Here is a 55,958-nt window from a genome sequence, read left to right as displayed (position 1 = left end):
CGCCGGGTCAGGAGTTCGGCAACTCCGAAGACGCGGCCCACGGAAGGTAACCTGTGAAGGGCCCATCAACTCGTCTCAGCGTCAACGTACCGGCCCTTTCCGGCACGTTGGACCGAGCAATTCGAAGGACAAACACATGGCAGTCGCCGAATCGCAGCCCCCCTCACCCGAGGCTGGGCTCATTCGGGGTTCGGACGGATTATTACGACCTGCTTGGGCGACCGAGGGCATGCTGCGCGAGTACTACGACACCGAATGGGGGCTGCCGATCCGCGACGAGCAGGGCCTGTACGAACGGCTCAGTCTGGAGGCCTTCCAGTCTGGCTTGTCCTGGGCCACGATCCTGCGCAAACGGGAGAATTTCCGTGCCGCCTTCGCCGGATTCGACCCCGATCGGGTGGCCGGTTTCGGTGAGGACGACGTCGAACGTCTTCTGGGGGATGCCGGCATCGTCCGCAATCGGGCCAAGATCAGGGCCACCATCGGCAATGCTTCCGCGACCCTCAAACTGCGAGAAGAGGAGGGTCTGGCCGCGTTCATCTGGTCCTTCCAACCGGAGGCCACCCCTCGACCGGCCACGATGGATGAGGTTCCCACCACCTCGGCCGAATCCGTTGCCTTATCGAAGGCCTTGCGCAAGAAGGGCTTCTCCTTCGTCGGTCCGACCACCATGTTCGCGCTCATGGAGGCCGTGGGCATCGTGGACACCCACCTGCTGGGCAGCCACCGCCGCGGCAGTTCGGGCGTCTGGCCATGAGCCGTGCTTCGCATCTGAACTGGCGACATCTGGGGTTGGTCGTGGTCGGCGGGGTGTTCGGCACCGCGGCACGTGAAGGCCTCACCCTCGCCTTCCCGGGAATCAACGGCCTGCCCACCACCACCTTGATGATCAACATCTTCGGCGCCTTCCTGCTGGGCCTGCTGCTGGAATCGCTCCTGCGGGCCGGCAGTGACCAGGGTGTCCGGCGGACCCTGCGCCTGATGCTGGGCACCGGGTTCTGCGGAGGGTTCACGACCTACAGTGCCTTCGCCGTCGATGCACGCCTGCTCTTCGACGGCCACTGGCCCCTGGGTGGTCCGGCGGCCGGGGTGGCTCTGATCGCTGCCACCGTGTTAATTGGCGCGGCAGCCACCTGGGCCGGCCTTGCGACCGCCAGCTGGCGACGGCCCCTTCGCCAGGCCGGATCATGACACCACTGCTCTTCATTGCCCTGTCGCTGGCCGGCGGTTTGGGGGCTGGCACCCGGCTCTTCGTCGACGGTTTCGTCAAGTCCCATACCCGGGCCACCTTCCCGCTGGGAACCCTGCTGATCAACGTCTCGGGTTCGTTGGTCTTGGGCTTATTGCTCGGGTTGTCGATGGGCTTCATCGTTCCCGAGCCGGTATATCTGGTCGCCGGCACGGGGTTCCTGGGCGGATACACGACCTTCAGTACTGCCAGCTTCGAATCCGTTCGCCTGCTGCAGGAACGTCGCTATCTGGCGTCACTGGCCAATGGCCTGGGAATGGCCGTGCTGTCCGTCGCGGCGGCCAGCGGCGGGTTCTGGCTCGGTTCCCTCGCTTAGAACCTGCCGGTAGGCTCGGGCCACCAGATGCCCAGGAGTAGTGCCGAAACAAAAGGGGAAGCCACCATGTCAGCTACTTTTTCCACCGGCGATCATGTTTCGTGGAATTCGGAAGCCGGACACGTCAGCGGTGTCATCATCAAAAAACATACGCAGGACGTCGAGTACAAGGGCCATATGCGCCGGTGTTCCCCCGATGATCCGCAATATGAGATCCGCAGTGATCAGACCGAACACCTTGCCATGCACAAAGGGCCGGCGCTGACCAAGATCGCGACGTAGTTCCGATCCCGGCCAACCCCGGCCCCGCTAGTCTGGTCAGGCTCAGCTGTTGGCGATGGCGTCCTTGAGCGAAGCGAGGATCAGCGCCACGGAATCCATGTTCGCGTTCGGCCCCATCAGGCCAATCCGCCAAACGGTCGCTGCATACTGCCCGACGCCTCCACCGATCTCAACGCCGTAGTTTTTCAGCAGGTAGGACCGCACGGCGGCCGAGTCGACGCCCTCGGGTACCTTGACGGTGGTCAGCTGAGGCAACCGGTGGCCTTCGGCGGCGAAGAGCTCCAAACCCATCTCCTGCAGGCCCTTCTGCAGGGCGGCACCAGCATTCTGGTGACGTGCGGTCACCGCTTCGATACCTTCGGCCAGGACACGCTCGATCCCTGCTTCCAGGGAGGCGACCATCGCGACCGGAGCCGTGTGGTGGTAGGTGCGCTGACCACCCGAGGAACCGGTGGTGGCGTAGCCACCGAGCAGGCCCAGATCGAGGTACCAGGACTGCGGCTTCTGCACGCGGCGTTCAAAGGCCCGGTCGGAAATGGTGAACGGTGCCATACCCGGGGCGACGCCCAGGCACTTCTGGGTGCCGGCGTAGCCGACGTCGATGCCCCATGCGTCGGCTTCGATCGGCATGCCGCCGATGGAGGTGACGGCGTCGACGATCAACAGGGCGTCGCCCTTGATGGCGCCCAGTGCCGCGATATCGGAGACGACGCCGGTGCTCGTTTCGGCATGGACTGCCGCAATGACCTTCGGGTTCGGGTGCGCGGCGGCGACTCGTTCGGCATCGACGGGGGTGCCGTATTCGTGGTCGACCCTGACCACTTCGGCTCCCACCCGGGAGGCGACTTCGCACATCCGCTCACCGAAGAGTCCGTTGACGGCAATCACCGCAACGTCACCGGGGTTGATGGTATTCACAAAGGCGGCTTCCATGCCGGCCGAGCCGGTGGCACTGAGCGGAAGAGTCCGCGTGTTCTTCGTCCCCCACAGGGTTCGAAGGCCTTCGCAGGTCCGGTCCATCCGGGCAATGAAGTCCGGGTCCAGGTGTCCCAGCAGTGGCAAACCCAGCGCGGCCGTGGCTTCGGCATACGGGTTGCAGGGGCCAGGGCCGAAAAGGTGGCGGGTGGGGATGATCTGCTGCATGGGGACTCCCTGGGGTTCGATGGCGCGGCGGCAGCCGCAGGACAAGGCCTTCGCCTTCCACCATAGGCACGAAATGTCGCTCAGCGGAATTCGAGTTCCACATAGGCGGTTCCAAAATGTCGGAGGCAGCTGGTGACGTGAAGGTACTGGAAGTGACGGCTTCCGGTCATCATCACCGCACCGCACTCGCGGCGCACCATTTTGGGGAGGAAACATGAACACGAAAACCACATGGGTGGCCCTGGCGCTCGCCACCGGCCTGGCACTGGCCGGCTGCACCACCACGGGCGGCCCGGAGGCCGGCACCGCTGTCGACACGGCCTCCGAGCCGGCTGCGGAAGCCGTGGCGGAGACCACCGAAGACCAGTCCACTGAGGGAGTGGCCGACTTCGGCAGCGCCTGGACCTGGGATGACGGCCTGAAGCTGACCGTCAAACCGGCAGGTCTTTCCGCAGCTGGTCAATACGCCTCAGGTGCCGAGGCTTCCGACGGAAAGATGTACGTCTTCGACGTCACCCTCCAGAACGGAACCCAGGAGATCTTCGATCCAGCGATTCTGACGGCTTCGGTGGTCTACGGGGCGGCAGGGACCCAAGCTGAGGGGGTCTTCACCGAGAAGATCGACGGCTTCTTCCAGGGCAAGGTCCTCCCGGGAAAGAAGCAGAGCACCCGGGTGGCTTTCGGCATCCCCGCAGGAGAGCTCGACGACGTCACGCTGACGTATCTGGTTGATTTCGACCATGAGGACGCGCTCTTCTCCGGCGTACTGGCCCCGTAGTACCGGCGCAGTGACGGTGGGTGGAACCGATGCCTCCGGGTAGCGCATCCGCCCACCACCCGCAATCCCTTTACCGCGCAGGTCAGCCCGGATACGCTCGGCCCATGACAGTGACCCTCAGGACCATCCAAACGGCTCTACCCGAAACGGTCCTGCATCAGGACCAGGTGCGCGATGTCTTCGCAGCCCAGCCCGGCCTGACCCGCTTGGGAGAACGACTGATCACCACCTCCTTCAATTCTTCGGCGATCTCCACCCGACGCACCGCATTGACCGAGCTCAGCCTCGAGCAGACCGAAACCACTCCGGTGTTCTTCGATGCGGCCAACACCCAGCTGCTCAGTCCCAGCACCAAGGTCCGCAACGACGTCTTCACCCGCGAAGCCAAGGCACTGTTCACCGATTCTGCTCGCGCGGCGTTGGCCGCCTGCCCGGATCTGGACCCCGCAGACGTTACCCACGTCATCACCGTCTCCTGCACCGGCTTCTACAACCCGGGCCCCGACTATCAGATCGTCAGGGCCTTGGGCCTGCCCGCTTCAACCCAGCGCTACCATCTGGGTTTCATGGGCTGCTATGCAGCTTTCCCGGCCCTCCGTGCTGCCAAAAGCTTCTGCAAGGCCGAGCCGGATGCGGTTGTGCTGGTCGTCAGCACCGAATTGTGCACCTTGCATGTGCGCAGCTCCAACGACCCGGACACCATCATGGGATCGGCGCTCTTCGCCGACGGCGCCGCAGCAGCCGTGGTCACCTCCCGGCCCGCACCGGCGGGAACCACCTGCCTGGAACTCGATGCCTTCGAAACGGTGTTGACCCCCGTCGGTGAAGAATCAATGGCCTGGAATATTGGTGATGAGGGTTTTGAAATGGTCCTGGGAACCTACGTCCCGCACATTATTGACGACCACATCATCGGGGCGCTGGCCCCATTGCTGGCCCACGATGCATCGCTCGGTGAAGACTATGCGCAGATCACCCACTGGGGTATCCATCCCGGCGGGCGGGCCATCCTCGACAAGGTCCAGAACCGGTTGGGATTGGATGAACGGCAGCTGGAGCCGGCTCGCCGCGTGCTCAACGACTACGGGAACATGTCCAGCGCCACCGTTCTCTTCGTGCTCAAGGACATCTTGGAGACCGTCGCGGAGGCCTCCGACCCCGTCGGCGAGCGCATCTGCTCCATGGCTTTCGGCCCGGGACTCACCGTGGAAACTGCTTTGATGACCGTGGCCCGGCCCGAGGCATAGCCCCCGATGCGCCGCGCCGAGACAGCAACCGAGGAAATGGACCGGCAGGACTGCGACCCGGTGCTGTTATGGCGGACCTACCAGCAGTTCCCGCTGGTCAACGCGGTGGTTTCCGGCTGGCGTGGGGTCTACCGGGAGCTGATCCGGCCGGTCTTGGCCACCGCAGGAGCCTCCACCATTTTGGATATCGGTTGTGGTGGCGGGGATATCACTCGGGCCCTGGCCCGCAGGGCCGGCGCCGATGGTTTCGATGTCAAGGTCACCGGCATCGACCCGGATCCGCGAGCCTACCGTTTTGCTGCTCGACACTCTGCGGGCCGAGACGACGCCAGGGTGTCCTTCGAAGCGGCGAACAGCTCAGATCTGGTGGCCGCCGGACGCCGGTTCGACGTGGTGGTGTCCAACCATGTTTTGCATCACCTCTCCCCCCATGAACTCGAACTTTTGCTCGCCGACACCGAGCAGCTCACCCGTGGTGTCGCCATCCACGCAGATTTGCGGCGTTCACGCGCTGCGTCGCTGCTCTTCGGCGCTGCCACCTTGCCGTTGGCCGGGACCTCGTTCATTCGGCGCGACGGACTGACCTCCATCCGCCGCAGTTACCTGCCCGAGGAACTGCAGTCAGTGGTCCCGGGGCGCTGGCAGGTGCAGCCGCGCCGTCCGTTCAGGAACCTACTCATCCACCGTCCGGAACCCCTGCCGTGATCGATGTGCTCATCATCGGTGCCGGTCCCTCGGGGCTGACCCTGGCCATCCTGCTCAACCAATCGGGTCTCACCGTCCGCGTCGTCGAGGCCCGCGACACCCCGCGGGAGCATTCACGGGCCATCGGCATTCATCCGCCCGCAGTCGACGTCCTGCAGGCAGCAGGCGTCGCCGCAGCAGCCATCGCCTCCGGGGTCCGGATCCGCACGGGGCTGGGACTGAGTTCCGGCAGCCGAATCGCCGCCCTGGACTTCGCTGTTCTGCAGGGCCCGCACCCTTTCATCCTCTCCCTCCCCCAGGCCAAGACAACCGAACTCCTGCGGGCACGGCTGCAGCAGCTCGACCCACAAGCCCTGATCGAAGGCCACGAATTGATCACCTTCCGGCAGGAAGACCGCGGCATCCAGGCCACGGTCAGCGGACTGGCCGCCCCGGTATCTGCCAGCTATCTGGTGGGAGCGGACGGGGTGGATTCCACGGTCCGTACGCTCGCTGGCCTACCTTTTGCCGGGAGCCGTTACCGCGACCACTATGTGATGGGGGACTTCCCAGACACCACTGACTTTGGTGCCACCGCAGCCCTGTTGCTGCACGCCGAAGGAATCGTTGAGTCCTTTCCCCTACCCGAGGGCCTACGCCGGTGGGTCGCCTGGCATCTGCCGGCGGATACGACCCCGCTGAGCAGGCTCGTTGAACGCCGCACCGGTTACCGGGTCGATGATGGGGCCGCCACGATGTCCAGCAGATTTCGTTGCTCACGTCGGTCGGTGGCGAACATGGTGTGCGGACGGGTCATCCTGATCGGTGACGCAGCCCATGAGGTGAGCCCCATCGGTGGGCAAGGCATGGCGTTGGGGCTGCTCGACGCCGCAGCACTGGCTCCGTTACTGACCCACTCCTGCTCGGCAGGTTCGGCCCAGCTGGCCGCGCTGGCAGATTTCTCAGGGGACCGATTGCGTGCCGCGGCCAGGGCTGGCCGGCAAGCCCACCTGAATATGGCCTTGGGGCGTCCGCTGCCCCCGGTCCTCCACGGGCTGCGGGGCAAGGCGATCAGGGTGGTGGCCCGCAGCAGAGCATTGACCGATGTCGTGGCTCGCCGGTTCACCATGAGCCGAGGCTTCCGCTGATGACCACCTTTCAGGCCGACGGGGTGGACTTCTCCGGCGGATAGGTGATCGTGGTTCCTTCCACCTGGGCGAAGGACGTCAACGTGTGGGCCGTGGCCTTGGTGGGGCTGAAAATATCCAGTACCTCGAAGCCCCGAACCAGCATCGCGTCCCCGATCATCGAACGGTGGCAACGCCAGGGGACGGCTTCGGCACACATGATCGCCACCGGGCGCTCTGCGGTGCTGGCCACCAGCTGCTGGATTCCGGCGTCGAACTCCGGGGTCTGCATGTAGTCCGCGTAGCCGCGAAAGGATGCGTTGCGCCAGCCGGTATTCGGTGAGGCCTTCGTGGTGTGCCGAAGACCACCCAGGCTCTCAATCCGCTGGTAGTCCAGACCGTACCCGGCCAGGCTAGCCGGCAGCTGATCGATACCGAACTGGGGATTATACCGAGACTTGGGCACGGTGCGCACATCGACGATCCGTTGCACACCATGGGCCCGGAGCAGCTCGACGAACTCCTCGACCGGATGCGTGGAATGTCCGACCGTGTGGAGGGTGGGAGGCGGGGCTGCAGCCGCTGGGGTGTTCATGGCTCCATCATGTCAGCGTTGATTCTCCACGACCAGCAAGGGATTTCATCTGCTTGACGCTCGTCACGTTACTGATATTCTGACCTGCATGAGCTGCCCTTACTCGCAAGACACCCCCGAAACCCCCGGCACCGATACCGGCGAGCGCGATATCGAAGAGACCGTACGCACCGACTTCCGCAACGAGATGTCCTACGGCGGGTATCTGGATCTGGATAAGGTCCTGCACGCCCAGCACCCCCATAGCAATCCCGAACACCATGATGAGCTGCTGTTCATCATCCAGCACCAGACCAGCGAACTCTGGCTCAAACTCGTGCTCCACGAGCTCGTCGAGGCCCGACGCCTCATGGACGCCGACGATCTGGGCAAGGCCCTGAAGTGCCTGGCCCGCGTCAAGCACATCCAGAAGGTGCTGACCGATCAGTGGTCGGTGCTGGCGACCCTCACCCCGCGCGAATACGCCCAGTTCCGCGACACCTTGGGCTCGGCCTCCGGCTTCCAGTCCTGGCAGTACCGTGCCGTGGAATTCATTCTGGGAAATAAGCACCGCGGCATGCTCAAGGTCTTCGAATCCCATCCCGAAGCCCACGCCATGCTCAGCCAGCTCCTCGAGGAACCCACCGTCTACGACGCGTTCCTCGCCGCACTCTCCCGCGCCGGATACCCCATCTCCGAAGACATCCTGCACCGCGACTTCTCGAAGGCCTGGGTGCTGCACGAGGAACTCATCCCCGTGTTCAAGGAGATCTACGAAACCGAGGAGACCCGCTGGGGCTTCTACCAGGCCTGCGAGGACCTGGTGGACCTCGAGGACAACTTCCAGGCCTGGCGCTTCCGGCACCTGCGCACCGTCCAACGCACCATCGGCTTCAAACGCGGCACCGGCGGCTCCTCCGGCGTCGACTTCCTGCGCCGCGCCCTCGACCTGACCTTCTTCCCCGAGCTCTACGCCGTCCGTACCGAAATCGGCAACTAGCCCGAAAGGCCCCCTCCGCATGAGCACCTCCCCCGCGTCCCCGACCAGCGACGAGCTGGACACCGCCGATCCACTCGCCGTCTACCGCGACCGCTTCCTGGTCCCCGCAGCCGATCCCGCCCGGCCGCTGACCGCCTACCTCGACGGCAACTCGTTGGGGCGCCCGTTGGCCGCCACGGCCGAACACCTGGCCACCTTCGTCCGCACCGAATGGGGTGCCGGGTTGATCCGCAGCTGGGATGAGCAGTGGATGGACGAGCCCACCGTCCTGGGAGACCGCCTCGGAGAGGTCGTGCTCGGTGCCGCTGCCGGCCAGACGCTGGTCGGCGACTCGACCTCGGTCCTGCTCTATAAGACGCTGCGGGCGGCGTTGGACCACCAGCAGGGAACCGACCCCCGGCGTTGCGAGATCGTCATCGATGCGGGGAATTTCCCCACGGACCGCTTCATCGTCGAGGGAATTGCCGCCGAACGTGGGGCGACCCTACGGTGGATCACTCCCGATCCAGCGACGGGGGTGACCAGCACTGACCTTCAGCAGGTCCTCTGCGAGCGCACCGCCGTCGTGCTCCTGAGCCATGTGGCCTACCGTTCGGGCTACCTTGCCGATGCCGAAGCCCTCACCGCCCAGGTCAAGGGCGTCGGCGCCCTCATGGTGTGGGATCTGTGCCATTCGGTCGGAGCCGTTCCGCTGCACCTCGACGCCTGGGGCGTCGATCTGGCCGTGGGGTGCACCTATAAGTACCTCAACGGAGGTCCCGGCTCCCCCGCGTTCGCCTACGTCGCTTCGTCGCTTCATTCCACGCTCCGCCAGCCGATCTGGGGCTGGATGGGTGCCGCTGACCCCTTCGGGATGACGGAGACCTATGAACCGGCCGGCACGATCCGTCGTTTCATCACCGGGACTCCGGCCATTCTGGCCATGCAGCCGCTCAAGGACATGGTGGAGCTCATTGCCGAGGTCGGCATCGAGGCCATCCGCACCAAATCGGTGGAACTGACCGAGCATGCCATCCGGCTGTGCGAGGAGCGGCTGTCCCCCCACGGCGCCCGGCTGGCCAGCCCCCGTGATCCCGCGCAGCGTGGTTCCCACGTCACGGTGGACCACCCTGACTTCGCCGCGGTCACCACCCAGCTCTGGGAACAGGGAGTGATCCCCGACTTCCGCCCACCGAACGGCTTGCGCATCGGCCTCTCGCCCTTGAGCACCAGTTTCTCCGAACTCGAGGTGGGTGTCGAGGCGATCGCCGCCGCGCTGGCCGACATGAAATGAGTGCCGTCCTCGACGATATGGACTCCCGGCCCGGGAGTACCACCTCGTTGCTGCGCACCATCATCGGCCTGTACCTGCGTGGCGCCGGGGGGTGGATGTCCTCGGCCCAGCTGCTCACCCTGATGGAGGCCGTCGGCGTGTCCCCGGCACTGACGCGCACCGCGTTGACCCGGTTGCGACGCAAGGGGGTCCTGGACGCCGCCACGCGGGACGGTGTTTCCGGCTATGCCGTCGGGGAACGGGCCCGGCAGATGCTCGAACGCGGTGACCGCAGAATTCACGAACCACGGGCCATGAACGTCGATGACCCCTGGTGCCTGATCTCCTTCACGGTGCCAGAAACCGATCGTGGGCTGCGCCATCAATTGCGCCGCCGGCTGTATTGGATCGGTTGCGGCACCGTCGGGCCGGGGCTCTGGATCTGCCCGCAGTACCTGCAGGCCGAAACCGAGGAGATCCTCGAGGACCTGGGCCTGCGCGAACGTGCCGTGCTCTTCGAGACCAAACGCCCTCAAACGGCAGGCCCGCTCGGCGAGGCAGTAGCCGATTGGTGGGACCTCGACGAGTTGGCGGGTTTGCACCGCGAGTTCCTCGGCCAGCAGCGCGATGTTCCGGAACTGCCGCCCTCCGAGGGGTCGAGCGCCTTCGCCACCTATCTGCACTGCATCGATAGCTGGCGGATCATTCCCTACCGCGACCCGGGCCTGCCGCAGGACTGTTTGCCGGAGGATTGGCCGGGGACCGCCAGTAGCGCCCGCTTCCTCCAACTCCGGAACGCCTACCGGCCCGTGGCGCTGGCCTACGTCCAGTCCATCACGACGATCCCTGCCCACGCCTAGGCCCTGCCCCGTCCCCAGGAATACCCGGGGTGCTCCTCCGCGCGAGGAGTAGCGTGTGGCCATGACGCCCACAGGACTTGCCGCCCGGTTCCTCGCCTTGCATCACGGCCCGACGCCGCTACTGCTCGCCAATGCCTGGGATGCGGGGTCGGCACGGCTCTTTGCCTCGATGGGTTTCCTCGCACTGGCCACCACCAGTAGCGGATATGCCGCCTCGCTGGGCCGTCTCGACGGTCAGCTCACGCGCGACGAAACGCTCGTGCATGCTGCGGAACTGGTGCAGGCGACGGAGCTGCCGGTGAGCGCCGACCTTGAAAACGGGTTCGCCGACGAGGCCTCGGCCGTTGGACGGACTTTTGAGCTGGCAGCACATATCGGGCTGGCCGGCGCCTCGATCGAGGACTTCACGGGGGACACCGAATCCCCCATCTACGGGATCGAGGCCGCTACGGAGCGGGTGCGTGCCGCGGCCGAAGCATGCCACCGCGGGCCGGCCCCGCTGGTGCTGACCGGCAGGGCAGAGAATTTCCTGCATGGTCGCCCCGATCTGGCCGATACCATCCGTCGGCTCCAGGCCTATCAGGAGGCGGGTGCCGATGTGCTCTACGCCCCGGGCCTGACCCGGCTTGCTGACATCCGCTCGGTCGTGACATCGGTGGATCGGCCGGTCAACGTGCTCGCGACGGCCCAGACGCCCGAGGTCTCGGCGTTGGCCGCCATCGGTGTTGGCCGCGTTTCGGTCGGCGGGTCCTTCGCCTTTGCCGCCGTCGATGCCGCGGCAGCGGCGGCCCGTGAATTCTTCGAGCAGGGAACCTACCAGTACACGGCACATTCGAAAACCGGTCAAGGCATCGCTTCACGAGTCTTCGGCCCCTGAGCCCAGACGCACGAAGTGCCCGCACGGTGAACCGTGCGGGCACTTCGGGGTCTTGACGAACCAGCGGCGGCTCACCATTGGGGGGAAAGGCGAACCGCCGCTGCCGTCTGGCGGGAGCAGGGCCCCCGCAGTTCAAGTTCCGAGGCTAGGCCCCGGGACCGACCTACTTACTTGGTCGGCAGGTTCAGGCTCTGGCCCACCATGATGACGTTGGGGTTCGAGACCGAGGCGGTGTTGACCGAGTACAGGCTCTCCCAGTTGTTCAGGCCCTGGGCGTTGGCGATCTTGGACAGCGTATCGCCGGCCTTGACCGTGTAGTTCTTGCCCGAATCGGCGGCCTTGACGGTGGCAACGTGCTTAGCGGTCGACTTGACCTGCTGCTGCGGCGCGGCCTTCTGGACCGGAGCCTGAGCTGCGTGCTTCGGGGCAGCCTTCTGGACCGGGGCCTGCTTCTGGACCGGAGCCTTCTGCGTGGTCTGGGTTGAAGCAGGCTTCGGGGCGGGCTTGGTGTCCGCCTTCGGGCCGGCCGGCGCCTTGCCGGAGATACCCAGCTTGGCCGAGCATGCGGGCCATGCGCCCCAGCCCTGGGCGGCCTGGACCTTCTTGGCTACGCGGATCTGCTCGCCCTTGCTGGCGTTGTTGGCCGCACCGGAACCGCCGAAGGCCTTCCAGGTGCTGTTGGTGAACTGCAGTCCACCCTTGAAGCCGTTGCCCGTGTTGATGGACCAATCGCCACCGGACTCGCACTGGGCCAGTTTATCCCAGGTGCCTGCAGGGGCTGCGGAAGCGGGAGCTGCTCCGATGCCTGCTGCTGCGCCGGCCAAAGCCAGGGCTGCTACGCCGCTGGTTGCGCCGATGCGGGAAATCTTCGAAAACTTTTTGCTGTTCTGCTGGATCACAGTTTCTCCAGGGGCCACCTGTGCGCTCCAACCGTCCCCGGCCCTCATTGCGCGATCGTCCGGCGTCGATGTCGACTCCAAATTTAGTGGGCAGTCAGGTGGACGATCGAAAGGTACCTGCTCTGCACTCCGTCTTGCACCACCCCGAACGGCGAGGTGTTATCAAAACGTGACTTGATTACGATAACTGCACGAAGGGGGTCCGCGTCAACTACAGACGACCTTCAGCGGGGTGATACACAAAAAATTGACAACCGAAACCCCGTGTTCTCGGGGCAAAATCGACGTACCTGTGATTCCTGTGAGTCTCGGAGCGGGCCCGCCGCAGGACGCCGAACTGGATGTTCAGGCCCTTTTCTGCCCCACCACATCCGTCATCCGACCGTTATCGACGTCTTAGGTCACGGCGCCGTGACCTTCAGCAGCGTCCCAGCACATGCCGCAACGCCGCCTCAAGGTCCGGCTCGCGGAACGCGTAGCCGAGTTCCTCGATACGCCCAGAGGATCCCCGCTGGTCGGATTGAACGAGCTCGCGGGCTCCCTGGCGGCCCAGGAGCAGCGCCGGACCAAAGCCAGGGACCGTGACCGCCGCCGGGCGGTTGAGCACCCTGGCCAGCGTGGCGGCATAGTCCCCGGCGTCGACCGGATGCGGTGCGACGGCGTTAACGGGGCCTGAGACCCGGTCCTCCAGGGCGGCATGGGCGAAGATCCCTACGACGTCGTCGATGCCGATCCAGCTCTGCATACCTGCCCCAGCCATTCGCCCTCCCAGACCGGCGACGAATAACGGCAATAATTGCTGCAGCATTCCGCCGGCTGGGGTCTGGACCAGTCCGGTGCGCACGTTGACGACACGCACCCCGGCACGGGCCGCTGGCTCACAGGCGGCTTCCCACGCGGCACAGACATCGGCAAGAAAGTCGGTTCCGGGCGGGCATTCCTCGGTCAGTTCCGTCGGCGCTTGCGCCGGACGGGCTTCTGGAGAGGCCCCGTAGTAGCCCATGGCCGAGGCTGCCACCAGGGTACGCTGGCGCCCATCGCCCGACAGATCGGCCAGTGTCCGGGCGATCAGGGAGGTCCCCACGGTCCGCGAAGCCATGATCCGTTGTTTGGCTGCCGCAGTGAATCGTCCACCGATCGGATGCCCTGCCAGGTGGATGACGACGTCGCAGCTCGCCAGGGCCTCGGCATCGATCCGTCCAGCATCCGGGTCCCAGGAAATCTCGTCAGCACCCTCGGCTGGCCCCCTGACCAGCCGGAGTACTTCGTGTCCACCTCCGCGGAGCAAGGCGCGCAGCTGGGTACCGATGAGTCCGCTGGCACCAGAGATGGCGATGCGCCGAGGGAGTACATCGGGCCCGGAATGCCGGGAATGGAAGAGGAGATCACCGATGGCTTGGCGTTCGCGGTATCCGAACAGGCGGTTGAGCTCGGCATTGAAACGTTCTTTCCCCCAACCAGTGAGCCGGCCCAAGGGCCCGGAGCTGGTGGTTAGCGGAAGTTCATAGGAGACGGAATCGCGCATGAGGGTTCCGCCGTCGTCCTCTTCGAAGACATGCTCGTGCCGCCAGGAGGCCAAAGGGCCGGATTCCATGACGTCGGTGAAACTGTGCCCGGGGACCAAACCGACGTGTCGGGCATGCCACGGGATTTCGGGCTTGGCCCAGCCGGGCAGATGCAGCGGGCCGGCGACGGCGCCGACGGCCGGCCCCAGACCCAGACCCAACTGGCCTGGCGCCCCGATCCCGATCACTGCCGTGGAACCAACGTTCAGTCCGTCGCTGGGCTCGGCGTGGACGCTGCCCGAAAACGGTGCGAGCAACCTCACCAGTGCGCCGGGGCGGGAAAACCAGGCGAAGGCCTCCTCACGGGGAACCGGCAGGCTGGTGGTGAATTCGAAGTCCGATCCAAGAATCTCCATGTCCCGAGGCTACGCGCCCTCCCCCGGCCGCCACCATTGCCTGCCTCCGGTATCTGTTCGCGCCTGCGCTGCTCACCTGACGGCGGCGCCGAGGGAGAGCAGCGCCCAGTAGGCGCAGGCGAGGATCACCAGGGCGAATCCGCCCAACCAAATCACCGCGGGCACCCCAGTGGTCTTGGCCAGGATGTAGGCGTCCGAGCTCTCCAGCCGACGCCGTTTGGCGTGGACCGCGGCGACCTTGAACCAGTCCTTTACCGCACCAACCACCAGGGCAATGCCCAGACAGACCACGACGTAGGCGGAGAATTCGCGGTCGGAGAAGAGCACCAGCAGCTGCGCCAGGATGGCGCAGCCGACGGCGATGGCGACGCCGACGAGGTTGCGAATGAAGAGCAAAGCCACCAGCAACAAGATCGCCCCAATGGACAGTGCGGCCCCAGCCCATCCCGAGGCGGCCGCCCAGATCATCGCGGCTCCGGCAACCGCCGGGGCCGGGTAACCCCAGAACCCCGACCAGGCGATCCCGGCGCTGCCCCGGCCGACGCTGACTGTTTCGCCGGAATGGTTCAGGTTCAGCCGGATGCCACGGACAATTCTGCCGGTCATCAACGCTGCCAAGGCGTGGCCCAGCTCATGAACGAACGTGACATAGAGACCGAACCAACGCCACGTAACCCGCGGGACAGAGAGCGCGACGGCGGCGGCGATGATCAGGACCAGTGTCAGGGCCTCGGCGTGAAGGGACGGGCCACGGGTGAAACCGACCACGAGGGCCTGCCACCAGGAATCAACGGAAATCTGCTCAAGCATGGGTTCGAGGGTAAGGCACCGGGCTGTGAAGAACGTCCTGAGCACAATCGTCATCTGATCGTCATGTTGCGGTCCGCTTCCCCGTAGCTGCAGTCCTTAGGCTGGTAATCCAACATCTTTACTCAGGAGTATTCTGTGCACGACCCCACGCCAGCCGGCCTCGATCGACCGACGCTTCGTTCCCGCCTCTTCTCCCGCCCCCGGACAGTGGTACTGAGCGGAATCGCCGTGCTCGCCGTGATAGCAGGAGCCGCCTTCGTCGGCGGTCAGGGGCAGCCGGAAGATCAATCCCAGCTCTTCTCGGACGGCTTCCCGATGGCGCGCCCGATGGCAGCCAGCGACGCCCAGGCGGTCACGTTCTCCGCGGTCGGGGACTCCATCACCGCCGACCACGCCTATCCGGAACAGGTCGCCCAGCGGATCGTTGGCGAACGTTCCTGGGCCGTCTTCGCTCAGGAACCCGGTACGTCCTTCGTCGGAGGGTGGGCCTTGGGGGGCGCCACCACAGCGGATATGTTGGCCGGCTACTCCCCCATTTCCTCCGATGTGCTGGTGCTCATCGCCGGGACGAACGATATTCGTGCCGGGGTCCCCTTCGAAAAGATCGGGGAAAACCTGCAGGCCATCGTTTCCCAGTCCGATTCGGACCGGGTGCTCGTCTCCTCAGTCCCCCCGCGGGACGAATTCCGTGCCCGGACCGTCGAGTACAACGCGTGGTTGCACGATTTCGTCCTCGAGCAGGGCTGGGGCTGGATCGATGGATCCCGTGGTCTGCGCGATTCGACGCACCCCGAGGTCTACGCCGCGGGTCTGAGCTACGACGGGACCCACCCCACGGCTGAAGGTGGCCGCATCCTCGGCTCGGCAGTCCAGGCTGCCTTGGGCACCCAGCCCACAGCCCAAGACACGCCGGTCGATCTGCCGTAGCCCAGAGCGACCGCTCTTGGGCTCGGATCCCCCGACGAAAAAAGGGGCGGCCGGGACTGCGTCCAACGCAGACCCGGCCGCCCCTAGCGGCCTCGGAGGCTCCTACTGCATGGATTCGAGTTCGCGTCCCTTGGTTTCGGTGACGAACTTGAAGACGAAGAAGAACGACAACAAAGCAAAGAGTGCGTACAGCCCGTAGGCGAAGACCAGTCCGGCATCCGCCAGCGACGGGAACGTCGTGGTGACCAAGAAGTTGGCCAGCCATTGGGCGGCAGCTGCGACCGAGAGAGCCACGGCACGCATCTTATTGGAGAACATCTCACCCAGCAGCACCCAGACCACCGGACCCCAGGTCGCGCCGAAAGCGACGACGAACAGGTTGGCGGCGATCAGCGCGATCATGCCCCACGGCTGCGGCAGCGACACATCGTCACCGGTGCCCATCGACTGGCTGAAGGCGATGGCCATCATGCCCAGGGCGACGGTCATGCCCGCTGAACCAGCCAACAACAACGGCTTACGGCCGATCTTGTCGACCAGCAGGATCGCCACAATGGTCACCAGGATATTGGTGACCGAGGTGATGACGGTGATCGTGAACGAGTTTTCCTCAGTGAACCCGACGGACTTCCACAGGCTGGTGGAGTAGTAGAAGATCACGTTGATCCCCACGAACTGCTGGAACACCGAGAGCAGGATGCCGACCCAGACGATCGGCAACAGCCAGCCCTTGCCTCCCACGAGGTTGCGCAGGCCCTGATTCTTCTCGGTGCTGATGGTGGACTTGATCGAGGCGATCTTCTCATCGACCTCGTCCCGACTCTTCAACCCGACGACTTCGTGCAGGACCTTGCCAGCACGGGCCAGCTGGCCTCGGGCCACGAGGTAGCGGGGGGATTCGGGGATCTGCCAGGCCAGCACCCCGTAGATCACTGCCGGGACGATGCCGGCCAGGAACATCCAACGCCAGGCGTCGAGGCCGAACCAGCCCACCCCCGAGGCACCTCCGGAGGTCGCGGCGATGAACGCATCGGAGAGCAGGGCGACGAAGATACCGAGCACGATGGCCATCTGCTGCAGCGAAGCCAATTTGCCGCGGCTATGGGCGGGGGCCACTTCGGCGATGTAGGCGGGGGCCAGGACCGAGGCCATACCCACACCCAGGCCACCAATGAAGCGCCAGATAATCAGGTCGACCTCACTGAAGGCGAAACCAGATCCTGCCGCCGAAACGGTGAACAGCAGCGCGGCGACGATCATCGCCCGCACGCGGCCCTGCTTATCGGCGAAGGGGCCGGCGAACCATGCCCCGACCATGGCGCCCAGTAGCGCACAGGAGACGGTGAAACCCAGCAATACACCGCTGAGTTCGAACTGTTGGCCAACGGCGTCGACGGCACCGTTGATCACGGCACTGTCGAATCCAAAAAGGAATCCGCCCAATGCGGCGACGATGGAAACCATCACCACTTTTGTCGGCGTCGAGTCATGTTCTGTTGAGGCGCTCATGCCCGCAATCGTACGCCTTGCCCGTGGCCCGGGCAGAGGGTGGCGGGGCTGAAGCCCCACGACGTGGCCGTGTGGCGGACACGGCGGTCCCGGCGCTCCCGCTACTGTGTGGGTATGCAATCCCCCATCGAGAGCTACCTGCGACGGCTGCACACCGAATTGTCGAGCCTGCGCGACGGGACCCCGTACCAGGACATCCCCGCCACCTCGCATGGCAACCCCGACGATTTCGCGATCTGTCTGGCCACGGTCGACGGTTATGTCTACGAGGTCGGCGACGCCGATACCGAGTTCTCGATCCAATCAGTCTCCAAACCCTTCACCTATGGTCTGGCGTTGGAGGACCTGGGCCCGGAAGCCGTGGATGAAAAGATCGACGTCGAACCCTCCGGCGACGCCTTCAACGAGATCTCCCTCTCCGAGGGCACCGGCCGGCCGGCCAACGCCATGATCAACGCCGGCGCCATCGCCGCAACCTCGCTGATCAAGGGCTCCGGCGGACGCCAGGGCTTCGAGCGGATCCTGTCCACCTACTCCGATTTCGCCGGCCGGCAACTGAAGGTCCGCGAATCGATTTACCGCTCCGAGATCCGCACCGGCCATCGCAACCGGGCCATGGCCAACCTGCTGCGCAGCTTCAACGTCATCGAACACGACCCGGAAAAGGCCCTGCGGAACTACTTCCGCCAATGCTCGGTCATGGTCAACGCCCGTGACCTCGCCCTGATGGCCGCCACCCTGGCCAATGGCGGCACACAGCCGGTCACCGGCAAGGAGGTCATGGGCATCGATTCGGTCCAACGGGTGCTCTCGGTGATGATGACCTGCGGAATGTACGACGACGCCGGATCGTGGACCAGTGCCGTGGGCATGCCCGCCAAATCGGGGGTCGGCGGCGGTCTGCTGGCGGTCCTCCCCGGCCAGTTGGGCTTGGCTGTCTACTCCCCACCGCTGAACGAGCACGGCTCCTCGGTCCGCGGAGTGGCTGCCTCGGAACGTATGGCCACCGATATGGAACTACATTTCGTCCGTGCCGCACGGATGGGCCGCTCGGTCATCAGCGAACGCTACGACCTCACCGAGGCGCCCTCGGGAGTCCGGCATAACGACGATGCCGCAGCAGTGCTGGAGGAACACGGGCACCGGGCTCAGATCCTCGAACTTAACGGAGACCTGCTATTCGCCGGGGCCGAGTCAATGGTGCGGGCCATCAGTGCACTGCCGGAAGAGGCGGAGCTGGTCATCCTGGACGTGCGCCGTGTCGACGAGGTCGGCGACGTCGCGTTGACCATGCTCGCCGAAGTGCGCGATGGGCTCGTCGAGGAGAAGCGCCGGTTGATCCTGATCGAAACCGAAGGGGTCATTGCCGATGCGATGACCGCAGGACGCAACGACGTCCCCGTCTTCGGCACGCGCAACGATGCCGCCGAATGGGCCGAGGAGTGGATCATTGCCCTCCACGGCGGCCCCGGGCTGGTCCCCGACGTCGTCCATCTTCCCGATTTCCCGGCCGTGGCACCACTGGATCCGGAACAGATCACCGAACTTGAAGCGCTCATGGAGGAACGCACCTACGACGACGGCCAGGTCATCCGCCGCGTGGGACAGAAATTCGGCGGCGTCTACTTCATCCTCTCGGGCAAGGTCGCCACCACCAGTACCCAACAGGGGCACCGGTTCCGTCACGCGACCCTGGGCGCCGGGATGACTTTCGGCGAGATCGCCCTGGGCGGGGACCGTGGCCAGTCCTTGCGGGTCACGGCCGAGGGACGGGTCCAACTCAAGGTCCTGCCGGCCGAAGCCATCGCGCACCTCGAGGCGGATGATCCGTCGCTGGCCCTCTCCTTCTGGAAGGCGGTGGCCCGCGACGCCTATACCCGCGTGGAGCAGAGCTTCCGCGAGGCAGCAGTGAGAGAACGCGATCAGACCTTCCACGACGAAACGAACCGCTAAGCGGCAAAACAACCCACCGGCGTCGTTCCCTGGGACACATAATTTCTTAAATTACATAGGCTTTTGATATAAATAACTTATGCAAAACATGAGTCCGGCCCCCGCACCCGAGGATATTTCCGACGTTGCCGGGCTACTGGAGGAGCTCTTCCGCCTCTCCCGGCGAATCGCCCCTCCAGGGAACTACTCGTTGACCGTCTACTCGGCACTGGCCTCGCTCAAACGCCACGGAGACGCCCGATTGACAGCGCTTGCCGCCCACGAAGGAGTCAGCCAACCCTCCATGACGCAGGCGGTCGGTCGACTCAAACGCGAGGGACTGGTCCAGCAGGTCCCCGATCCCAGCGATGGCCGGGCCGTCCTGATTTCGATCACCGACACCGGTCTGGCGGCCTTGGCGCAACGTAGTCAACGCCGCAGCGAAGGCGTCGCCGAGCTGCTTTCAGCACTGGATGCGAACGACCAGCATTCGATTATCGCCGCCACCGGGGCCCTCCGCCGTCTCATCGACGCGGCCCCCGATCAGCGTCCCGACGGCAAATAGGCACAGCACCAACCCATCCCATATCCCTCGATTGGAGCACCGATGACCGGAGCACCAACGACCAGCCCTTCCCGGCCGGCCAGTCCCTTCAAACAACCCAAAGCCGTCTGGGTGCTGGCCTTCGCCTGCGTCGTCTCCTTCATGGGGATCGGCCTGGTGGACCCCATCCTCCCCGCCATTTCCGAACAGCTGCAGGCCTCCCCGAGCCAGGTGACGCTACTGTTCACCAGCTACCTGCTGGTCACCGCCGTGGCCATGCTTTTCACTGGCTGGATTTCCAGCCATATCGGCGCCAAGCGCACACTGGTCTACGGCCTGGCGATCATCGTCATCTTCGCCGCCTTGGCCGGTTTCTCCGGTTCCATTGACGGCATCGTGGGCTTCCGCGCCGGCTGGGGCGTCGGCAACGCCATGTTCATCGCCACGTCGCTGGCCGTGATCGTGGCCTCCGCCAGTGGCGGCTTCGTCGGGGCCATCGTGCTCTACGAGGCGGCCCTGGGCCTGGGCATGGCAGCCGGTCCACTGGTCGGCGGCCTCCTGGGCTCCATCTCCTGGCGTGGCCCCTTCTTCGGAGTCGCCGGCCTGATGCTCATCGCCCTGATCGCCACCATGGTGTTGGTGGAGCCCACGCCGAAACCGGTGAAGAAGACCTCCATCCTCGACCCGCTGAAGGCCCTGCGCCACCGCGGTCTGCTGACCATGTCGCTGATGGCCTTGTTCTACAACTGGGCGTTCTTCACGGTGCTGGGCTACGCCCCCTTCCCGATGGGTCTGGACGCGATCCACTTGGGCTTCGTCTTCTTCGGCTGGGGACTGTTGGTCGCCGGGTTCTCGGTCTTCGGAGCCCCGTGGCTGCAGCGCAAGCTCGGTATCGCCGGCACGCTTTACATGAACCTCTCGCTCTTCGCCGTGACGATCCTGATCATCGGCATCTGGGTCCACCAGCCCTCGGTACTCATCCCGGCGGTCATCGCCACGGGCATCTTCATCGGCATCAACAACACGGTCACCACCCAGGCCGTGATGACCGTTTCACCGGTCGAACGTTCCGTGGCCTCGGCCGCCTACGGCTTCGTCCGCTTCATCGGCGGCGGCCTGGCCCCCTTGGCCGCCGGCAAACTGGTCGAGCACTACAACATGCATGTGCCCTTCATCCTCGGCGCCGTGGCCCTGGTCATCGGCCTGGGCATTCTGATGTCGGGACACAAGCTCCTGCGCAAGGCCGAAGAAGCACAAGCCGCCGATACCGCAGCCGCAGTCTCCACCGCAGAACCGAGCAGCGAAGCACCGGCAGACGTTGTGGCGATTGCCGACCGCCGGATCATCCCCGTCGAACATGCAGCAACCGCCATCCTCCCCGAGGGGTTGGAAGGCGCCGTCGTGGCAGCCATCGATTCCACTGAGGCCGCCGACCGAATCGTGGACAAGGCCTTGCGGGTCGCCGCCGCCGCGAAATTGCGGGTCGACGTCGTCCATGTGCTCGAATCGGTGATCGTCAGTGACGTTGCAGTGGACGGCGAGGACCTGGCGACCGCCTCGGCAGCGGTGCGCACCCAGCTGGACCGTCTCGCAGCCGCAGGGGTCGGCGCTGCCGGATATGTCTTGGGCACCGAACAAGGCCATCCCGAGAACCACGCGGGTGCCGGACGGGCGGTGGCCGAATACGCCAACCGCATCCAGGCTAGGTCCTTGGTCATCGGAGCCCCGACGCATGGCGGGCTCTCCGCACTCATGGACGCCTCGGCCAGCCAGGAGATCTGGCGCAGCGCACGAACCGACGTGACGATCGTGAATCCGCAGGCGGCAGCGCCCGTCGGGCCCTAACCTGCTCTTGCACGATTCCGTTGGCCCGTCCGGCATCTGGTGCCGGGCGGGCCTTCTGCGTCCTCGGCCGCCACGGGATCGGAGTCTAACCGGCGGTGGACTCGGCGTCTCTCCGCCGGATCAGTGTCAGCCGCACGACAGACAGGGCCACGGCGAGGGCCAAGCACGGCAGCAGGTAGGCAATGAGGTCCGCATCGCCGATGAGCGATGCAGCGCCGAGGGCCAAGGTCGCCATCATGAACAACCAGGCCAAGGGGGTGATGATCTTCAGCATGTGTCCGGCCCTTCCCTTCGACTTCCTGGTTCCGTCGCAACCCCTCGAACCAGCTTCGTGCTGACTGGACACCAGCAGTTGTCCTGTCCGACAACCGTAAGTACCCCGTGATGCGGAACACAAATGACTCGTGCCGGGGCACCACCACCCTGGATCGAGGACTCCCATTTCGGGTGGGCGCCGGCGGAACATGATGCGCGGCACCGAAGTGTCGGTCGGCACTGTTAGATTCGAGCCCTACCCGCCGTCGGATCCGCGGCGGTCACGAAGAAGGGGTGCGGATGTTCCTGCTGGATGCCGTGGAGGCCACCGAGCCGCCACGCTTGGTTTTTTCGGCCTCCGATCTGGTCACCGCCAGCGAATGCGAATATCAGGCGCTGTATCGACTCGACGTCAAACTCAGCCGCCGGCCCAAACCCGATTTCCCCGAGGACGCCATGGCCTCTCGGGCCGCGGACCTCGGTGATGTCCACGAACAACGGGTCCTGGAGCAGCTGGAACACACCCACGGTCCCTGGGATCGGACCACCGGGACCGGGGTCCGCCGGATCGACAAGGCCCCCAGCATGGACCGGGCCACGCTCGAAAGCCTGGCAGCAGACACCACCGAGGCGCTCCGTCTCGGGGCCGACGTCGTCTTCCAGGCCACCTTCTTCGATGGCGAATTCCTCGGGTTTGCCGACTTCATCGTCCGGGAGTCCGATGGACGCTATGCCGTCTGGGATTCGAAATTGGCCCGCCATGCCCGGGTCACCGCGCTGCTGCAGTTGGCCGCCTACGGGGACCAGCTCGAACGCCTCGGGTTCGCCCCCTCCCCGGTGGCGACCCTGGTGCTGGGCAACCTCGAACACAGCGAGCACCCGATGCCCGACCTGCTGCCGGCTTTTCGCGAGCTCCGGACCCGTTTCCGTCGGCTGACGGCCGAGCATCGGGCAGCGCAAACCACCGTCGAGTGGAACCAGCCCGGGCTACGCCGGTGCGGAAAATGCGATTATTGCCTCGAGCAGGTCGCCGCCCATGATGATCTGCTGCTCATCGGCGGTATGACCGCAGCACGACGGCGGACACTCATGGCCGAGGGCATCACCACCATGCATCAGCTGGCCGAGCAGCCGGCCCCCGCCGGGGAGAACCCGGATGCGTCCCTGGGCCGCCTCCGGGAGCAGGCCAGGGCCCAGACCGGGCTGCTGGATTTCGACGGATCGGCCAGCGTCGGGGACCACACGGTGTCCTACCGACTCCAGCCCGGCCAGACGATCGGCGACCTTCCGGCCCCCAGTGACGGGGACATCTTCTTCGACTTCGAGGGCGACCCGCTCTGGCAGGACCCCGAAACCGGCATTTGGGGTCTCGAGTACCTTTTCGGTGTCGTCGAATACGACACAGGAACCCCGGTCTTTCGCCCGTTCTGGGCGCATTCCCGGGCCGGGGAGAAACGGGCGTTCCTGGATTTCCTGGCCTACGTGCAGCAGCGCCGGCAACGCTGGCCCGATCTGCACGTCTACCACTACGCCCCCTATGAAAAGTCTGCGCTGCGCAACCTCTCGGTCCTGCATACCGCAGGGGAAGACACCGTGGATGCCTGGCTGCGCGAATCCCTGCTGGTGGATCTATACGACACGGTGCGGCACTCGATTCGTATCTCCGAAGGCTCCTACTCGATCAAAAAGCTCGAACCCCTCTATATGGGGGCCGATGGCCCGCGGGCGGGAGTCACCAATGCGGGGGCCTCGGTCGTGGCCTACGCGATCTACTGCGCCGACCGCGATGCCGGGAACACCGAGGCCGCAGCAACGACCCTGGCCTCGATCTCCGCCTATAACGAATACGACTGCCTTTCCACCTTGCGTCTGCGCGATTGGCTCCTGGGGTTGGCCGCCGACTGTCCCGCCCCGGTGGCCGGCCCGTCGAACGAGACGGCCACCGCTGTCCTGCCCGGGACCGACGCCCCGGAACCGGAAGCCTACGAGCCCAGCGCCGAAGAGTTGACGCTGCAGTCCTACCTGGAACTCGACGCCGACTTCTCTTCCCTTCCCACAACGGAGCAGCCGGCGGCACGGGCCGACCACGGCGCGGTGGCAATGGTCGCCGCCGCCACCGGCTACCACCGGCGCGAGGATAAACAATTCTGGTGGGGCCACTTCGACCGACTCGAATCCCCCACCGAGGACTGGGCCGAAACCCGGGGCGTTTTCCTCGTGGACTCCGCCACGGTTCTTGAGGACTGGGCCCGGCCGCCGCGGGCCCGCACCGAACGTCGTGTCGTGGAACTGACCGGGACCGCCTCCGACGGGACCGACCTGCGCCCCGGCACCGACTGGTTCCGCATGTATGAGGCCCCCGTCCCCGCCGGGGCCGATGTCCCGACCGGCGCCGATGGACACCCCCTCCCGACGGCACGCGGCGGCATCTTCGACACCGAAGTGCTGACGGTGGACGTCAACGGGCCGACCACGGTGCTGACGGTCGCCGAAAAGTCGACCGGCAAAATCCCTCCGTACCCCCAAACGCCCATGGCGCTCACCCCGGGCAGGCCCATCATGACCCGGAGCATCCGCGAGTCGCTGGCCGAGCTGGCCCGCGAGGTCGGTTCCGCCCTGGTGGTCCCCTCCCCCGCCGGGAACGAGGACACCGTCCTGCCGGTCATCACCGTCCCTCCCCGGCTGCCCCGCCATCCGGGGCTGGATATCCTGCGCCGGGCCACTCCGCGCCTGGCCACCCGGGACAGCCTTCCCCCCGTCACCCCGGATAATGCAGGCCGAGGGGACTACATCGGGGCGATCACCGAGGCCGTCGCCGACCTGGATCATTCCTACCTGGCCGTCCAAGGCCCCCCGGGTACGGGCAAAACCCATGTTGGTTCCCATGTGATCGCCGCGTTGATGGCGCGGGGTTGGAAGATCGGGGTGGTCGGCCAATCCCATGCGGTGGTCGAAAACATGCTCGGCGCGGCGATCGGCAAGGCCGGTGTTGACCCGGACCGTGTGGGCAAGAAGCCCAAGGACCCCCGCACCGCCTCACCCTGGTCGGTGACCGATGACAAGAAGTTCGCCAGCCTGCTCGACTCCGAGGGCGGCGCATTAATCGGCGGAACGGCCTGGACGATGACCGGGCGGCAGGTTCCTGCCGGCTCCTTGGACCTACTGGTCATCGACGAAGCAGGCCAGTATTCGTTGGCCAATACGCTCGCCGTCGCCCGGGCCGCGGACCGTCTGCTGCTGCTCGGTGATCCGCGCCAATTGCCCCAGGTCACCCAGGGAACCCACCCCGAGCCCGTTGACGATTCTGCGTTGGGTTGGCTTTCCGAAGGCGCAGCAACCCTCCCCGAACGTTTGGGCTACTTCCTCTCGGATTCCTGGCGCATGCATCCGGCGCTCTGTGCCAAGGTCTCGCGGCTGAGCTACGCCGGCCGGCTGGCCTCGGCCCCCGCTGCCGCGCTACGCCACCTCGACGGGGCCGAACCGGGGGTTGGCACCGTACTGGTGGACCATCGGGGCAATGCGATCTCCAGCGCCGAAGAGGCCGCGGAAATCACGGCACAGGTCGGCCGGCATCTGCGGTTGCGCTGGGATGACGGCGGATATGGTCCCGTCCGCGAATTGGGGCCTCAGGACATCCTCGTCGTCGCTGCCTATAACGCCCAGGTCAACCTGATCCGCACCCACCTTGATGCCGCAGGGTACGACGACGTCCGGGTGGGCACCGTGGACCGGTTCCAGGGTCAGGAAGCCCCGGTGGTGCTGGTGTCGATGGCGGTCTCGGCCGCCGAGGAGGCCCCGCGGGGCATGGATTTCTTGCTCAACCGCAATCGGATCAACGTCGCCGTGTCGAGAGCGCAATGGCGTACGGTCATCGTCCGCTCCCCCGAACTGACGAATTTCCTGCCCTCCAGACCCGAGGGGTTGGCCGAACTCGGGGCGTTCGTGGGGCTCTGCGGCTAAAGCGGCACGGCGGGTGCCTCACCGTGCCGGGCACCCAAATGCCGGACAGCTCCTTCGGGCTCAGCTATCCCGATCAAACTCGGCCCGCATGGTGGTCAGCGTGCGACGGATGTTCTTGCGCTGGAACTCCGCGAAGAGCTGTCCACCGGTAACGGCACGGTCAAAGGCAGCGGCAAGCCAATCCGGCCAGGTCGACCGGCCATCGGTCCAGGTCTCGGTGACCCGGGTGCCACCGTCAACGCGTTCAAGGTCGTAGGCCCACGTGGCGATCTTGCCGGGGAGGATCGGCCGACGAACACCGATCTTGCCCACGTCGAAGGCGAAACGTCGCGCCGGCTCCGATGCCGTGACGATGCATCGGGTGGTCCAACGGGCCCGTCCCCGACGGTTGGTCCCCTCGAAGGTCTCGCCCACCTGCAGCGGACGGCCCGTTGCCGGAGTCGTGGCACCGGTGTTTTCAGGGCTCCAGCGCGGCATCTGTGCCGGGTCGGCCAGCTGAGTCCAGATTGTCTCGGCATCGACGTTGATGACCACGCTGTCACTGATCTGCATGGTGCGCTTCATTCGGGTCCTCCCGATCATTGGTTCGGCGACTGAGCATCAACCGTGTTCGGAGCGTACCTCCTCACGACGACGCCGCGAATTGGACGATTCCACGCCCGGCCCCTGCTAGCGTGTGGCCATGAGTGCATTCCACGGTCTCGTTGCCTACCCCGTCACCCCCTTCGATGATTCCGGGGCTGTCGACCATCCTGCCCTGCGCCGGCATCTGTCCACCCTGGCGGTTTCGGGGGTCGATTCCATCGCCGTGCTGGGCTCCTCGGGTAGCTTCGCCTACCTCGACACCGCCGAACGCGCAGCGGTCATCACCACCGCCGTCGAAACGGTCCGTGAGGTCAATCCTGCCCTGCCCGTCCACGCGGGGGTCAGCGCCGTAGCCACCTCCGAACTGATGCACCACGTCGAAGCCGCCGTCGCCGCAGGAGTCGACGGGCTGCTGCTGTCCACCGTTTCCTATGTGCCCCTGAACGAGGACGAGGTCGCCACCCAGTGCCGGCTCGTTGCCGCGGCCTCCGAACTGCCGATTTGTCTGTATTCCAACCCGGCGACCACCAACTTTTCCTTCTCCCTGGACCTCATCGCCGAACTCGCCACCGAACCGACGATCGTGGCAATCAAGGAAACCGCAGCAGATATGGAGACCTTCATCGAACGCCACGAGGCCCTGGCCTCCCGCGTCCATTCAGGTTTCAGCCATGGCATGAGCGGAGACGCGTTGATCGCCGAGGCCGGCTTCGCCGCCGACGCCTGGCACTCGGGACCGGCCTCGGTCCTGCCGGCTCACTTCGTGGCGCTGCGGGCCGCCCTCGTCGGTGGGGACATCGCGGAAGCCAACCGGCTGCGCGAGGAACTCACCCCGTTGATGCGCGAATTCAATGCGCTGCGTAAGCTCAGCAACCTCCATGCCCTGGCTCGTGCCGCAGGCATCGATTCCGGTGAACCGCGCCGTCCATTATTGCCCCTCCCCGGCAGCAGCCAGCGGGATCTGGCCCGGTTGCTGGGGGATTTATCCGAACCCCTGTAGGCATCCGGCGCCACCGCTGTGCACCAAGGGTTCGAACTCGCGAGTAACTCGTGCTAGACAAGAGGGCATGAAAATGCGCAATTTGGCTGGTTCCACGGTGAACCCGCTGGGGCTGGGGTGCATGAACCTCAGCCATGGGTATTCGAACTTTCCGAGCTATGCCGACGGCGCGAAGCTCCTGCGTCACGCCCTCGATGCGGGGGTGGACCATTTTGATACGGCCACCCTGTACGGCAGGGGGTGCAACGAAGAACTCGTCGGTGCCGCCCTGGGCAAACGCCGTGACGACTATTTTTTGGCCAGTAAATGCGGGCTGGAAATCATGGCCCCGGGAGAACGCGGACGGATCGACGGCCGCCCGGAAACCATCAGGGCCCAGGCCGAGGCCTCTCTGGACCGGCTCGGCACCGACTTCATCGACCTCTACTATCTGCACCGTCTCGACCCGAAGGTTCCGGTGGAGGAAAGCGTCGGCGCCCTGGCTGATCTTGTCGCCGAAGGGGCCATCGGGGCCATCGGCCTGTCGGAGGTCTCCGCGGCCACCCTCTACCGGGCGACCACCGAACACCCGATTGCGGCCGTGCAGAACGAATACTCGTTGGCCACCCGGAACTCCGAACTGGGGGTGTTGGAAGCTTGCCGCACCCTGGGCACGGCGTTCGTGGCCTTTAGCCCGCTCTCCCGGGGGTTCCTCTCAGGAACCCTCCTCGACCCCTCAGGGCTCCCGGAAAAAGATCTGCGCCATGTCCTGCCGCGTTTTAGTGGCGAGAACTATCCGGCGAACCTGGAGCTGCTCGATTCCTTCCGCGGGGTTGCCGAACGGCTAGACGTCACCTGCTCGCAGCTGGCCCTGGCCTGGCTCCTGGCCCAGGGTGATCATGTTCATGCGATTCCTGGCACCACCAACACCGGGCATTTGGACGAGAATTTGGGCGCCGGATCCATCACCCTCGATGACGCCACGACCGCGGAGATCGGGGCGATCATCAACTCGCAAACGATGCACGGCGCCCGCTATAACGCAGGTCAGCAGCAAACCATCGATACCGAGGAGTTCGCTGCCACGCAGCCCTGAGCCGGCACCGGCGTGGTGCTGTCGTCCATGTCGGGATCTGCCGGGGTGTCGGTGAACCTCGGCGACTAGCCATCGTCTTTCGTGGCGTGCTGGGGGCGGGCCGGATCGATGACCTTCTTGACGTCGAAGAACTTCTCCAGGACATGGTGCTTGCCCTTGAGCGCCGCATTCATGCTCAACCCATCCACGTTGATGCGAGCCTGGCGCAGATAGTCGTCGGTGAGCTGCATCCAGGCGGGAGTCGAGGTGTCGATGCCGAAGTAGAAATCAAATCCGGCCTTCTTGAACAGTTTGTACTTCGCCCCGGAGTAGGTGGCGATGCCTGACATATCGGCGCCGAACGGAAAGATCAGCAAATCCGTATCCCCCAGGATCGGGCGGACTTCCCGATCCCATTTCTTGGTGTCGGCTTTCAGCCGCGCCATCGTCGAATTCGTGACATTGGAGTGGCCCCAGGTATGTGAGGCAAACACCCAGCCGTTGTCCTTCAGGGCGCCGGCAACCTTCTTCGCCTTCTTCGTCTGCGCCTTCACGTCGATTTTCGGATCATCCCCATATTCGATCTCACTAGTCCGGTACCCCAGCAGCCCGTTATAGCCGGTCAGCGCAAGGATGCCCTTGCTCCCGCGGTAGGAGAAATCGGGGTGCTCCCGCACGAAGGCGTCCACGATCGTGGGCAGATCGTAGTCCCCGTGAACCGTTTTCCCGGAGGCTGCCTGGTAGGTATTGGTGATGTTCCCGTCCTCGTCCACGGTGAGGTTCGTGGCGAAGCCGTCACCGTCCATGTACTCGTAATAGCTCACATCATCTTCGGAGAGGACGAGCGGTTTCTTTCCTTTGGGCAGCTTGATCGGCCGGTATTCCATCTCACCGTCGGCGTTTTCGCGGGCGATGTCGTGCGGATTGACCAGCACATAGCCCCTTTTGTAGAGGGAGGAGAGGATGGCCTTGAATTCCTTGACCGTGACCATGTAGTCCGCATATCCCTGCGCACTGGGGCCCGGGGCAAAGGCCCGTTTCGGGTCCACGATCAGCGAGTGGAAGAACAGGTGGGAGATCTGAGAATTGTCCTCCCACGTCACCATCTTCTCCTGCTGGGCAGCGATTTTCCCGGTGAGTTCGGACACGTCCTCACCCTCAAGATCCTTGAGCTGTTTCAGGGCGGTGGAGTAGTCGTACTGCGCGGCCGCCGTCGTTGCCGCGTCAAGCGCTGCTTCACGCTGTTGTTCAGGTGAAGGGCCATCGACTTCGCCATCCGCTGCCGTGCCGGGGCCGGAAGCCCAGTTGCCACCGCCTGGAGGTCCGTCCTGGTTCATGCTCGGGCCGACACAGCCCGAGAGGGCCAGCGAAACGGCCACCATCGAGGAGAGAAGCAGGGCACCAGTGGAACGTATTCCCCAGGCGGAAGACATTTTTGCCACCTCTTTCAGCGCGTCGAGCGGACGAGTGCCGGCGGGGGTGCCCTCAAACATCCGCTGACTCCCACGCTAGTCCCGCTCTTCGGTCCCGACGCGCGCGACACGTCGTCAGTGGCCTAGAATGACCATCCGGCCCTCGACGTTGCGGACCACGTTCGCCCCGCTGCCGCGGCTCCCTTTTCGAGTACAACCCATCAATCGTCGTCCCCCACCGAGCGGGACGGAAAGTAGCAGATGCCTTCCACCGAACCCGCCGTCGCCACGTGGGCCGACCAGCAGGAATTCAGGTCCTCACCCGCCTGGAAACTGCTGTCGGCTGCGCCGTGGACGGTCGCGTTCCTGCGGGCCGAATTCACCCAGGCCCGTCCACGGGTCGGCCTGGAACCGTTCCATGCCTCCTTGCAGGCCTTCCTGCGGCATCTCCGCTCCGCCGGGACACCACTGAACGATGCCTGGCGGGCCCAGCATTACGCAGATTCGTGGGTTCGTGCCGGGTATCTGGCGCGGCCGCTCATCGACGGCTCCTTCGTCTACGAGCCGACGGCGCATACGGCCCGGGTACTCACCTTCCTTGAGGGGTTCTCCGGCTCGGGCACCAATTTGAACTCCTCGCGGCTGAACACCCTGCTGACCAGTATCGAATCCTTGGCCCATGAGACGGATCCCGATCCCGAGGCACGGATCCGCCAGCTGGAAGCCGAGATCGCCGAACGCACCGAACGCGTGGAGGCCCTGCGCTCCGGGGCCGCCCCGGCAGTGCTGCCGACCGAAGGGGCCGTGGCGGCGGCGCGCAGCATCTTGGACCTTGCCGCCAACCTGCCGGCAGATTTCAAGCGGATGCGTGATGGTGTGCGCCATATGCTCCACCAGGTCAGGCGCGAAATCATGGAAGGTTCGGTGGCCAAGGGGGTGGCGGTCGGCCGGGTCTTGGAAGGCGACCGCCAGTTGCGCAGCACCGCAGAGGGCGAGACGTTCCGCGGTTTTACCGAGTTCCTCAACGATCCTCTCCGGCAACGCCGTTTCCGCCAGGCCATCAACGAAGTCCTCGAACGCGATTTCGTTGAGGGGCTCAACGCCCAGGAACGCCACACCCTGGCCACCTTGCTGCGTGAATTACGCCGCCAGGCCACCGAAGTGCATGCCAGCTACGGCAAGCTCTCCGAGTCACTGCACGCCTTCGTCCAATCCGACGAATTCCGCGATTCGGTTCTGCTCCGCAAGGCGGTGCGGTCCGCCGAACTGGCGGTCGCCGGTTCCGAGTCCCTCACCGCCCGGACCCCGGTGACCGAGGTCACGTTGTACGCGCCCGCTTTTTCTACCCTGTCTGGTCTGGGGATCTTCGACCCGCAAGAGCATGTGGCACCACCGAAACTGGCCGAGCCTCCGGCAATGAGTCGTGCCGACATTCGACGCACCCCCAGCACCCCGAAGGCAGATTCCGACCGGCTTGACGCGGCGATCTCCACCGCATTGGCCTCCGCCCGGGGGCCCCTCACCCTCGGTTCAGTGTTCACCGGGCTCGAGGCCGGCGACCACCATGTGAACACCATTCGCTACCTCATCGAGGCTGCCCGCACCTCGGGACGAGACGTGGACACCTCACGGTTCGAGTCGATCACCTTCAGCCAAGTCGACGGCTCAGAACGCACCGCCTACCTGCCCGTGATCACCTTCGCGAAGGACACCGAATGAGCCAGCTGGACCCCGACTCCCCCGCCCTCGCCACGCAGGGTGCCGACGACTCCTGGAGGGACGACGGCGAAGCCGGCTTCGCGTCGATCTCCTCGGGACGCCGGGCCGAAGGCCAGCTCTTCGACGGCGATACCGGCAGATTCGAGTTGGCGCTGCGCCAGGCACTGATCCGGTTGCTGCGCGGGCCCTATCTGGACGGTGCCGCCGACGCCCGGCTGTGGCAACTGGTTTTGGATCGACGCACCGAGATTTCCGCCTTCGTGGCCGAACTGTTCCTGAAACTGCAGGTCGATACCGAACGCAAGATCGCCCTGCTGGTCCCGGTTCCGACGGAGACCGTCCATACGACCGCCATCGTCCCGCGTAAACCGCTACGCCGCGAAGAGACGCTTCTGGCCTTGCGATTGAGGTTGCTCTTGGACCGCCATGCCGGCACCGGAACCGACCCGGTCATTTCCCGGGCCGGCGCCCGGGAGATCCTCGAAGAACACCGCCATCCCGGGGCCTTGGACGATAAACGACTCGAGGAACTCACCGATTCCTCCCTGGCTCGGCTGGCTGCCCTGAAACTGATTCTGCCCACCGAGCTCGAGCATGAATATCGGGTCTCCGGAGCCTTGGCATTGGCCCTGCCCTTTGATTCGATCGATGAGATCCCCGCCTACCTGCAGTCCCTGGACCGGGCCGCCGACGAGGCCACGGAGCCGACACTGGATCTGGATTCCGACGTCGTACCGGATGCACCGGAGGAGAACTACGCCGAACCCGAAGACGACGATGATGACCCCGAGACCCCCACGAACCCCGAAGGGGCGGCCCAGTGACCATCTCCCAGACCCTGCCCTTCGGGGCGGCCATCAATCCCGGACAGCAACGCCTGTGCTCGATTCAGGTCATCAATTGGGGAACCTTCCATGGCCGGCACGAACTGTATGTGGACCGCGACGGCACCCTGCTCACGGGCCGCCCAGGCGTCGGCAAATCGACGCTCTTTGACGGGATCGGCCATATCTTTCATGCCGCCCCACGACTGAACGAATCGGCCCACGAGGCCTCCACCCGCAAGGACCGTCGCACCACGTACTCCTATATGCGCGGACGGCGGTTCAAGACCGAAGCCGGCACGCTCTACCAACGTCCCGGCGCCACCTGGAGCGCCGTGGCCCTGACTTTCGAGGACGGGCTGGGCACCCAGACCTGCATTGCCTCCCTCTTCGACCTGCCCGCCCAAGGCCTGGAAGGCCAGGTCGGCAAGCACTATGTGATCGGTGAAGGCACCCTGGATACGGCAGCCCTGGAGGAGCACGGCTCCCGCAGGTTCTCGCCGTCGTCCCTGATGAAGGTGCTGCCCGGTTTTGAGGCGTTCGATGTCCACCGCACCTTCGCCGAACGGTTCCGCAGGCGCCTGGGCATCGATAACGACAAGGCGTTCTCACTGCTGCGCACCCTGCAGAATGGCAAGGGCCTGGATCGGGGGGTCAACCAGTTTTTCCGGTATGAGGTCTTGGAGGTCCCCTCGACGTTGAAGGCTGCCGCCGGAGCCGTGGAGGATTTCTCCCATCTGCGCGGGATCCACCGCCAACTCGAAGAGGCCCGCGCCCAACGCGATGCCCTGGAACTGGTGCCCGAGCAGCATAAACGCCACCAGGAGCTCAGCGGATCCCTGCGCCACACCCAAGATCTGGCCAGGTATCAATTACCGTTGCTGCGCGAACATTTGGCCGCCGAACTCCTGGGCACCCAATCCGGCACCATCGCCGCCGAACTGAAGGCCAACCGCACCGCCATCTCCGAGGCCTCCGAAACCCGGACCGTCCTGACCGAACGCGTGCGTTCGCTCACCGAACAGCATGATTCCCATGGCGGCAAGGCCGTCCAGGCGCTCGAACGCGACCTGGAGGCGGCCCGCTCACGGTTGGCCGAACGCCGGGGAATCGCCTCCACCCTGAAAACCCGCATGCACGACGCCGGTGTGTCGCTGACGTTCTCGGCTTCCGGTCTCCAGGCAGCCCGCCGCCAGGCGGCAGTGACCGCAGAAACGTTGCAGGGTGTGGCCAAGGATGCGACCACCATGGAACACGAGGCCATCGCCGCGTCCATGGAAGCGCGGGAGAAGGCGCAGAAACTACGTCAAGACATCGACTCGTATGCCCGCAGGGGCTCGAATATCGACGGGCTCTCTGCTGCGGCCCGCCGGCGGATCTGCTCGGAAACAGGAATCACTGCCGAGGACCTACCGTTCGCTGGGGAGCTCATGGATATGGCGCCGGGCGCCGGTGAATGGCGTCCGGCAGCTGAGAAGGCGCTCCGTTCGCTGGCCACCACCTTATTGGTCAGTGGGGAGAATATTGAGCGCGTCACCCGCGCGGCTGACCGGTTGGAGGGGTATGGCAGGTTGCGCTGGATCGACCTTTCGGCCCACACTCCCGGCGGCCACGATGGCGACCCGGTGGCGACCGCCGATCCGCGGTCGTTGGTGACGAAACTGGAGTTCAAACAGTCCGAGGCCGGCCAGTGGCTGGAGCGCAAGATCGCTGCCGACCACGATTTCATCTGCGTCGCCACCGATGCCGCCCTGCATGCAGAGCGTCGGGCCATCTCCCGGGCCGGGACGATCAAAGCGGGCCGTGGCTCCTTCGAACGCGACACCCGCCCCGTGGCGGCCTCCGATTATTTGTTGGGCTTCACGAACGAGGAGAAGATCTCCGAACTCCACGTCCAGGTCGCCCAACTGGAAACCGATCGGGCGCAGGCCGAGGAACTGGCCACCGAACGCAGCCGTTCCAAGGATTCGCTGGCCCGCAAACTTTCGCTGCTCCGCGAGCTCGTCGCCGACGAGCGCCCCTTCTCCGCACTGGATTCCTCGGTCCAAACCGCCGCCGTGGAAGAACTCGAGACCCGGATGGCCGAGGCGATGGATTCCAGCACCGATCTCGCCGCGCTGCGCACCGCCCTGGAGCAGGCCCGCACCGATTTGGAATCCTCCGTCGGGGAACTGGCGGTGCTGCGCAACCAGACCGCGGCGCTCGAATCCCGGGCGGCGACCGCTGACTCCCTCCTCGAAGCGGCCCGCAGCTCGAGCGCTGCTGCCGCGCCGGAGGCGAAGGCCCGCCAGGAGCTCTCCGCCGAACCGCTGCTGGCCGAAGCATTGCGCCGGCTCGAAGCCGGAGAGGATTTCGAGCTCGCCGAACTCGATGCTGCGGTCTCGGCGACCGCACTGGATCTGGGCGAACGCATCACCGAATTACGCGAACTCGTCTTTTCCACCGAGGCGGCACTGACCGAGACGTTCCGTCAGTTTGCCCGCGATTTCGGGGTCACCACCTCGGCTTCCTTCGGTACGGGGGTCGACAGTGCCCCCCACTATGTGGCGCTGCACCGAGCGATCGTCCAGGAGGGGCTCCCCCAACGTCAAGAGGAGTTCCGTGAATACTTCTCCAACCGCTCCTACGAACGTTTCTCGGACCTCCTACAACTCTTGGAGGAAGAACGTCGTGGGATCGGTGAACGGATCCTGCCGTTGAACCAGATCTTGGCTGATGTGCCCTTCGAACACGGTTCACATTTGCGGCTGGAAGTCTCCACGGTCATCCCGGAGGAGGCCCGCGAGTTCCGGACGGCACTCAAGGATGCCCTCGGGAACGCGTACGGCTCCCGCGGGGTGGAGGAGCTCAGCGCCAACTACAAGGCGCTGGAACTACTGGTGGATGCCTTGGACGACCCCGCACGGCAAGCCTGGCGGGACACCGTCTTGGACGTCCGTCAGCATGTGCGGATCAGCTGCAATGAGCATAAGCCAGGCGGCGAGGTCGAAAACGGGCTGGAACCGGGCACGCTCTCCGGCGGTGAGGGCCAACGGTTCACGTCGTTCATCATGGGCGCCGCGCTGGCCTACCAGCTGGGCTTTGCCTTACAAGGCTTCACGACCTACGGGACCGTCATGATCGACGAGGCCTTCATTCAAGCCAACTCGGAATATGCTGCTGCCGGTATCAACGCCCTCCAGGAATTCGGGTTCCAACTGCTGCTGGCAGCCCCCGAGGACAAAATCGATCTGGCCCTGCATCTGGGGTCGGTCTCGGACATCATCAAGCATCCGGCCTCCAATATTTCCGGCTTCGTCGAAACCGGACGTTCCCCCGCCCTCGCCACGGATATCATTCTGCGCTGACCCCGTTGCCGCGGGCCGGTGCGGCCGGTGGCTAGGGGTGGAAGCGTTGTTCGTGTTCGGCGTGCCGTTCGGTTTCGATCTGGAACGTGGAATGTTCGATGGAGACGTCGAAGTGCCCGGCCACACAGTCCTGCAATGAATCGAGCATGCTGGAGGCCCGCCCATCATGGAAGGCATCTTCGTGGACCACGACGTGTGCGGTGAGTACCGGCAGGCCGGTGGCAATCTGTGAGGCGTGCAGATCGTGGACGGAGAGCACCAGATCCTGGGAGAGCAGGTGCTTCCTGACCTCATCCAGGTCGAGTCCGCGCGGCGTCGATTCCAGGAGAATGGACGTCGTTTCGCGGAGGAGCCGGAACGCGCGGGGAAGGATCAGGGCGCTGATGAACATGGCTGCCAGCGCGTCGGCACGCATCCACCCTGTCGTGGTGATGACGATGGCACCGACGATCACCGCCACCGAGCCCAGGGCGTCGTTGACGACCTCCAGGAAGGCCGCGCGCATATTCAGGTTGGCCCCGCGGCCCGAGCTGAGCACGATGATGGCAATGATGTTTCCGGCCAGGCCGACGATCCCGAAGATCAACAGTCCGGTGGCTGCTACTTCGGGCGGAGCGAAGAGCCGGCGGACCCCGTCGATCATGGCGTAGAGCCCGACGGCGAGCAGCAGGGTGGACTGTGCGGTGGCCGACAGCACTTCGGCCCTCCGGAAGCCCCAGGTCCGCCGGTCGGTGGCCGGGCGGCCCATGAGGGTGGCCGCGGTCAGGGCCATGAGCAGTCCGGCGGCATCGGTGAGCATATGGGCTGCATCGACCAGCAGGGCCAGGGAACCGGTGATCACCGCGCCAACGACTTCGGCGATGAGGATCACCGCGGTGATGCCAAAGGCAATGGCCAACCGGGGGCGGTGCTCAATGGCTCCACCACTGTGGTCGTGGGAGTGTGAATGGCTCATCGGCATTCCGGCCCGGTGCCGTGGGATTCATGCCAGTGGTGGGAGGCGAGGGCCACCTCGGTTCCACTATCCGCCAAAAGTGTCTCAGCAGCGACCAAGAGAACGTCGATGTGCTCGGGTTCGGCCAGCGAGTACATGCTGGCGCGACCGACCGGCCGTGAGGACACGAGCCCGCAATCACGCAGGCAGGTCAGGTGTGCGCTGACCGTGCTCTGGGCCAAGCCCAGGTGTTCGGTCAGCTCCCTGACTTTATGTTCCCCCGTCCGCAAATGGCGCAGAATCAGCAATCGGGTCGGATCAGCCAGCCCGTGGAATAAGGCTGCGGCCGGCGCGAGCGGTCCCGTCGTCGGTTCGCCTTTCCGCACTATCATCGTCATATAACGATGATAGCCCTTAAGGGCGTTGAATTCGAGGACCGCTCCCGCGTCGCGAGACCGGCAGTCACGCCACGAGGCTCAGACCAGAGTGCCCGCTCCGCCCCGAGAGCGCAGCCAATCCCGAGGCCTGAACCTTTCCCCATAGGCGTCGGCCAGCTCATCGGCTCGGGCCACGAAGCCAGCCAGACCCCCCTCATGGTTGGTGATGAAGGTGGCGGTCCCGCCGGCCCCTGGAGGGAACCCGATCCCGAAGATCGAGCCGATATTTGCCGAGGCAGTATCTGTCAGGACACCGTCCTCGAAGCAATGGGCCGTCTCTAGGGCCATACGGAAGAGGTAGCGGTCCTGGATGTCCTTCGAGGGGAGCTCGGTCCCGCGGCCGAAGTGTTCCCTGAGCCCCGGCCATAAGGACTTGCCGCCGTCGGCCGGATAGTCGTAGAACCCGCCTCCTGCGGCTCGGCCCTTCCTGCCATATTCATCGACCATCGTGTCCACGAGCCGTTCGCCCGCGGCGGGTTCGCGGACCGTACCGGAGGCCGCGTATTCCTTTTCTTCTTCGGCGCGGGTGTGCTGGGCCAGCGTCAGCGAGACCTCGTCCAGCAGAACCAGCGGAGGTGCGGGGAATCCCGCCTGGGTGGCTGCGCGTTCGATCACCTGCGGATCCACCCCCTCCTCCAGCAATGCCGTGGCCTCCATGATCAGGGTCCCGAAGACCCGGGAGGTATAGAACCCGCGACCGTCCCCGACGGTGATCGGGATCTTCCGGATTTGCTGGACCAGGTCGTAGGCCCGGGCGACGGTGGCATCCGAGGTCTGGTCTCCTCGGATGATCTCCACGAGTTTCATCTTTTCCACCGGGGAGAAGAAATGGAGCCCCACGAAATCCTGGGGGCGTCCGCTCGTGGCCTGCAGCGTTGAAATAGGCAACGTCGAGGTATTCGAGCACAGCAGGGCCTCGGCGGGCAGCTCGGTTTCGGCTTCGGCGAAGACAGCGGATTTCAGCTCGAGGTTCTCAAAGACCGCCTCGATGACCACGTCTGCCGTTGCCAGGTCTGCGGCCTGACCCGTCGGCTGGACGCGGGCCAGGATCGAATCCGCCGACTCCTGGTCCAGCCGCCCCTTGGAAACCTGGTGGGCGAGCACATCCGAGACATGGGACTTGCCCTTCTCGGCACCCGCCTGATCGACGTCCTTGAGCACCACATCGATGCCTGCCCGAGCACAGGAATACGCGATCCCGGCGCCCATCATCCCAGCGCCGAGGATCGCGACGGTGCCGACCTTTTGCGGTTTCTGCCCCTGGGGGCGGAGCCGGCCTGAACTGATCGACTGCAGATCGAAGAAGAACGCCTGGATCATGGCCTTGGCCGTGCGACCAACCACGAGGCTGGCGAAGGCCCGCGACTCGATGCGGCATGCCGTATCGAAGTCAACCAGCGTCCCCTCCACGGCCGTGGCGAGGATCGCCCGGGGCGCCGGAAGGTCTGCCCCCTTGAGCTGTTGGCGCAGCAGTGCCGGCAGGGACGGAAGGATGGCAGCCATCGATGGCGATGCCGCGGTTCCCCCGGGAATCCTGTATCCCTTCGCCTCCCAGGGTTGGGTATTCGGCTCCTCCTGCTGCTGGCTATGGATCCAGGCCCGAGCGGCGGGAAGCAGTGCCTCGGGGCTGTCGACCAGTTCATCCACGACACCCTGCTGATGTGCGGCATCGGGGTCACGCTGTTGGCCCTGGAGCAACCAGTCCATCAACGCGTTCTGGATGCCCAGCATGCGCACCATCCGGATGATTCCGCCACCACCGGGCAGCAGTCCCAGCCCTACTTCGGGGAGGCCGAACTTGATTCCGGGGCTGTTCACCGCGATACGGCGATGACAGGCCAGCGCAATTTCCAGGCCGCCGCCGAGTGCCGTCCCATTAAGTGCCGCCACCACGGGGACTCCCAGCTGCTCGAGGCGCCGCAGTTGGGCCTTGATGGCTTGGGCCTGGTCGAAGAGTTTCTCGGCGTCTTCGGGGGTGGTCCGATAGATCGCTTCGAGGTCCCCGCCGGCAAAGAAGGTCTTCTTGGCGCTGGTCAGGATGACTCCGGTGACCTCTTCCCGCTGCGCTTCCAGCGTATCGATGGTTTCGGCCATCGAGGCCTGGTAGGCATCGTTCATGGTATTGACCGAGGCCTCGGGGTCGTTCATGGTCAGGGTGACGATTCCGTCGTCGTCGCGTGTCCAGTCGATCATGTTGCTCATGTTTTTCTCCTCTGCGGCTCGGCGTGGTTCAGATGCGTTCAACGATGGTGGCGATGCCCATGCCGCCGCCGACGCAGAGGGTGGCGAGGCCACGCTCGAGATCACGCCGTTCAAGTTCGTCGACCAGGGTTCCCAGGATCATGGCGCCGGTAGCCCCCAGGGGGTGCCCCATGGCGATGGCGCCACCGTTGACATTCGTTTGTTCTTCGCTCCAGCCCATATCCCGCATGAGTTTCAGCGGTACCGCAGCGAAGGCCTCGTTGACTTCGATGAGATCGATGTCCCCGGCCTTCATGCCGGCGCGGTTGAGGACCTTGCGACAGGCAGGGGTGGGGCCGGTGAGCATGATGGTCGGCTCGGAACCGGTGACGGCAGTGGCGACGATACGTGCCCGCGGGGTCAGCCCATGACGTTGGCCGGCGCTTTCGTTCCCGACCAGGACCAGGGCCGCACCATCGACGATCCCCGAGGAGTTGCCCGCATGGTGGACGTGATTGATCGCATCGACCGAGGTGTATTCCTCCAGGGCTACGGAGTCGAATCCGCCTTGGGCGCCCAGCTTCGCGAAAGAGGGGTTCAGCGGAGCCAGGGTTTCCGCACTGGTCTCGGGCCTGATGGTTTCATCATGGTCAAGGATCGTCAGCCCGTTCACGTCACGGACCGGGACGATCGAACGATCAAAGCGGCCTTCCTTCCACGCGGTGGCGGCCCGGTGATGGCTTTGCGCGGCGAAGCGGTCCACGTCGGAGCGATCGAAGCCCTCCACGGTGGCACTGAGATCGGCGCCGATTCCCTGGGGAACGAAATTGGTGGCCCATGCGGTGGCCGGGTCCATGGCCCAGGCCCCTCCGTCGGAGCCCATCGGAACCCTGGACATCGATTCGACGCCGCCGCCGATGAGCAGATCCTCCCATCCGGCGCGGGCACGGGCCGCCACCTGGTTCACGGCTTCGAGTCCCGAGGCACAGAAGCGGTTGAGCTGGACGCCGGCGACTTCCCAGGGCAGTCCCGCCTTCAGGGCGGCGATCCGGGCGATATCCATCCCCTGCTCCCCCACCGGGCTCACACAACCGAGGACGATATCGTCGATGAGCTGGGTATCCATCCCCGGGTGACGTTCCCTCAGGGCGTCGATGAGCCCGACCACAAGGTCGATCGGCTTCACTTCGTGAAGGGATCCGCTCTGCTTGCCCTTTCCTCGGGGTGTGCGGATGGAATCGTAGATGAGTGCTTGGGATGATGTGGTCATCAGTACCTCACGATGAAGGTCGAAGGGGCGGACGCAGCAGTGTTCCGTGAGCTGCCATATCCCGAGACTACCCCCACCTATACAACCGTACAAGACCTTGAATGTTCGTATAGCTCCTTCGTTGATGAGCCGGGGCACTAGTCTGGAAGATCATGAATTCCATGCCAGAACACCCGGAGCAGCTCCTGCGCGTGCCGGCCAACGGAGGATTGGACCCCCAGCTCTGCCTCGCCGTCCTGGCAGCTCACGCCATACCGGGCATCGACGAACAACGTGGGGAAGAACATCGCAGGCCAGTCCGGATTGGAGGTCGGAACGTGGTGGTCGCTCTACGCTTCACCGATGACGCGGTGCTACTGCGCAGCGTGGACTCGGATCTGACGGCGGCGGATCGCTCCCTGCTGACCGTGCTGGTGCGCCATTGGTTCGCCCTCGATGTGGATCTTGAACCGATCAACGCGCAGCTGCTCGGCGATCCGACCTTGGCCCCCTTGGTCACCAAGCGGCCCCGGCTACGCCCCGTCGGATACCCCGCCCCCTTCGAAGCCGCGGCAACTACCGTGCTGGGTCAGCAAGTCTCCTTGGCCGCAATGCGCACATTCGCCGGGCGTCTGGTCAGCGGGTGGGCCGGCCCACCGATTGCGGGATGGCATCTGTTTCCGGACCCCGGCGTCGTCGCGGGGGTTGCCGAGGACGAGCTGCGGGCCGCCGTCGGGCTGACCCACGCCCGCACCAGGACACTCTTGGCCGTGGCAGAGGCCTTCGCCCGGACAGCATCGCAGCCAAGGACCAACCCCGGCGATTTCCCGTTGACTCGGGATGAGCTTTTGGCCATCCGTGGGATTGGCCCCTGGAGCGCCGACTATCTCGATGTGAGGGCTCGCCTGGATCCCGATGCTTTCACCGCAGGGGATCTCGTCCTGCGCCGGGCGTTGGGTGGGGTCACGGCGCAGGAGGCCGCCGGGCGCGCCGAAGCCTGGCGCCCGTATCGCGGTCACGCACTGTTCCACCTGTGGAGCGAAGAAGCCTACGCGAAGGACTAACGTCTCAGCGCCTGCCCGGGGAGGGGAATCAGCCGCGAGGGGCGGTCTGGACTCCCGGCTGCTCGGGAAAGATCTTGCCGATGGGTTCGTTTTTCTCCGCTTGGAAGGTTTCTTCGGCGCGGCCGAACGCCCAGTAGGCCGACAGGGAGAGCTGCTTGCGGTGCAGGCCCTTCTCGTCGGCGAGGAACCGGCGCAGAGCCTTGACCATTTCGCGTTCTCCGTGGGCGAAGACCTGCACCTCACCCTCATGCCACGGTCCTGCCATCACGGCTGCTGCGAGCTTGGTGGTTTCCGGGGTGAACGTCCCGCCCCGGTGCAGCCAGTGCACGTTGACACCCTTCGGGGCCCTGAGCTTGATTTCATCCTTCTCCCCCGCCACCTCGATATAGGCCTCGCCGCGGGCGGAGCGGTGCATTTTCTCCAAGGCGGCAGCAATGGCCGGTAAAGCTGATTCGTCGCCCGCGAGCAGATGCCAATCGGCATCCTCCGAGGGGAAGTACATTCCGCCGGGGCCGGAGAAGCAGACCAGATCCCCGGGCTGGGCATTGGCAGCCCACGGGCCGGCAAGGCCCTCCTCGCCGTGCACGACGAAGTCGATCTGCAGGGTGCCGGCAGCTTCATTAACGCTGCGTACCGTGTACGTGCGGCGGACCGGCATCCGTTCCTGGGGAAGGACGGCACGCAGTTCGTCCATGTCATACGGTGGGGTCAACCCCAATTCGGGATCGGCAAAAAGCAGCTTGACGTATTTGTCAGTGGCTTCCTTATTGCGGAAGGCGGCAAAGCCTTCGCCACCCAACGTCAGGCGGACCATATGCTTGCCGATCTTCCGTTTAGTCACCACTTCCAGCACGACCTGCGGGCGCGGCGGTCGAGCGGTTGCGGGGACGGTCATCTTCCGATCACTCCTTCGAGGGCCGAGCGAAACTCGGCAAAACGTGTTTGTCCCACCCAATCCCAAGCAAGCAGGCAACGCAAACTCCGTACGCCATGGGCGAAGAGGTTACTTCAGCAGGGACCGAGGCTCAGCGGAACACCGGTTCACCGATGAACTCCTGCATCGCTTCCCGTTGTTCACTCGGCAGGCGAAGCAGCCGCTGCTCTGCCACCGAGAAGAAGGCCAACGTAGTGGCCGCCCTGACGCAGAGGCTCCCCTCGATGGGGTCCCGGAACTCGTAGCAGACGTCGAAACTGGCGGCCTTGATCGCGGAGAGCCAGATTTCGACCTCGGCCGGGACATTACGGTAGTCCAGCGGGGTCAGATACCTGATCCGGTGTTCAACCACCAGGATCTGTGTGTTCGCTGGGACGCTGGAAAACAGTTCCGCGGTCGATTCGGTTCCGGGCTTGCCCGTCCCGCCGGGTACACCGAAGCCGGCGATGCGGGCTTCTTCCATCATCCGCACGAGGTTGACATTGTTAATATGCCCGTAGGCGTCCATATCGCCCCAGCGCATCGGCACCTGGACCTGCAGTTTGCGTCCGCTCATATGGCACCGACCTCTCGTTCTTCCTGCGGTTCCCCTTCCGGCCACTGCTGGCGCAACCGGCGGCGTTCTTGGTGCTCGACGTGCTGTTCCTCGTCGGAGACGATGCCCAGCCGCTGCAACTCGGCCAGGATATGGGCCCCGTCCGGGGCATAGACCCAGTCGATGCCCGGGGTGGAGTTCACGGTCCGTTGGGAGCGGCCGCCGGCAAGGACCGCCTCGGAGGGGGTCAGCTGGCGGATGACGATGGCCTTGACGTTTTGCGGATAGCGCTGCGCAAAGCCCGCATAAATCTCCGGGTCGTGTTGCCCGTCGTCACCGATGAGCAACCATTTCATCTGAGGGAATTCCTCGGCCAGACGGCGCAATTGATCGACCTTATGCTGTGCGCCGGAACGGAACCAGCGTCCGCCAGAGGCGCCAGTTTCCACGGGACCCCAGTCGGTGAGCAGCAGCGGGCCTTCGGGGAACAGGTTCCTGGCCAGGAACCGGTTCAGCGTCGGGGCGACATTCCAGGCACCGGTCGACAGGTAGAGAACGGGGGCTCCGGGACGCCCGCGCAGGACCCGTTCCATCATCACCGCCATGCCGGGGGTGGCCACCCGGGCATGCTCGTCGAGGACGAACGAGTTCCAGGCAGCCAACAGTGGTCGCGGAAGCGCGGTGACCACCACGGTGTCGTCGACATCGGATAAGAGCCCGAATTCGCAGGAAGCATCCACCACGAACACCCGGGCCTTGACCTCGGGTGAGCCTTCGGCGGAGAGGGTGACGGTATGCCATCCCGGCCCCAATGCCGTGGTGATCCGGGCATCCAGGACTCCCCCACGATCCGCGCGGACCACAAAGTCACTCCCGGCGATGGTCACGGTGACCTCGGCATACGGGATCGGCGGGGAAATGAAGTTCCTCCAGCCACGGACACCGTCAGCTACGACGCGGGAGCGCGGAACACCGTGGCGGAACGGCTCCGGGGAGGCAACGACGATGCGTGCCAGGATGCGGACCCAGCCGTTTTCGCCCGGCTCGGAGTGGCCGTATCCCCTAAAGGGCAGCACGGTCGGCACCATGCCACGTTCACGTCCGTTGGTTTCGCGGAACGCATGCCAGGCGTCCTCGAGCCTGACCCCCAAATGCTGCCGCAACGATTCTGCTTTGCGTGATGACATATTGCCAGTCTTTCACGCTCGCAGGTCAACGAGTTCCGAACGATACTGGATTTTTTCTACAGGGCGTAGAAGAATGAGGGCATGATGTACTCCCATGCAGACGACGAACCGGTCCTGATTCTCGACGAAGAGCAGTGCTGGAAGCTTCTGGGCCACAGCCAACACGGACGCCTGGCCACCGCTTTCGACGGCGTCCCGTATATCACCCCGGTGAACCACGGCACCGCCGACGGGCGGGTCTATTTGCGCTCCGCTGCCGGTTCCAAGCTCTCCGGTTTGACGGTGAACCCGCGGGTGGCCTTCGAATCCGACGGCATCCTCAGCGACGAAGCCTGGTCGGTGATCATCCTGGGTACGGCCCGCATTCTGGACACCGAGGCGGAGATCAAGATCGCCCGGGCCTCGGGCGTGGACCCGTGGGTGCAGACGTTGAAGGACTTCTGGATCGAGATCACCCCCACCTCAGTCTCCGGCCGGCACTTCATCTTGGGGCAGCAGCCGGAACAGCTCGACGAAAGCTAAGGCCGGTAGGCTGGCCGGGTGGATATCCCGGAACAGACCATCGAACTAGCCGAGCACCTCCGCGGGATCGCGGAGGAAGCGGCCCGCGGTGTCGGGCCGCTGCTGCGTGGCGCCTTCCGCACGGGTGCCGAGGTCCAGCAGAAGGCCAACGCCCACGATCTGGTCACTGCATTCGACCAGGCCAGCGAGACGGCCATCGCCGCCCACCTTTTCGCCGCCCATCCCGATAGCCGAATTCTCGGCGAGGAGGGCGGCCACCAAGGCGAGGGGCGTATCGAGTGGATCGTTGATCCGATCGACGGGACCAGCAACTTCGCCCACGGCGTCGCCTTCTTTTGCGTCTCCATCGCGGCGGCACTGGACGGCGAACTGCTCGCAGGCGTCGTCTATGACCCCATCGCGGAGCTGATGTTCTCCGCCAATGCCGAGGGTGCGTGGCTCAACGGCGTGCGTTTGGGCCCTCAGGGCACGTCAACGGAGACCGAATCCTCCCTGATGACCGACTACCCCTCGGCGGAGGCTCTTGAGCTCGACGGCCAGGCAGCACTGGAGGCCTTCGGTACCTTGGTCTCCCGCTACGCCACCGTGCGCCGGACCGTCAGTGGCGCGCTGGGGCTGGCTCATGTTGCCGCAGGTTGGACCGATATCACCTTGGGCTTCGATACGAACCCGTGGGATGTCGCTGCCGGCGTATTGTTGGTGCGCCGCTCGGGCGGCAGCTACCTGTCCTACCGGTACGACGACGAGGCCCGGCCCGCGCATGAGGCACCCGTCTACCTGGCCACTGGCCCCCGGGTCTCGGCCGCAACGGCCACCCGGGTGGTTGCAGAACGCGTTGCTGCACGCAGAGCGATGGGCTACCGCCGATAACGCTCACCGCCGCCCGGTAGGCACGGCAAGTCTTTTACTTCATGAACCCTTCACCGGTCAGGCAAGCGACCGTCGCCGAGGCCCCGGCCGCCGAATCCTTCGCCACGACGGTTCCGTCGGCCTGAGTGATCGTGCACGTCAGAGTCCCGGTATTACCGTGGGCGTTGCTGGCGCCCAAGGAGCCGAAGACGGTGCTGGCCGTGACCTCCCGGCTGAACTCCCCGCCCGCAACGTCTTCGGTGTGTTCTTCCGTGACGCTTTCCTCGGTATAGGAAACGGTGTAATCCCCGGTTCCGGTCACCGTGTAGGTAAAGGGAGCGGTTTCGCCCACCCCCTTCTCGACCACGTTGACCAGGGCAACGGCGATGATCACGTAAATGATGCAGACAATCAGTGCTGCAGCACCGGTGATGATGCCGGTGATCGCGTAGCCCCGGCGCGGGACCTGCTTCACGAGCCCAATAATGCCCAGGATCAGGGCCAGCGGCCCCAGAATGAAAGAGATGAACCCGACGACGGGGATAAAGGCCAAGACGATGGCGACGATGCCGATGATCAGTGCGGCCTTGGTCAGACCGGTGGCCACCGGTGGCTGCTGGGACCACCCGGACTGCCCCGGATACGGCTGCGGGTACCCTGACTGACCCTGTGGCGCGTGGTAGGGGTCCGGGTTGTACGGGTTCTGCTCAGTCATGAAGATACCTCGAAGCGATCTTGATCAGGCGGGTCGTTCGCGGGCCGATCTGCGGTGACGGCCGTCTGCGCCCTCCAGTCTAGCTATGGTTCTTCCGCCCGCACGGGCGTACCTTCAAAGTATGGGTCATTCAATGAATCATCAAGGCGTCGCCCACGTCCACCATCATCACCACGGCGTGGAGTACATCGTCGCGGGTGTCGGCATTCTGCTACTTTTCCTGGCATTTGCTGTCCTGCAGTCGATCATCTCCGGTCATGTCTTCGGCCCCATGTATATCGGGGTTGTTTTCGGTGTGTATGCGTTGGCCATTGGCACGACGTTCTGGGCTAGGCATTAGCGCCGGCTTCTTCATGGCCCGTCGGGAGGAGGAATCCGACAGGGCCTTCTCCCCCGTCGTGTCATTTACCGTCGGGCGGCGGCCCGTCCAGCGGCTCGGCCGCTAAAAAGGCAGCCGCCCAGGAAGGTCCCTTCGAGGGCCCGGTAGCCGTGGACTCCGCCGCCGCCGAATCCGGCGGCCTCCCCGGCAGCATAGAGCCCGGGTATCGGATGGCCGCCGGGAGCCAGGACTCGAGAGTCGAGGTCCGTTTCCAATCCACCGAGCGATTTGCGCGTGAGGATATGCAGCCGAACGGCGATGAGCGGCCCGGCCTTCGGATCCAGCAACCGATGCGGGGCAACGGTGCGAATGAGCTTGTCCCCGAGATAGCTGCGGGCCGCTTGGACGGCCATCTGTTGCGGGTCCTTGCTGAACCGGTTCCCCGTTTCGGCATCGCGGGCCACGATTTCGGCTTCGATGCTCTCCGCGTCCAACAGGTCCCCACCCTCGAGTCGGTTCATCTGCGCGACCAGCTCGGACACAGTATCGGCTTGGATGAAATCTTCGCCTCGGTCCAGGAAGGCCTGCACTGGGTCTGGCACTGCGGTGCGGGCCCGCCGCAGCACCGCACCGATGTCCTTTCCGGTGAGGTCGGGGTTCTGTTCGGAACCCGAGAGAGCGAACTCCTTGCCGATGATGCGCCGGTTGAGGATGAACCACGAATGGTCATGACCGGTGCCGCGCAGGTGTTCCAGCGTTCCCAGGGTGTCGAATCCCGGCCACAGTGGTGCTGGCAGACGCCGCCCCGTGGCGTCAAGCCAGAGCGAGCTGGGTCCGGGCAGGATCCTGATGCCATGGTTCTGCCATACGGGGCCATGATTCACGATCCCTTCGGTGTAGTGCCACATCCGGTCGCCGTTGATCAGGTGCCCTCCGGCTGCGGCACCGATATCCAGTCCCCGGCCATCGACGTGGGCAGGCACCCCGGAGATCATCCGCTCTGGCGGTGCTCCGAGCCGTTCGGGCCAGGCCTCCCGCACCTTCTCGACATTTCCGCCGATCCCGCCGGTACACAGCACGACGGCGGAGGCCAGGTATTCGAAGTCGCCCACTTCTTCGCGGTTGCTGGCTTGACCGCGAGGCGTCGTGGAGGCTGCCAGGAGACGTCCCTGTACGCCGGTGACGACACCATCCCGGACCACCAGCTCGTCCAACCGGTGCCGGAAACGCACGGTGAGCAGGCCGGAGGTCACTGCGGCGAGAGCCTTGTTCGCGAAGGGTTCCACGATCCCCGGGCCGGTACCCCACGTAATATGGAAGCGGGGTACCGAGTTCCCGGGGCCGGACGCCCCATGGCCACCACGTTCGGCCCAGCCCACGACGGGGAAGAACCTAACCCCCAGCCCGTGCAACCAGGCACGCTTTCCACCGGCTGCCCAGTCGACGTAGGCCTCGGCCCATTGGCGCGGCCAGTAGTCCTCCGGCCGGTCAAAGCCTGCGGTCCCCCACCAGTCTTGCCGCGCGAGCTCGACGCTGTCGCGGATCCCCAGACGCCGCTGTTCGGGACTATCAACCAAGAACAGGCCACCGAAGCTCCACCAGGCCTGGGCTCCCAGATTGGATGGCGGTTCCTGATCGATCAGCAGGACGCGCCGCCCGGCGTCGGTGGCTTCGGTGGCGGCCACCAGTCCGGAGAGACCTGCGCCGACGACGATGACGTCGAACTCCCGCTCGTTATGCTCTGTCATTCGGCCAGCGTAGCCCGATGGTGCCCCGGACACACCCCTCCTGGAGACCGGCCGCTTCCACCATTATGGGGTCGGTGGCCCTAGCCGGCAGGACGCTGATGTAGGCCGAAAGGGGAACCTTGCTGGTCCCGGCAAAGCGTGAACAGTCCGTGGGTCGCCCGATCATCGGCATCACCATTGAGGTCCATCGGGTCCACGGTTCCGCCCAGTTCTACGACCTGGTCACAAGCTCTCTGCATCTGTTCCACGGCAAAGAAGACGTAGGGCGCCGCCCCTGGATCGCCGGAATGGATGCCGGCGGGGGTACCAGCGACATCGAGTTGGTACCCGGCCTCCGCCCCGTTGGGGCCCGGTTCGATCCCCCATCCGAAGAGCGCGGCATAGAATCGCGCAGATTCCTCGGCGTTCCGCGCCCCGAATTCGATGAATGAAATTTCCCCGGCCATGGTGGTCTGCCTTTCTGTGGGGACTCGTTGATCCCACTCCAGCATCCGCGTCGATCTCTGGCAAGAGTTGTTTCGGTGTGGTTCCGCCCCCGGCCTGCGTGGCGTTCGGGGAGACTCAGGACGGGTCCTGTGCCTGACTATCGGCCAGTAGGCGGGATTCGGCTGAGGCGCGGGCAGAACCGAAGGAGGAGAAGTCCGCCCTTCCGGGGGTACCCCAGACCGTCAGGATCCGCAGCGGCACGTCACCGGTGTTGATCAGGTCGTGGTCCACGCCGGCCGGAGCCAACACCGTATCCCCGGCCTCCAGGTCAAGGACCTCGTCGCCGAGGTGCATGCGAGCTGTTCCTGTCACGACCAGGTAGAACTCCTCAAGGGCCTGTTCACCATCGTGGCGGTGCATTCCCTCGCTCCCTCCTGGCGGCAGTTCCCAGGTTTGGATGGCCACGGGAAGATTCAGTTCCTCGAGGAAATGGAATTGAACCCTGGTGGGGGCAGATCCTTCGTGCAAGAGGTAGTCAAAGGCGAATTCTCCGCGACGTTCAACGCTCATGGTGGCTTCCTTGGCTTCCGGTGACGTGGGTGGGACTGTGGGTGCTATTCGGGCTGGCCGCCCATGCGGCGGCTGATCCGTGCGGCGGCCCGGCAGCAGGTTTCCGCGAGCTGGATCAGTGTGGCTTCGTCGATGCGGTACAGCGGGGCTGCGACCATCAGTGCCGCAGCCACTTCCCCCCGATGTCCCATGATGGGTGCCGCGACGCCGACCTCCTCGTGGGAGGTTTCTCCGTAATTGCAGGCGTAGCCCTGCTCGCGCACCTTCTCGAGTCGACGTAGGTACCTTTCGACGTCCTGCGGTCCCGCAGGATCATGCTCGGCTCCTGCCCTGGAGAGCAGCTCTCGGACTACTGCTTCGTCCTGATGGGCCAGAAAGACTTGGACGGAGGCGCTCAACGGTGTGCCATAACGGGTGCCGATGGGCGAAGTGTGCTTGACCTGTTTACGGCTGGAGATTTGTTCGACGGAAACCGATTCGGCACCGTCCCAGATATTCAGGGCCGCCGTCTCCCCCGTGGCCTCGGCCAGCTCCTGCAAGACGGGGTACGCGATGCGCCGGACGTCCAGATTGGCCAACAGCGGACCGGCCACGGCAATCAGTCCCATACCCAAACGGAATTTGCGCGACAACTCGTCACGTTCAACGATTCGTTCTTGTTCCAGGGTGGCCAAGATGCGCGAGATGCTGGATTTGTGCAGCCCCACACTGGTGGCGATCTCGGTGACTCCCAGGAGTGGATCGTCCACCGTGAAGCAGCGAAGGACGTCGATGACGTTGACGATCACCGAAGAACTACGGGGCTCCCCCGCCATCGTTTCACGCGTCTGAGCCGTCATCTTTTCGTCCCTCCAAGGTTGGTCCTGCTGGTGGCGGAGCAGTTGTCCGCCACCAGCAGCCACCGGGCCCCAGGGGTCCCGGTTCCCGTGCGTGCTAGCAGGGGATGATGTTGTTTTCCGGGCCGAAACCAAATTTGGTGATGTTCTCGGCGCCGTTTTCGTCCACCACGAGGATATCGTGCTCGCGGTAGCCGCCGGCTCCCGGCTGACCATCGAGGACGGTAATCATCGGTTCCATGGACACCACCATTCCCGGTTCGAGCACGGTATCGATGTCCTCACGCAGCTCCAGGCCAGCTTCGCGGCCGTAGTAGTGCGACAGGACGCCGAAGGAGTGTCCGTAGCCGAAGGTGCGGTTGGCCAGCAGTCCCCGGTCAACGAAGATCTCGTTGAGTTCGGCGGCAATGTCCTTGCAGACAGCGCCCGGCTTGATCAGTTCCAAGCCACGACGGTGTACCTCGACGTTGACGTTCCACAGTTCCAGCGAACGCTCATCCGGCTCGCCCAGGAACAAGGTGCGCTCCAGTGCGGTGTAGTAGCCCGAGGTCATCGGGAAGCAGTTCAGCGACAAGATATCCCCTCGCTGCAGCTTCCGGGTGGTCGCCCAGTTGTGCGCCCCGTCGGTGTTGATCCCCGACTGGAACCACACCCAGGTGTCGCGGATCTCGGAGTCGGGGAAGGTCTTGGCGATTTCGTGGACCATCGCCTCGGTGCCGATGAGGGCGACTTCGTATTCGGAGATCCCCTCCCGGATGGCTGCCTTGATGGCTTCGCCGCCGATGTCGCCGATCCGCGCGCCGTGTTTGATGACCTCGATCTCTTCAGCCGATTTGATCATGCGCTGGCGCATGGCGGCCTGGGCGACATCGACCAGGGTGGCACCGGCGAAGGCTGCCTGGATCTTATTGCGGTTGTCCAGCGGCAAGGTGTCGTCCTCGACGCCGAGGCGCCGTACCGCGACGTTGCGCTGGCGCAGGGATTCCTGGATGCCGTGGATGAAGTTGTCGCGGCGCCAGTCGGTGTAGACGATGTTCTCGCCGTAGCTGCGGCGCCACGGCATGCCGGCGTCAATGTTGGCGGTGATGGTGCAGGTGTCGTCGGCGGTGACGACCATGGCGTAGGAACGCCCGAAGTACGTGAACAAGAAGTCCGAATAGTACTTAATCGAGTGGTAGCTGGTCAGGACGACGGCGTCGAGGTCCTTCTCGGCCATGATCTTGCGCAGGCCCGCCAGACGGCGTTCGAATTCGGCGTCGGAGAACGTCAGGGCGACCTTTTCGCCGTTATGCAGGACCTTCAGACGCTCGAGGCCGGAGACGGAGGTGGCGGATGCTTCGGTGGTCACAATGGACTCCTTTATATTGTGGTTCGTACATGGTTCGCTAGGAGGTTTCGGGGCCGCTATTTCAGCGGTTCTTTACTGGTTTCCGCGGAGAAGGCGACGGCGACCAGAGCGACGACGGCGGCGGCCATGAGGTACCAGCCCGGGGCGAGATCACTCCCCGTGAAGCCGATGAGGAACGTGGCCACGAAGGGTGCCGTACCGCCGAAGATCGCGTTGGAGAGGTTGAAGCTGACGGCGAAGCCGGTGTACCGCACCCGGGTGGGGAACATTTCGGCCAGGAAGCTGGGCAGGGTTCCATCGTTGAGGGTGAGCATGGCGCCGAGGGCAATCTGCACCAGGACGATCACGACGAAGTTTCCGGTGTCCAGCAGCATGAACAGGGGCACGGTGAAGATCACGAACAGGACCGAAGCGGTCAGCAGCACCTTCTTGCGGCCCAATTTATCCGAGAGAATGCCCATCACGAAGATGAATCCGATGTAGGTCAGCAGGGCCACGGTCGTTGCCAGATAGGACTTCGACTCGTCGAGACCGACCTCGGTGGAGAGGTAGGTGGGCATGTAGCTGAGCAGCATGTAGAAGCCGACGGCATTGAGCAACACGGCGCCGATGGCCTGGACCAGCTGGCGCCAGTGATCGCGGAACAGGTCTTTGATCGGCGTCGAATCCGTCGTGTCTTCGGCCTCGAGGGCCCTGAAGGCCGGGGAATCTTCAAGCTTGGTCCGGATGTACCGGCCGATCAGTCCCATCGGAGCCGCCAGCAGGAACGGCAGCCGCCAGCCCCAGTCATGCATCTGGTCCGTCGAAAGCAATCCGGTCAGCAGGGCTGCCAGGAGCGAACCCAGCAGCAGGCCACTGGCCGTGCTGGCGGGGACGACCGCCGCGTAGAGGCCACGGCGCTTCGGCGGGGCGTATTCGACCAGGAAGGCTGCAGCGCCGGCGTACTCGCCCGAGGCCGAGAACCCCTGGATGACCCGGATGATCAGCAGGATGATCGGTGCCCACAGGCCGATGGTGTCGTAGCCGGGGATCAACGCGATGCAGAACGTGGCCGCGGACATAATCAAAATCGACCATGACAACGCGAGTCGCCGACCGAATTTATCCCCCAGGTGCCCCCAGATGAATCCGCCCACGGGGCGGACGAAGAAGGACACCGCAAAGAGTCCGAAGGTCAGCAACAGGCCGGTCTGCTGATCCGCTTCCGGGAAGAAGACCGCCGTGATGGTCACCGCCAGATAGCCGTAGACGGCGTAGTCGAACCATTCAACGAAGTTGCCGATAAAGCTAGCGGCAACCACTTTGTTGCGCGTCTTGCGAATCGTTGCGGGAGTGTCCTCGCCGGTTCCACCACTGAAGGAGGTCCCGGGCAGGGAAGGGTTTTCGTGCTGGTGCGTCAGTACCGGCGGCTGGAAGGGCTCGCCGTTCGCTTCGGGTTTTTTTCCGTGATTCATGAGGGACCACCAAAGAAGTTTGAAGTTGCACTCACTGCAACGCTGTTGCGTCAACGTTATTTGTGGCGGAGGTCACTGTCAAGACTTTGCGAATAAAATCTTCCCCCGCCTGATGGGCCGGCTTGTTCGGCGCGACGGAGAGGCCCCCCATTCCGGGTAGGGCCTCTCCGTCCTCGAGTGGTTCAGTGGTGCTTGAGCGGCGCCTTGCTGGTTTCTGCAGAAAGGGCGACGGCGACCAGTGATATTGCTGCCGCGCCCATGAGGTACCAGCCCGGCGCCAGATGGCTTCCGGACGTGGCGATCAGGAGCGTCGCCATGAATGGCGCAGTGCCCCCAAAAAGCGCATTGGAGAGGTTGAAGCTGACCGCAAAGCCGGAGAAGCGAATGCGGGTGGGGAACATTTCGGCCAGGAAGCTCGGCAGCGTCCCGTCGTTCAACGCCAGCATCCCGCCCAGCAGGATTTGCACCAGGATGATGACCACCAGGTTTCCGGTATCCAGCAGGGCAAAGGCCGGTACGGTGAACAAGATGAAACAGATCGAGGCCGAGATCAACACACGCTTGCGTCCAAAGTGATCCGAAAGCAGGCCGATGAGGAAGATGAAACCGATATAGGTCACGAGGGCAACCGTCGTCGCTACATAGGAAGCGGTCTCATCGAGCCCCAGTTCCTGCGAAAGATAGGTCGGCATGTAGCTGAGGATGACGTAGAAACCAACCGCATTGAGCAGTACGGCGCCGGAGGCCTGCAACAGTTGCCGCCAGTGATCGCGGAACATTTCCTTGACCGGCGCCTTGACGGCCTCATCTTCGGCAGCAAGGTCCCGGAACGCCGGCGTATCCTCCAGCTTGGTTCGGATGTAGCGGCCGATCAAACCCATGGGAGCCGCCAACAAGAAGGGAATCCGCCACCCCCAGCCCTGCATCTGTCCGGCATCCAGCACGCCAGTGAGCAGCGCAGCCATCAGGGAACCGAGCAGAAGGCCCGTTGCGGTGCTGGCAGGTACGACGGCAGCAAAGAGTCCCCGACGATTGGCTGGCGCATACTCCACCAAAAAAGCCGAGGCACCCGCGTATTCCCCGGAAGCCGAGAACCCCTGGACCACACGCATGAGCAGCAACAGGAGCGGGGCCCCGATGCCAATCGTCGCGTAGGAGGGGATGAGGGCAATGCAGAAAGTCGCGCCGGACATGATGAGGATCGACCAGGACAGGGCCGTTCGCCGCCCGATGCGGTCCCCGATATGACCCCAGACGAATCCACCGAGCGGACGCACCAGGAACGAAACGGCGAAGAGCGCAAAGGTCAGCATGAGCCCGGTCCTGGGCTCCGCCTCCGGGAAGAATACTGCCGTGATCGTGACCGCCAGATACCCGTAGACGGCATAGTCGAACCACTCCACGAAGTTGCCGATGAAACTGGCCGCCACCACTTTTTTCCGGGTGTCGGGCCCCACCCCGTCGGGATGGACGCGGCTTTGACCACTCAGGGTGGGGCCCATGGCCCCGTCGGCGGGGGCGTACCCCTTGGTCTGGACGGGCCGCTCGGGCACGCCATCCCACTTTTCTGGATATCCGTTAACTGGCACTGCTACCACCAAACTTCAATCGTGTTGCACCCTTTGCAACCACGTTGCGTCGAACCATATGAGTGATCTATGTCACGGTCAAGGTTCGAACCCTTCGGGCGGCACTCCACAGCTGAGCGCAATCCGGCCTCGGGAGGACAAGCTTCCCAGCGGCAAGCCCTGCCGCCCGTCAGGAGCCGTCGAGCAAGGCGGTGGACCACGGCCTGTGGCGGCGACCCAAAGTGGGCGCCGCAGCCTCACGGTGGAGACCCAAAGGGATGGCAGGGCCGCTAGAGGATCGAGCGGATGGTGGCCTCGAAGTGGCGCACATGCTCCTCGGCGAGTAAGCGGGATTTTCCTGGGTCGCCGGCAATAATGGCGCGCAACAGCGAAGCGTGTTCTTGAATGTGGCCGGTAATGCTGGGCAGTCGATCCATCACCAGGCACCAGATGCGGGTGGCGAGGTTATCCAGGCGCACCAGCGTCTCTTCGAGGTACTGGTTTTCGGCCGCCCGGTAGATCAGCCGATGCACCTCCAGGTCGTACTCCATCAGGGCCCTGCGGTCCTGGCTCTCGTCCAGCTGCTCGATCGCGGCCGCCGTATCCGCCAGCTCCGCCCGCAGCGCGGGGTTCGGATTGAGGGCGGCCTTCTCTGCCGCCAGCGGCTCGAGGAGGTGGCGGATCTCCGAAATGGCCGCGAGGTCCTTGATGTCCACCATCGTGGCAAAGGTTCCGCGCCGAGGAAAGGAGTGGACCAGCCGATCGGTCTCGAGCTTCTTCAGGGCTTCGCGGATCGGGGTGCGCCCCATATCCAGCTCCGCGGAAAGCAGACCCTCATTAATGGGGGCACCGGGGGCAATGTCGAGCATGATCAGGCGATCACGCAAGACCCGATAGGAGCGTTCCGCTAGCGATTCGGCAACGGGTGCCGCGCTCATCACCATGTCCATCGACTTCCTCCTGCTTCCTAGGCCCGCGGCTACATTACCAGCGGGTAAAAACTTTTCCTTGACCGACCGTGATCCCCATCATACGATATTGAGCACAAGAGATATATCAGTTGTCGACGTAGTTCGGATGAGGAGTACCCATGACCATCGCCACAACAGGCCAGGTGTCAGCGAAGTCATTGACGGCCCCGCTGGCGGAG

51 protein-coding genes are annotated in these 55,958 nt (G+C 64.7%); 26 read left to right on the top strand and 25 right to left on the bottom strand.

Annotated features, from left to right (window positions below; all coding sequences use genetic code 11):
• Window positions 1-136: 136 nt before the first annotated feature.
• From CIK75_RS10505 to CIK75_RS10490, 4 genes are all read left to right on the top strand, one after another.
• The gene (locus CIK75_RS10505) at window positions 137-757 is read left to right on the top strand and encodes a DNA-3-methyladenine glycosylase I (protein ID WP_086993702.1); all 621 of its coding nucleotides are present in this window, start codon (window positions 137-139) and stop codon (window positions 755-757) included.
• A complete protein-coding gene (locus CIK75_RS10500; protein ID WP_086993699.1) occupies window positions 754-1,191 on the top strand; it encodes a CrcB family protein in 438 nt (145 codons plus the stop codon). Before CIK75_RS10505 ends, CIK75_RS10500 begins: the two co-directional genes overlap by 4 nt.
• Window positions 1,188-1,565 carry a fluoride efflux transporter CrcB gene (crcB, locus tag CIK75_RS10495; RefSeq protein ID WP_086993696.1) on the top strand — a complete coding sequence of 126 codons (378 nt, stop codon included), beginning with the start codon at window positions 1,188-1,190 and terminating at the stop codon, window positions 1,563-1,565. Before CIK75_RS10500 ends, crcB begins: the two co-directional genes overlap by 4 nt.
• A 66-nt stretch (window positions 1,566-1,631) precedes the next feature.
• Window positions 1,632-1,847: a DUF2945 domain-containing protein gene (locus tag CIK75_RS10490; protein ID WP_086993693.1), complete on the top strand. Its 216-nt coding sequence runs from the start codon at window positions 1,632-1,634 to the stop codon at window positions 1,845-1,847.
• Between the two features lie 42 nt (window positions 1,848-1,889).
• On the opposite strand, the gene CIK75_RS10485 is transcribed toward CIK75_RS10490, so the two are convergent.
• The gene (locus CIK75_RS10485) at window positions 1,890-2,990 is read right to left on the bottom strand and encodes an alanine--glyoxylate aminotransferase family protein (RefSeq protein WP_086993690.1); all 1,101 of its coding nucleotides are present in this window, start codon (window positions 2,988-2,990) and stop codon (window positions 1,890-1,892) included.
• A 214-nt stretch (window positions 2,991-3,204) separates the two neighbouring features.
• On the opposite strand from CIK75_RS10485, the gene CIK75_RS10480 reads away from it, so the two are divergent.
• From CIK75_RS10480 to CIK75_RS10465, 4 genes are all read left to right on the top strand, one after another.
• Window positions 3,205-3,768, top strand: coding sequence for a hypothetical protein (locus CIK75_RS10480; RefSeq protein WP_086993688.1), 564 nt, complete (start codon window positions 3,205-3,207; stop codon window positions 3,766-3,768).
• 104 nt (window positions 3,769-3,872) lie between these two features.
• Window positions 3,873-5,015, top strand: a complete 1,143-nt coding sequence (locus tag CIK75_RS10475; protein ID WP_086993684.1) for a type III polyketide synthase — start codon at window positions 3,873-3,875, stop codon at window positions 5,013-5,015.
• 6 nt (window positions 5,016-5,021) lie between these two features.
• On the top strand, window positions 5,022-5,720 hold the full coding sequence (locus CIK75_RS10470) for a class I SAM-dependent methyltransferase (protein ID WP_086993681.1): 699 nt from the start codon (window positions 5,022-5,024) through the stop codon (window positions 5,718-5,720).
• Window positions 5,717-6,847, top strand: coding sequence for an NAD(P)/FAD-dependent oxidoreductase (locus CIK75_RS10465; RefSeq protein WP_096224105.1), 1,131 nt, complete (start codon window positions 5,717-5,719; stop codon window positions 6,845-6,847). Before CIK75_RS10470 ends, CIK75_RS10465 begins: the two co-directional genes overlap by 4 nt.
• A gap of 10 nt (window positions 6,848-6,857) precedes the next feature.
• On the opposite strand, the gene CIK75_RS10460 is transcribed toward CIK75_RS10465, so the two are convergent.
• Entirely contained in the window at window positions 6,858-7,421 is a 564-nt protein-coding gene (locus CIK75_RS10460) for a DUF488 domain-containing protein (protein ID WP_096224103.1), read from the bottom strand.
• Between the two features lie 88 nt (window positions 7,422-7,509).
• On the opposite strand from CIK75_RS10460, the gene kynA reads away from it, so the two are divergent.
• The 4 genes from kynA (at window position 7,510) to CIK75_RS10440 (ending at window position 11,389) form a co-directional block, all read left to right on the top strand.
• Window positions 7,510-8,400, top strand: a complete 891-nt coding sequence (gene kynA, locus CIK75_RS10455) for a tryptophan 2,3-dioxygenase (RefSeq protein WP_096224101.1) — start codon at window positions 7,510-7,512, stop codon at window positions 8,398-8,400.
• A 19-nt stretch (window positions 8,401-8,419) separates the two neighbouring features.
• Window positions 8,420-9,673, top strand: a complete 1,254-nt coding sequence (locus CIK75_RS10450; protein ID WP_086993666.1) for an aminotransferase class V-fold PLP-dependent enzyme — start codon at window positions 8,420-8,422, stop codon at window positions 9,671-9,673.
• Window positions 9,670-10,512, top strand: coding sequence for a PaaX family transcriptional regulator C-terminal domain-containing protein (locus CIK75_RS10445; RefSeq protein ID WP_096224100.1), 843 nt, complete (start codon window positions 9,670-9,672; stop codon window positions 10,510-10,512). Before CIK75_RS10450 ends, CIK75_RS10445 begins: the two co-directional genes overlap by 4 nt.
• Before the next feature lie 61 nt (window positions 10,513-10,573).
• Window positions 10,574-11,389, top strand: a complete 816-nt coding sequence (locus CIK75_RS10440) for an isocitrate lyase/phosphoenolpyruvate mutase family protein (RefSeq protein WP_086993731.1) — start codon at window positions 10,574-10,576, stop codon at window positions 11,387-11,389.
• Window positions 11,390-11,556: 167 nt separating this feature from the next.
• On the opposite strand, the gene CIK75_RS10435 is transcribed toward CIK75_RS10440, so the two are convergent.
• The 3 genes from CIK75_RS10435 to CIK75_RS10425 form a co-directional block, all read right to left on the bottom strand.
• On the bottom strand, window positions 11,557-12,288 hold the full coding sequence (locus CIK75_RS10435; RefSeq protein ID WP_241895402.1) for a transglycosylase family protein: 732 nt from the start codon (window positions 12,286-12,288) through the stop codon (window positions 11,557-11,559).
• Between the two features lie 418 nt (window positions 12,289-12,706).
• Window positions 12,707-14,209: a TIGR01777 family oxidoreductase gene (locus CIK75_RS10430; protein ID WP_096224098.1), complete on the bottom strand. Its 1,503-nt coding sequence runs from the start codon at window positions 14,207-14,209 to the stop codon at window positions 12,707-12,709.
• 72 nt (window positions 14,210-14,281) lie between these two features.
• A complete protein-coding gene (locus CIK75_RS10425) occupies window positions 14,282-15,019 on the bottom strand; it encodes a M50 family metallopeptidase (protein ID WP_096224096.1) in 738 nt (245 codons plus the stop codon).
• A gap of 228 nt (window positions 15,020-15,247) precedes the next feature.
• On the opposite strand from CIK75_RS10425, the gene CIK75_RS10420 reads away from it, so the two are divergent.
• Window positions 15,248-15,946 (top strand): GDSL-type esterase/lipase family protein, encoded by a 699-nt coding sequence (locus CIK75_RS10420; protein WP_143413325.1) that lies wholly within the window; start codon window positions 15,248-15,250, stop codon window positions 15,944-15,946.
• A 102-nt stretch (window positions 15,947-16,048) separates the two neighbouring features.
• Here CIK75_RS10420 and CIK75_RS10415 read toward each other — a convergent pair whose 3' ends face one another.
• On the bottom strand, window positions 16,049-17,455 hold the full coding sequence (locus tag CIK75_RS10415; protein ID WP_096224092.1) for a sugar porter family MFS transporter: 1,407 nt from the start codon (window positions 17,453-17,455) through the stop codon (window positions 16,049-16,051).
• Window positions 17,456-17,569: 114 nt separating this feature from the next.
• On the opposite strand from CIK75_RS10415, the gene glsA reads away from it, so the two are divergent.
• From glsA to CIK75_RS16660, 3 genes are all read left to right on the top strand, one after another.
• Window positions 17,570-19,408, top strand: a complete 1,839-nt coding sequence (glsA, locus tag CIK75_RS10410) for a glutaminase A (RefSeq protein WP_096224090.1) — start codon at window positions 17,570-17,572, stop codon at window positions 19,406-19,408.
• Window positions 19,409-19,487: 79 nt separating this feature from the next.
• Entirely contained in the window at window positions 19,488-19,952 is a 465-nt protein-coding gene (locus CIK75_RS10405; RefSeq protein ID WP_086993626.1) for a MarR family transcriptional regulator, read from the top strand.
• 42 nt (window positions 19,953-19,994) lie between these two features.
• Window positions 19,995-21,776 (top strand): MFS transporter, encoded by a 1,782-nt coding sequence (locus CIK75_RS16660; protein WP_086993624.1) that lies wholly within the window; start codon window positions 19,995-19,997, stop codon window positions 21,774-21,776.
• Window positions 21,777-21,861: 85 nt separating this feature from the next.
• Here CIK75_RS16660 and CIK75_RS10395 read toward each other — a convergent pair whose 3' ends face one another.
• The gene (locus CIK75_RS10395) at window positions 21,862-22,050 is read right to left on the bottom strand and encodes a hypothetical protein (protein ID WP_086993621.1); all 189 of its coding nucleotides are present in this window, start codon (window positions 22,048-22,050) and stop codon (window positions 21,862-21,864) included.
• A gap of 281 nt (window positions 22,051-22,331) precedes the next feature.
• Between CIK75_RS10395 and CIK75_RS10390 the strand changes: the two genes are divergently transcribed.
• Complete coding sequence (locus tag CIK75_RS10390) at window positions 22,332-25,991, top strand: TM0106 family RecB-like putative nuclease (protein ID WP_096224088.1); 3,660 nt, start codon at window positions 22,332-22,334, stop codon at window positions 25,989-25,991.
• 60 nt (window positions 25,992-26,051) lie between these two features.
• Here CIK75_RS10390 and CIK75_RS10385 read toward each other — a convergent pair whose 3' ends face one another.
• The gene (locus CIK75_RS10385; protein WP_241895401.1) at window positions 26,052-26,543 is read right to left on the bottom strand and encodes an SRPBCC family protein; all 492 of its coding nucleotides are present in this window, start codon (window positions 26,541-26,543) and stop codon (window positions 26,052-26,054) included.
• A 130-nt stretch (window positions 26,544-26,673) separates the two neighbouring features.
• Here CIK75_RS10385 and CIK75_RS10380 point away from each other — a divergent pair, with 130 nt between their 5' ends.
• The gene (locus tag CIK75_RS10380) at window positions 26,674-27,576 is read left to right on the top strand and encodes a dihydrodipicolinate synthase family protein (protein WP_086993609.1); all 903 of its coding nucleotides are present in this window, start codon (window positions 26,674-26,676) and stop codon (window positions 27,574-27,576) included.
• 67 nt (window positions 27,577-27,643) lie between these two features.
• Window positions 27,644-28,651: an aldo/keto reductase gene (locus tag CIK75_RS10375; RefSeq protein ID WP_096224086.1), complete on the top strand. Its 1,008-nt coding sequence runs from the start codon at window positions 27,644-27,646 to the stop codon at window positions 28,649-28,651.
• Window positions 28,652-28,716: 65 nt separating this feature from the next.
• Here the strand turns inward: CIK75_RS10375 and CIK75_RS10370 are convergent, their stop codons facing one another.
• Window positions 28,717-30,123 carry a polysaccharide deacetylase family protein gene (locus CIK75_RS10370; RefSeq protein WP_096224084.1) on the bottom strand — a complete coding sequence of 469 codons (1,407 nt, stop codon included), beginning with the start codon at window positions 30,121-30,123 and terminating at the stop codon, window positions 28,717-28,719.
• Window positions 30,124-30,303: 180 nt separating this feature from the next.
• Between CIK75_RS10370 and CIK75_RS10365 the strand changes: the two genes are divergently transcribed.
• The 3 genes from CIK75_RS10365 to CIK75_RS10355 are packed head-to-tail and all read left to right on the top strand — an operon-like array spanning window position 30,304 to window position 35,932.
• Window positions 30,304-31,761, top strand: a complete 1,458-nt coding sequence (locus CIK75_RS10365; protein ID WP_096224082.1) for a DUF3375 domain-containing protein — start codon at window positions 30,304-30,306, stop codon at window positions 31,759-31,761.
• On the top strand, window positions 31,758-32,585 hold the full coding sequence (locus CIK75_RS10360; protein ID WP_096224080.1) for a DUF4194 domain-containing protein: 828 nt from the start codon (window positions 31,758-31,760) through the stop codon (window positions 32,583-32,585). Before CIK75_RS10365 ends, CIK75_RS10360 begins: the two co-directional genes overlap by 4 nt.
• Complete coding sequence (locus CIK75_RS10355; protein ID WP_096224078.1) at window positions 32,582-35,932, top strand: ATP-binding protein; 3,351 nt, start codon at window positions 32,582-32,584, stop codon at window positions 35,930-35,932. The genes CIK75_RS10360 and CIK75_RS10355 overlap by 4 nt, the downstream gene beginning before the upstream one ends.
• A 31-nt stretch (window positions 35,933-35,963) precedes the next feature.
• On the opposite strand, the gene CIK75_RS10350 is transcribed toward CIK75_RS10355, so the two are convergent.
• From CIK75_RS10350 to CIK75_RS10335, 4 genes are all read right to left on the bottom strand, one after another.
• Entirely contained in the window at window positions 35,964-36,887 is a 924-nt protein-coding gene (locus CIK75_RS10350; RefSeq protein ID WP_086995464.1) for a cation diffusion facilitator family transporter, read from the bottom strand.
• Window positions 36,884-37,264: a metalloregulator ArsR/SmtB family transcription factor gene (locus CIK75_RS10345; RefSeq protein WP_096224076.1), complete on the bottom strand. Its 381-nt coding sequence runs from the start codon at window positions 37,262-37,264 to the stop codon at window positions 36,884-36,886. The genes CIK75_RS10350 and CIK75_RS10345 overlap by 4 nt, the downstream gene beginning before the upstream one ends.
• 78 nt (window positions 37,265-37,342) lie before the next feature.
• Window positions 37,343-39,505 carry a 3-hydroxyacyl-CoA dehydrogenase NAD-binding domain-containing protein gene (locus tag CIK75_RS10340; protein ID WP_086995470.1) on the bottom strand — a complete coding sequence of 721 codons (2,163 nt, stop codon included), beginning with the start codon at window positions 39,503-39,505 and terminating at the stop codon, window positions 37,343-37,345.
• Window positions 39,506-39,533: 28 nt separating this feature from the next.
• Entirely contained in the window at window positions 39,534-40,754 is a 1,221-nt protein-coding gene (locus CIK75_RS10335) for an acetyl-CoA C-acetyltransferase (protein WP_086995473.1), read from the bottom strand.
• A gap of 152 nt (window positions 40,755-40,906) precedes the next feature.
• On the opposite strand from CIK75_RS10335, the gene CIK75_RS10330 reads away from it, so the two are divergent.
• Window positions 40,907-41,797 (top strand): AlkA N-terminal domain-containing protein, encoded by an 891-nt coding sequence (locus tag CIK75_RS10330; protein WP_086995476.1) that lies wholly within the window; start codon window positions 40,907-40,909, stop codon window positions 41,795-41,797.
• Window positions 41,798-41,825: 28 nt separating this feature from the next.
• Here CIK75_RS10330 and CIK75_RS10325 read toward each other — a convergent pair whose 3' ends face one another.
• The 3 genes from CIK75_RS10325 to CIK75_RS10315 all read right to left on the bottom strand — a co-directional run bounded on the left by CIK75_RS10325 (window position 41,826) and on the right by CIK75_RS10315 (window position 44,453).
• Window positions 41,826-42,692: a siderophore-interacting protein gene (locus tag CIK75_RS10325; protein WP_086995479.1), complete on the bottom strand. Its 867-nt coding sequence runs from the start codon at window positions 42,690-42,692 to the stop codon at window positions 41,826-41,828.
• Window positions 42,693-42,822: 130 nt separating this feature from the next.
• Window positions 42,823-43,287 carry an acyl-CoA thioesterase gene (locus CIK75_RS10320; protein WP_086995482.1) on the bottom strand — a complete coding sequence of 155 codons (465 nt, stop codon included), beginning with the start codon at window positions 43,285-43,287 and terminating at the stop codon, window positions 42,823-42,825.
• Window positions 43,284-44,453, bottom strand: coding sequence for a phosphatase domain-containing protein (locus CIK75_RS10315; protein WP_086995485.1), 1,170 nt, complete (start codon window positions 44,451-44,453; stop codon window positions 43,284-43,286). Before CIK75_RS10315 ends, CIK75_RS10320 begins: the two co-directional genes overlap by 4 nt.
• An 81-nt stretch (window positions 44,454-44,534) precedes the next feature.
• Between CIK75_RS10315 and CIK75_RS10310 the strand changes: the two genes are divergently transcribed.
• Complete coding sequence (locus CIK75_RS10310; protein ID WP_086995487.1) at window positions 44,535-44,975, top strand: pyridoxamine 5'-phosphate oxidase family protein; 441 nt, start codon at window positions 44,535-44,537, stop codon at window positions 44,973-44,975.
• 18 nt (window positions 44,976-44,993) lie between these two features.
• The gene (locus CIK75_RS10305; RefSeq protein ID WP_086995490.1) at window positions 44,994-45,845 is read left to right on the top strand and encodes an inositol monophosphatase family protein; all 852 of its coding nucleotides are present in this window, start codon (window positions 44,994-44,996) and stop codon (window positions 45,843-45,845) included.
• Window positions 45,846-45,879: 34 nt separating this feature from the next.
• Here CIK75_RS10305 and CIK75_RS10300 read toward each other — a convergent pair whose 3' ends face one another.
• Window positions 45,880-46,539: a DUF4190 domain-containing protein gene (locus CIK75_RS10300; protein ID WP_086995493.1), complete on the bottom strand. Its 660-nt coding sequence runs from the start codon at window positions 46,537-46,539 to the stop codon at window positions 45,880-45,882.
• Between the two features lie 133 nt (window positions 46,540-46,672).
• On the opposite strand from CIK75_RS10300, the gene CIK75_RS10295 reads away from it, so the two are divergent.
• On the top strand, window positions 46,673-46,879 hold the full coding sequence (locus CIK75_RS10295) for a hypothetical protein (RefSeq protein ID WP_086995496.1): 207 nt from the start codon (window positions 46,673-46,675) through the stop codon (window positions 46,877-46,879).
• A 65-nt stretch (window positions 46,880-46,944) separates the two neighbouring features.
• Here CIK75_RS10295 and CIK75_RS10290 read toward each other — a convergent pair whose 3' ends face one another.
• The 8 genes from CIK75_RS10290 to CIK75_RS10255 form a co-directional block, all read right to left on the bottom strand.
• The gene (locus CIK75_RS10290; RefSeq protein ID WP_086995499.1) at window positions 46,945-48,606 is read right to left on the bottom strand and encodes an FAD-binding dehydrogenase; all 1,662 of its coding nucleotides are present in this window, start codon (window positions 48,604-48,606) and stop codon (window positions 46,945-46,947) included.
• Window positions 48,607-48,686: 80 nt separating this feature from the next.
• Entirely contained in the window at window positions 48,687-49,052 is a 366-nt protein-coding gene (locus CIK75_RS10285) for a VOC family protein (protein ID WP_086995502.1), read from the bottom strand.
• Between the two features lie 115 nt (window positions 49,053-49,167).
• Window positions 49,168-49,602: a cupin domain-containing protein gene (locus CIK75_RS10280; RefSeq protein ID WP_086995505.1), complete on the bottom strand. Its 435-nt coding sequence runs from the start codon at window positions 49,600-49,602 to the stop codon at window positions 49,168-49,170.
• 44 nt (window positions 49,603-49,646) lie between these two features.
• Window positions 49,647-50,441 (bottom strand): IclR family transcriptional regulator, encoded by a 795-nt coding sequence (locus CIK75_RS10275; protein WP_086995508.1) that lies wholly within the window; start codon window positions 50,439-50,441, stop codon window positions 49,647-49,649.
• Between the two features lie 94 nt (window positions 50,442-50,535).
• On the bottom strand, window positions 50,536-51,789 hold the full coding sequence (locus tag CIK75_RS10270) for a M24 family metallopeptidase (RefSeq protein ID WP_086995511.1): 1,254 nt from the start codon (window positions 51,787-51,789) through the stop codon (window positions 50,536-50,538).
• A gap of 53 nt (window positions 51,790-51,842) precedes the next feature.
• Complete coding sequence (locus tag CIK75_RS10265) at window positions 51,843-53,240, bottom strand: MFS transporter (RefSeq protein WP_086995514.1); 1,398 nt, start codon at window positions 53,238-53,240, stop codon at window positions 51,843-51,845.
• Window positions 53,241-53,422: 182 nt separating this feature from the next.
• A complete protein-coding gene (locus CIK75_RS10260; protein ID WP_096224414.1) occupies window positions 53,423-54,742 on the bottom strand; it encodes an MFS transporter in 1,320 nt (439 codons plus the stop codon).
• 356 nt (window positions 54,743-55,098) lie between these two features.
• Entirely contained in the window at window positions 55,099-55,746 is a 648-nt protein-coding gene (locus CIK75_RS10255) for a GntR family transcriptional regulator (protein ID WP_241895400.1), read from the bottom strand.
• Between the last annotated feature and the right edge of the window lie 212 nt (window positions 55,747-55,958).

The organism is Glutamicibacter sp. BW78 (assembly GCF_002332245.1).
Taxonomy (GTDB): Bacteria; Actinomycetota; Actinomycetes; order Actinomycetales; family Micrococcaceae; genus Arthrobacter_H; species Arthrobacter_H rhombi_A.
Note: the sequence above shows the minus strand (reverse complement) of the source record. Positions and strands in the feature narration are given on the sequence as shown.

Excerpts from the sequence above, each read along its gene's own strand:
- CIK75_RS10505 (WP_086993702.1), top strand. The coding sequence starts at position 137 with ATGGCAGTCGCCGAATCGCAGCCCCCCTCACCCGAGGCTGGGCTCATT.
- CIK75_RS10500 (WP_086993699.1), top strand. The coding sequence starts at position 754 with ATGAGCCGTGCTTCGCATCTGAACTGGCGACATCTGGGGTTGGTCGTG.
- crcB (WP_086993696.1), top strand. The coding sequence starts at position 1,188 with ATGACACCACTGCTCTTCATTGCCCTGTCGCTGGCCGGCGGTTTGGGG.
- CIK75_RS10490 (WP_086993693.1), top strand. The coding sequence starts at position 1,632 with ATGTCAGCTACTTTTTCCACCGGCGATCATGTTTCGTGGAATTCGGAA.
- CIK75_RS10485 (WP_086993690.1), bottom strand. The coding sequence starts at position 2,990 with ATGCAGCAGATCATCCCCACCCGCCACCTTTTCGGCCCTGGCCCCTGC.
- CIK75_RS10480 (WP_086993688.1), top strand. The coding sequence starts at position 3,205 with ATGAACACGAAAACCACATGGGTGGCCCTGGCGCTCGCCACCGGCCTG.
- CIK75_RS10475 (WP_086993684.1), top strand. The coding sequence starts at position 3,873 with ATGACAGTGACCCTCAGGACCATCCAAACGGCTCTACCCGAAACGGTC.
- CIK75_RS10470 (WP_086993681.1), top strand. The coding sequence starts at position 5,022 with ATGCGCCGCGCCGAGACAGCAACCGAGGAAATGGACCGGCAGGACTGC.
- CIK75_RS10460 (WP_096224103.1), bottom strand. The coding sequence starts at position 7,421 with ATGAACACCCCAGCGGCTGCAGCCCCGCCTCCCACCCTCCACACGGTC.
- kynA (WP_096224101.1), top strand. The coding sequence starts at position 7,510 with ATGAGCTGCCCTTACTCGCAAGACACCCCCGAAACCCCCGGCACCGAT.
- CIK75_RS10450 (WP_086993666.1), top strand. The coding sequence starts at position 8,420 with ATGAGCACCTCCCCCGCGTCCCCGACCAGCGACGAGCTGGACACCGCC.
- CIK75_RS10445 (WP_096224100.1), top strand. The coding sequence starts at position 9,670 with ATGAGTGCCGTCCTCGACGATATGGACTCCCGGCCCGGGAGTACCACC.
- CIK75_RS10440 (WP_086993731.1), top strand. The coding sequence starts at position 10,574 with ATGACGCCCACAGGACTTGCCGCCCGGTTCCTCGCCTTGCATCACGGC.
- CIK75_RS10430 (WP_096224098.1), bottom strand. The coding sequence starts at position 14,209 with ATGGAGATTCTTGGATCGGACTTCGAATTCACCACCAGCCTGCCGGTT.
- CIK75_RS10425 (WP_096224096.1), bottom strand. The coding sequence starts at position 15,019 with ATGCTTGAGCAGATTTCCGTTGATTCCTGGTGGCAGGCCCTCGTGGTC.
- CIK75_RS10415 (WP_096224092.1), bottom strand. The coding sequence starts at position 17,455 with ATGAGCGCCTCAACAGAACATGACTCGACGCCGACAAAAGTGGTGATG.
- glsA (WP_096224090.1), top strand. The coding sequence starts at position 17,570 with ATGCAATCCCCCATCGAGAGCTACCTGCGACGGCTGCACACCGAATTG.
- CIK75_RS10405 (WP_086993626.1), top strand. The coding sequence starts at position 19,488 with ATGCAAAACATGAGTCCGGCCCCCGCACCCGAGGATATTTCCGACGTT.
- CIK75_RS16660 (WP_086993624.1), top strand. The coding sequence starts at position 19,995 with ATGACCGGAGCACCAACGACCAGCCCTTCCCGGCCGGCCAGTCCCTTC.
- CIK75_RS10395 (WP_086993621.1), bottom strand. The coding sequence starts at position 22,050 with ATGCTGAAGATCATCACCCCCTTGGCCTGGTTGTTCATGATGGCGACC.
- CIK75_RS10390 (WP_096224088.1), top strand. The coding sequence starts at position 22,332 with ATGTTCCTGCTGGATGCCGTGGAGGCCACCGAGCCGCCACGCTTGGTT.
- CIK75_RS10385 (WP_241895401.1), bottom strand. The coding sequence starts at position 26,543 with ATGCAGATCAGTGACAGCGTGGTCATCAACGTCGATGCCGAGACAATC.
- CIK75_RS10380 (WP_086993609.1), top strand. The coding sequence starts at position 26,674 with ATGAGTGCATTCCACGGTCTCGTTGCCTACCCCGTCACCCCCTTCGAT.
- CIK75_RS10375 (WP_096224086.1), top strand. The coding sequence starts at position 27,644 with ATGAAAATGCGCAATTTGGCTGGTTCCACGGTGAACCCGCTGGGGCTG.
- CIK75_RS10370 (WP_096224084.1), bottom strand. The coding sequence starts at position 30,123 with ATGTTTGAGGGCACCCCCGCCGGCACTCGTCCGCTCGACGCGCTGAAA.
- CIK75_RS10365 (WP_096224082.1), top strand. The coding sequence starts at position 30,304 with ATGCCTTCCACCGAACCCGCCGTCGCCACGTGGGCCGACCAGCAGGAA.
- CIK75_RS10360 (WP_096224080.1), top strand. The coding sequence starts at position 31,758 with ATGAGCCAGCTGGACCCCGACTCCCCCGCCCTCGCCACGCAGGGTGCC.
- CIK75_RS10350 (WP_086995464.1), bottom strand. The coding sequence starts at position 36,887 with ATGAGCCATTCACACTCCCACGACCACAGTGGTGGAGCCATTGAGCAC.
- CIK75_RS10345 (WP_096224076.1), bottom strand. The coding sequence starts at position 37,264 with ATGACGATGATAGTGCGGAAAGGCGAACCGACGACGGGACCGCTCGCG.
- CIK75_RS10340 (WP_086995470.1), bottom strand. The coding sequence starts at position 39,505 with ATGAGCAACATGATCGACTGGACACGCGACGACGACGGAATCGTCACC.
- CIK75_RS10335 (WP_086995473.1), bottom strand. The coding sequence starts at position 40,754 with ATGACCACATCATCCCAAGCACTCATCTACGATTCCATCCGCACACCC.
- CIK75_RS10330 (WP_086995476.1), top strand. The coding sequence starts at position 40,907 with ATGAATTCCATGCCAGAACACCCGGAGCAGCTCCTGCGCGTGCCGGCC.
- CIK75_RS10325 (WP_086995479.1), bottom strand. The coding sequence starts at position 42,692 with ATGACCGTCCCCGCAACCGCTCGACCGCCGCGCCCGCAGGTCGTGCTG.
- CIK75_RS10320 (WP_086995482.1), bottom strand. The coding sequence starts at position 43,287 with ATGAGCGGACGCAAACTGCAGGTCCAGGTGCCGATGCGCTGGGGCGAT.
- CIK75_RS10315 (WP_086995485.1), bottom strand. The coding sequence starts at position 44,453 with ATGTCATCACGCAAAGCAGAATCGTTGCGGCAGCATTTGGGGGTCAGG.
- CIK75_RS10310 (WP_086995487.1), top strand. The coding sequence starts at position 44,535 with ATGATGTACTCCCATGCAGACGACGAACCGGTCCTGATTCTCGACGAA.
- CIK75_RS10300 (WP_086995493.1), bottom strand. The coding sequence starts at position 46,539 with ATGACTGAGCAGAACCCGTACAACCCGGACCCCTACCACGCGCCACAG.
- CIK75_RS10295 (WP_086995496.1), top strand. The coding sequence starts at position 46,673 with ATGAATCATCAAGGCGTCGCCCACGTCCACCATCATCACCACGGCGTG.
- CIK75_RS10290 (WP_086995499.1), bottom strand. The coding sequence starts at position 48,606 with ATGACAGAGCATAACGAGCGGGAGTTCGACGTCATCGTCGTCGGCGCA.
- CIK75_RS10285 (WP_086995502.1), bottom strand. The coding sequence starts at position 49,052 with ATGGCCGGGGAAATTTCATTCATCGAATTCGGGGCGCGGAACGCCGAG.
- CIK75_RS10280 (WP_086995505.1), bottom strand. The coding sequence starts at position 49,602 with ATGAGCGTTGAACGTCGCGGAGAATTCGCCTTTGACTACCTCTTGCAC.
- CIK75_RS10275 (WP_086995508.1), bottom strand. The coding sequence starts at position 50,441 with ATGACGGCTCAGACGCGTGAAACGATGGCGGGGGAGCCCCGTAGTTCT.
- CIK75_RS10265 (WP_086995514.1), bottom strand. The coding sequence starts at position 53,240 with ATGAATCACGGAAAAAAACCCGAAGCGAACGGCGAGCCCTTCCAGCCG.
- CIK75_RS10260 (WP_096224414.1), bottom strand. The coding sequence starts at position 54,742 with ATGGGCCCCACCCTGAGTGGTCAAAGCCGCGTCCATCCCGACGGGGTG.
- CIK75_RS10255 (WP_241895400.1), bottom strand. The coding sequence starts at position 55,746 with ATGAGCGCGGCACCCGTTGCCGAATCGCTAGCGGAACGCTCCTATCGG.